General features: G+C 67.0%; 54 protein-coding genes. 29 read left to right on the top strand and 25 right to left on the bottom strand.

Annotation, left to right across the window (positions count from 1 at the left end):
• Window positions 1–94: 94 nt before the first annotated feature.
• Window positions 95–508, top strand: a complete 414-nt coding sequence (locus K309_RS0118895; RefSeq protein ID WP_029047883.1) for a hypothetical protein — start codon at window positions 95–97, stop codon at window positions 506–508.
• A gap of 19 nt (window positions 509–527) precedes the next feature.
• On the opposite strand, the gene K309_RS0118890 is transcribed toward K309_RS0118895, so the two are convergent.
• Both K309_RS0118890 and K309_RS0118885 read right to left on the bottom strand, forming a co-directional pair.
• Complete coding sequence (locus K309_RS0118890) at window positions 528–1,361, bottom strand: aldo/keto reductase (protein WP_029047882.1); 834 nt, start codon at window positions 1,359–1,361, stop codon at window positions 528–530.
• 167 nt (window positions 1,362–1,528) lie between these two features.
• Complete coding sequence (locus K309_RS0118885; protein ID WP_029047881.1) at window positions 1,529–1,921, bottom strand: tautomerase family protein; 393 nt, start codon at window positions 1,919–1,921, stop codon at window positions 1,529–1,531.
• 142 nt (window positions 1,922–2,063) lie between these two features.
• Here K309_RS0118885 and K309_RS0118880 point away from each other — a divergent pair, with 142 nt between their 5' ends.
• Window positions 2,064–2,945: a LysR family transcriptional regulator gene (locus tag K309_RS0118880; RefSeq protein ID WP_029047880.1), complete on the top strand. Its 882-nt coding sequence runs from the start codon at window positions 2,064–2,066 to the stop codon at window positions 2,943–2,945.
• 167 nt (window positions 2,946–3,112) lie between these two features.
• Entirely contained in the window at window positions 3,113–5,218 is a 2,106-nt protein-coding gene (locus K309_RS0118875; protein ID WP_029047879.1) for a TonB-dependent receptor, read from the top strand.
• A gap of 121 nt (window positions 5,219–5,339) precedes the next feature.
• On the opposite strand, the gene K309_RS0118870 is transcribed toward K309_RS0118875, so the two are convergent.
• A complete protein-coding gene (locus K309_RS0118870; RefSeq protein WP_029047878.1) occupies window positions 5,340–5,825 on the bottom strand; it encodes a DUF2147 domain-containing protein in 486 nt (161 codons plus the stop codon).
• 1,094 nt (window positions 5,826–6,919) lie between these two features.
• Between K309_RS0118870 and K309_RS41750 the strand changes: the two genes are divergently transcribed.
• Together K309_RS41750 and K309_RS0118855 are read left to right on the top strand one after the other, a co-directional pair.
• A complete protein-coding gene (locus tag K309_RS41750) occupies window positions 6,920–7,072 on the top strand; it encodes a hypothetical protein (RefSeq protein ID WP_156914394.1) in 153 nt (50 codons plus the stop codon).
• A 397-nt stretch (window positions 7,073–7,469) separates the two neighbouring features.
• Complete coding sequence (locus K309_RS0118855) at window positions 7,470–8,048, top strand: histone H1-like DNA-binding protein (protein ID WP_029047877.1); 579 nt, start codon at window positions 7,470–7,472, stop codon at window positions 8,046–8,048.
• 242 nt (window positions 8,049–8,290) lie between these two features.
• On the opposite strand, the gene K309_RS0118850 is transcribed toward K309_RS0118855, so the two are convergent.
• The 10 genes from K309_RS0118850 to K309_RS0118805 form a co-directional block, all read right to left on the bottom strand.
• Window positions 8,291–8,758, bottom strand: coding sequence for an outer membrane lipoprotein (locus tag K309_RS0118850; protein ID WP_029047876.1), 468 nt, complete (start codon window positions 8,756–8,758; stop codon window positions 8,291–8,293).
• Between the two features lie 35 nt (window positions 8,759–8,793).
• Window positions 8,794–9,741, bottom strand: coding sequence for a carbohydrate kinase family protein (locus K309_RS0118845; protein ID WP_029047875.1), 948 nt, complete (start codon window positions 9,739–9,741; stop codon window positions 8,794–8,796).
• Window positions 9,742–9,839: 98 nt separating this feature from the next.
• A complete protein-coding gene (gene tpx / locus K309_RS0118840; protein ID WP_029047874.1) occupies window positions 9,840–10,340 on the bottom strand; it encodes a thiol peroxidase in 501 nt (166 codons plus the stop codon).
• A 122-nt stretch (window positions 10,341–10,462) separates the two neighbouring features.
• Window positions 10,463–12,298: a DUF3426 domain-containing protein gene (locus tag K309_RS0118835; protein ID WP_029047873.1), complete on the bottom strand. Its 1,836-nt coding sequence runs from the start codon at window positions 12,296–12,298 to the stop codon at window positions 10,463–10,465.
• 9 nt (window positions 12,299–12,307) lie between these two features.
• Complete coding sequence (gene prmA / locus K309_RS0118830) at window positions 12,308–13,201, bottom strand: 50S ribosomal protein L11 methyltransferase (RefSeq protein ID WP_029047872.1); 894 nt, start codon at window positions 13,199–13,201, stop codon at window positions 12,308–12,310.
• A 54-nt stretch (window positions 13,202–13,255) separates the two neighbouring features.
• Window positions 13,256–14,608: an acetyl-CoA carboxylase biotin carboxylase subunit gene (gene accC / locus K309_RS0118825; RefSeq protein ID WP_029047871.1), complete on the bottom strand. Its 1,353-nt coding sequence runs from the start codon at window positions 14,606–14,608 to the stop codon at window positions 13,256–13,258.
• Between the two features lie 266 nt (window positions 14,609–14,874).
• Entirely contained in the window at window positions 14,875–15,336 is a 462-nt protein-coding gene (accB, locus tag K309_RS0118820; protein ID WP_029047870.1) for an acetyl-CoA carboxylase biotin carboxyl carrier protein, read from the bottom strand.
• 167 nt (window positions 15,337–15,503) lie between these two features.
• Window positions 15,504–16,001, bottom strand: coding sequence for a type II 3-dehydroquinate dehydratase (aroQ, locus tag K309_RS0118815; protein WP_029047869.1), 498 nt, complete (start codon window positions 15,999–16,001; stop codon window positions 15,504–15,506).
• A 208-nt stretch (window positions 16,002–16,209) separates the two neighbouring features.
• Window positions 16,210–16,758 carry a TlpA family protein disulfide reductase gene (locus tag K309_RS0118810; protein ID WP_029047868.1) on the bottom strand — a complete coding sequence of 183 codons (549 nt, stop codon included), beginning with the start codon at window positions 16,756–16,758 and terminating at the stop codon, window positions 16,210–16,212.
• A gap of 50 nt (window positions 16,759–16,808) precedes the next feature.
• On the bottom strand, window positions 16,809–17,510 hold the full coding sequence (locus K309_RS0118805; RefSeq protein ID WP_029047867.1) for a hypothetical protein: 702 nt from the start codon (window positions 17,508–17,510) through the stop codon (window positions 16,809–16,811).
• A gap of 202 nt (window positions 17,511–17,712) precedes the next feature.
• Here K309_RS0118805 and mpl point away from each other — a divergent pair, with 202 nt between their 5' ends.
• The 8 genes from mpl to mtgA all read left to right on the top strand — a co-directional run bounded on the left by mpl (window position 17,713) and on the right by mtgA (window position 26,229).
• A complete protein-coding gene (gene mpl / locus K309_RS0118800; protein ID WP_029047866.1) occupies window positions 17,713–19,092 on the top strand; it encodes a UDP-N-acetylmuramate:L-alanyl-gamma-D-glutamyl-meso-diaminopimelate ligase in 1,380 nt (459 codons plus the stop codon).
• A 16-nt stretch (window positions 19,093–19,108) separates the two neighbouring features.
• Window positions 19,109–19,732, top strand: coding sequence for a YqiA/YcfP family alpha/beta fold hydrolase (locus K309_RS0118795; RefSeq protein ID WP_029047865.1), 624 nt, complete (start codon window positions 19,109–19,111; stop codon window positions 19,730–19,732).
• The gene (locus K309_RS0118790) at window positions 19,729–20,382 is read left to right on the top strand and encodes a chorismate--pyruvate lyase family protein (protein WP_029047864.1); all 654 of its coding nucleotides are present in this window, start codon (window positions 19,729–19,731) and stop codon (window positions 20,380–20,382) included. The genes K309_RS0118795 and K309_RS0118790 overlap by 4 nt, the downstream gene beginning before the upstream one ends.
• A gap of 4 nt (window positions 20,383–20,386) precedes the next feature.
• A complete protein-coding gene (fabG, locus tag K309_RS0118785; RefSeq protein ID WP_029047863.1) occupies window positions 20,387–21,127 on the top strand; it encodes a 3-oxoacyl-ACP reductase FabG in 741 nt (246 codons plus the stop codon).
• Window positions 21,128–21,366: 239 nt separating this feature from the next.
• Window positions 21,367–23,499 carry a ribonuclease catalytic domain-containing protein gene (locus K309_RS0118780; protein WP_029047862.1) on the top strand — a complete coding sequence of 711 codons (2,133 nt, stop codon included), beginning with the start codon at window positions 21,367–21,369 and terminating at the stop codon, window positions 23,497–23,499.
• Between the two features lie 111 nt (window positions 23,500–23,610).
• On the top strand, window positions 23,611–24,543 hold the full coding sequence (locus tag K309_RS0118775; protein ID WP_029047861.1) for an energy transducer TonB: 933 nt from the start codon (window positions 23,611–23,613) through the stop codon (window positions 24,541–24,543).
• Window positions 24,543–25,442 (top strand): shikimate dehydrogenase, encoded by a 900-nt coding sequence (gene aroE, locus K309_RS0118770; RefSeq protein WP_035877864.1) that lies wholly within the window; start codon window positions 24,543–24,545, stop codon window positions 25,440–25,442. Before K309_RS0118775 ends, aroE begins: the two co-directional genes overlap by 1 nt.
• Before the next feature lie 85 nt (window positions 25,443–25,527).
• Window positions 25,528–26,229 (top strand): monofunctional biosynthetic peptidoglycan transglycosylase, encoded by a 702-nt coding sequence (mtgA, locus tag K309_RS0118765; protein ID WP_035877873.1) that lies wholly within the window; start codon window positions 25,528–25,530, stop codon window positions 26,227–26,229.
• A gap of 63 nt (window positions 26,230–26,292) precedes the next feature.
• Here the strand turns inward: mtgA and corA are convergent, their stop codons facing one another.
• Entirely contained in the window at window positions 26,293–27,255 is a 963-nt protein-coding gene (gene corA, locus K309_RS0118760) for a magnesium/cobalt transporter CorA (RefSeq protein ID WP_029047858.1), read from the bottom strand.
• 545 nt (window positions 27,256–27,800) lie between these two features.
• Window positions 27,801–28,700, bottom strand: coding sequence for a DMT family transporter (locus K309_RS0118755; protein ID WP_029047857.1), 900 nt, complete (start codon window positions 28,698–28,700; stop codon window positions 27,801–27,803).
• 198 nt (window positions 28,701–28,898) lie between these two features.
• Here K309_RS0118755 and pyrF point away from each other — a divergent pair, with 198 nt between their 5' ends.
• Window positions 28,899–29,717: an orotidine-5'-phosphate decarboxylase gene (gene pyrF / locus K309_RS0118750; RefSeq protein WP_029047856.1), complete on the top strand. Its 819-nt coding sequence runs from the start codon at window positions 28,899–28,901 to the stop codon at window positions 29,715–29,717.
• 83 nt (window positions 29,718–29,800) lie between these two features.
• Here pyrF and K309_RS0118745 read toward each other — a convergent pair whose 3' ends face one another.
• The 3 genes from K309_RS0118745 to thiL form a co-directional block, all read right to left on the bottom strand.
• Window positions 29,801–30,298: a CinA family protein gene (locus tag K309_RS0118745; RefSeq protein ID WP_029047855.1), complete on the bottom strand. Its 498-nt coding sequence runs from the start codon at window positions 30,296–30,298 to the stop codon at window positions 29,801–29,803.
• 34 nt (window positions 30,299–30,332) lie between these two features.
• Window positions 30,333–30,899: a phosphatidylglycerophosphatase A family protein gene (locus tag K309_RS0118740; RefSeq protein WP_029047854.1), complete on the bottom strand. Its 567-nt coding sequence runs from the start codon at window positions 30,897–30,899 to the stop codon at window positions 30,333–30,335.
• A gap of 136 nt (window positions 30,900–31,035) precedes the next feature.
• Window positions 31,036–32,016, bottom strand: coding sequence for a thiamine-phosphate kinase (thiL, locus tag K309_RS0118735; RefSeq protein WP_029047853.1), 981 nt, complete (start codon window positions 32,014–32,016; stop codon window positions 31,036–31,038).
• 379 nt (window positions 32,017–32,395) lie between these two features.
• Between thiL and K309_RS0118730 the strand changes: the two genes are divergently transcribed.
• The 3 genes from K309_RS0118730 to K309_RS0118720 all read left to right on the top strand — a co-directional run bounded on the left by K309_RS0118730 (window position 32,396) and on the right by K309_RS0118720 (window position 36,075).
• On the top strand, window positions 32,396–34,720 hold the full coding sequence (locus K309_RS0118730) for an NADP-dependent malic enzyme (RefSeq protein WP_029047852.1): 2,325 nt from the start codon (window positions 32,396–32,398) through the stop codon (window positions 34,718–34,720).
• Between the two features lie 366 nt (window positions 34,721–35,086).
• Complete coding sequence (locus K309_RS0118725) at window positions 35,087–35,458, top strand: guanyl-specific ribonuclease (protein WP_029047851.1); 372 nt, start codon at window positions 35,087–35,089, stop codon at window positions 35,456–35,458.
• On the top strand, window positions 35,455–36,075 hold the full coding sequence (locus K309_RS0118720; protein ID WP_029047850.1) for a barstar family protein: 621 nt from the start codon (window positions 35,455–35,457) through the stop codon (window positions 36,073–36,075). Before K309_RS0118725 ends, K309_RS0118720 begins: the two co-directional genes overlap by 4 nt.
• 93 nt (window positions 36,076–36,168) lie before the next feature.
• Here K309_RS0118720 and K309_RS0118715 read toward each other — a convergent pair whose 3' ends face one another.
• The 3 genes from K309_RS0118715 to K309_RS0118705 are packed head-to-tail and all read right to left on the bottom strand — an operon-like array spanning window position 36,169 to window position 38,006.
• Window positions 36,169–36,771 carry a YidB family protein gene (locus K309_RS0118715; protein WP_029047849.1) on the bottom strand — a complete coding sequence of 201 codons (603 nt, stop codon included), beginning with the start codon at window positions 36,769–36,771 and terminating at the stop codon, window positions 36,169–36,171.
• Between the two features lie 48 nt (window positions 36,772–36,819).
• Entirely contained in the window at window positions 36,820–37,578 is a 759-nt protein-coding gene (locus tag K309_RS0118710; RefSeq protein ID WP_029047848.1) for a 16S rRNA (uracil(1498)-N(3))-methyltransferase, read from the bottom strand.
• Window positions 37,578–38,006 carry a VOC family protein gene (locus tag K309_RS0118705; RefSeq protein WP_029047847.1) on the bottom strand — a complete coding sequence of 143 codons (429 nt, stop codon included), beginning with the start codon at window positions 38,004–38,006 and terminating at the stop codon, window positions 37,578–37,580. The genes K309_RS0118710 and K309_RS0118705 overlap by 1 nt, the downstream gene beginning before the upstream one ends.
• A gap of 274 nt (window positions 38,007–38,280) precedes the next feature.
• Here K309_RS0118705 and tkt point away from each other — a divergent pair, with 274 nt between their 5' ends.
• Window positions 38,281–40,314 (top strand): transketolase, encoded by a 2,034-nt coding sequence (gene tkt / locus K309_RS0118700; RefSeq protein WP_029047846.1) that lies wholly within the window; start codon window positions 38,281–38,283, stop codon window positions 40,312–40,314.
• Window positions 40,315–40,398: 84 nt separating this feature from the next.
• On the top strand, window positions 40,399–41,397 hold the full coding sequence (gap, locus tag K309_RS0118695) for a type I glyceraldehyde-3-phosphate dehydrogenase (RefSeq protein WP_029047845.1): 999 nt from the start codon (window positions 40,399–40,401) through the stop codon (window positions 41,395–41,397).
• Window positions 41,398–41,464: 67 nt separating this feature from the next.
• On the opposite strand, the gene K309_RS0118690 is transcribed toward gap, so the two are convergent.
• A complete protein-coding gene (locus K309_RS0118690; RefSeq protein WP_029047844.1) occupies window positions 41,465–42,088 on the bottom strand; it encodes a flavin reductase family protein in 624 nt (207 codons plus the stop codon).
• Between the two features lie 300 nt (window positions 42,089–42,388).
• Between K309_RS0118690 and K309_RS0118685 the strand changes: the two genes are divergently transcribed.
• On the top strand, window positions 42,389–43,384 hold the full coding sequence (locus tag K309_RS0118685) for a LysR family transcriptional regulator (RefSeq protein WP_029047843.1): 996 nt from the start codon (window positions 42,389–42,391) through the stop codon (window positions 43,382–43,384).
• 83 nt (window positions 43,385–43,467) lie between these two features.
• On the opposite strand, the gene fur is transcribed toward K309_RS0118685, so the two are convergent.
• Window positions 43,468–43,899, bottom strand: coding sequence for a ferric iron uptake transcriptional regulator (gene fur, locus K309_RS0118680; RefSeq protein ID WP_029047842.1), 432 nt, complete (start codon window positions 43,897–43,899; stop codon window positions 43,468–43,470).
• 243 nt (window positions 43,900–44,142) lie between these two features.
• Between fur and K309_RS36795 the strand changes: the two genes are divergently transcribed.
• The 9 genes from K309_RS36795 (at window position 44,143) to K309_RS0118635 (ending at window position 53,936) form a co-directional block, all read left to right on the top strand.
• Window positions 44,143–44,808: an outer membrane protein assembly factor BamE gene (locus K309_RS36795; RefSeq protein WP_035877858.1), complete on the top strand. Its 666-nt coding sequence runs from the start codon at window positions 44,143–44,145 to the stop codon at window positions 44,806–44,808.
• 97 nt (window positions 44,809–44,905) lie between these two features.
• Window positions 44,906–45,703 carry a 4-hydroxy-tetrahydrodipicolinate reductase gene (dapB, locus tag K309_RS0118670; RefSeq protein WP_029047841.1) on the top strand — a complete coding sequence of 266 codons (798 nt, stop codon included), beginning with the start codon at window positions 44,906–44,908 and terminating at the stop codon, window positions 45,701–45,703.
• A 178-nt stretch (window positions 45,704–45,881) separates the two neighbouring features.
• Complete coding sequence (gene leuS / locus K309_RS0118665; RefSeq protein ID WP_029047840.1) at window positions 45,882–48,503, top strand: leucine--tRNA ligase; 2,622 nt, start codon at window positions 45,882–45,884, stop codon at window positions 48,501–48,503.
• 40 nt (window positions 48,504–48,543) lie between these two features.
• Window positions 48,544–49,059, top strand: coding sequence for an LPS-assembly lipoprotein LptE (locus tag K309_RS0118660; protein WP_029047839.1), 516 nt, complete (start codon window positions 48,544–48,546; stop codon window positions 49,057–49,059).
• 18 nt (window positions 49,060–49,077) lie between these two features.
• On the top strand, window positions 49,078–50,136 hold the full coding sequence (gene holA, locus K309_RS0118655; protein ID WP_029047838.1) for a DNA polymerase III subunit delta: 1,059 nt from the start codon (window positions 49,078–49,080) through the stop codon (window positions 50,134–50,136).
• Between the two features lie 88 nt (window positions 50,137–50,224).
• A complete protein-coding gene (locus tag K309_RS0118650) occupies window positions 50,225–51,505 on the top strand; it encodes a glutamate-5-semialdehyde dehydrogenase (RefSeq protein WP_029047837.1) in 1,281 nt (426 codons plus the stop codon).
• Window positions 51,506–51,555: 50 nt separating this feature from the next.
• Window positions 51,556–51,978 carry a CopD family protein gene (locus K309_RS0118645; RefSeq protein ID WP_029047836.1) on the top strand — a complete coding sequence of 141 codons (423 nt, stop codon included), beginning with the start codon at window positions 51,556–51,558 and terminating at the stop codon, window positions 51,976–51,978.
• A gap of 34 nt (window positions 51,979–52,012) precedes the next feature.
• A complete protein-coding gene (locus K309_RS0118640) occupies window positions 52,013–52,618 on the top strand; it encodes a 2-hydroxychromene-2-carboxylate isomerase (protein WP_029047835.1) in 606 nt (201 codons plus the stop codon).
• A 64-nt stretch (window positions 52,619–52,682) separates the two neighbouring features.
• A complete protein-coding gene (locus K309_RS0118635; RefSeq protein ID WP_029047834.1) occupies window positions 52,683–53,936 on the top strand; it encodes a THUMP domain-containing class I SAM-dependent RNA methyltransferase in 1,254 nt (417 codons plus the stop codon).
• Window positions 53,937–53,968: 32 nt separating this feature from the next.
• Here K309_RS0118635 and K309_RS0118630 read toward each other — a convergent pair whose 3' ends face one another.
• Window positions 53,969–55,015 (bottom strand): response regulator, encoded by a 1,047-nt coding sequence (locus K309_RS0118630; RefSeq protein ID WP_029047833.1) that lies wholly within the window; start codon window positions 55,013–55,015, stop codon window positions 53,969–53,971.
• Between the two features lie 154 nt (window positions 55,016–55,169).
• A partial coding sequence (locus K309_RS44300; RefSeq protein ID WP_500784376.1) for an NAD(P)(+) transhydrogenase (Re/Si-specific) subunit beta occupies window positions 55,170–56,129 on the bottom strand: 960 nt, incomplete at its 5' end.

The raw sequence follows: 56,129 nt of genomic DNA, 5'->3' as shown, positions 1-56,129 counted from the left end.
ACGAAGGTAGCCTCGCCGACGCATTCGTGGCAGTTTGACGGCTCCCGAAACCACCACGCACCCATGCGGCACCGCCGCATCGCATCATCAAGGCATGAAGAAAATTCTTACCGCCCTGCCACTGGCGCTCCTCGCTGCGTGCGCTTCCCAGCCCTCGACCGGACCCGCCGGGGATAGCGCCAGCGCTGCCGCGACCGCCGACGGCAGCGGCTGGCAGTCGCTGCGCGCCAAATACATGGATTGCGTCAAGGAAAAGGCCGACGACAACCTGGCGTCCAAGGGCCAGTCGAAAGACGTGGCGAATGCGGCGCTGGCCGCGTGCCAGTCCGACCTGAACGCCATGCACGACGCCTTCCGCAGCTACCTGGACGGACAGATGTCGTCGTCGCACGGCAAGAACAGCGCCCGCCAGGCGGCGGCGCGCGTCACGGCCGATACCCGCGACAAGGCGCGCAACTACCTGGTGCGCTACGTCGAGCGCGAACGCTATGCGTCGCGCCTGAACTGACGCCGCGCCGCGGGCGCGCTCACAGCATCTCCAGCGCCCCTGGCCCGTCCGGTGGCGGGAAGATGCGGTCGAGTTCGGCCAGCTGGGCCGCTGACAACGGGTGTGACAGCGCGCCGATATTCTCCTGCAGGCGCTCGCGCCGGCCGGTCTTGGGAATGGCGATGACGCCGTCCTGCGCCAGCAGCCAGGCCAGCGCCGCCTGCGCCGCGGTCATGCCGTGGTCGCGCGCGAAGCGCTTCAGCCCCGGGTTGCCCAGCAGCCGCGACTGCTCGATCGGCGAGTAGGCCATCACCGGGATGCCGCGCTGTCGCAGCCACGGCAGCAGGTCCCATTCGATCCCACGCCGGCCCAGGTTGTACAGCAGCTGGTTGGTGGCCATGCCGTCGCCGCCGGGCGCGTCCCACAACTCCTGCAGGTCCGCCAGGTCCAGGTTGCTCACGCCCCAGTGGCGGATCTTGCCGTCGCGCTGCAGCGCCTGCATGGCGGTGACCGTTTCTTCCAGCGGCACGCCGCCGCGCCAGTGCAGCAGGTACAGGTCGATGCGGTCGGTGCGCAGCCGCCGCAGGCTGCGCTCGCACGCCTGCACGGTGCCGCGGCGGCTGGCGTTGAACGGATAGACCTTGCTGACCAGGAAGGCCTCTTCGCGCCGCCCGGCCAGGGCCTCGCCGATCATTTCCTCGGACTGGCCTTCGCCGTACATCTCGGCGGTATCGATCAGCCGCAGGCCCAGGTCAAGGCCCAGCCTTAGCGTGGCGATCTCTTCGGCGCGCGCGGCGGGCGTCTCGCCCATGTTCCACGTTCCCATGCCGAGCGCGGGAATGCGCTCGCCGTCGGGCAGGGTGATCTGTTTCATGCGTCGGATTCCAGTTGGCCGGGTTGGGTGCCGGCTGCACCCAACCACACTAGTTAACAACGCATCAAATGTACAAGCGGCGGGCCGCCCGATTGCTTCAGGCCAGTCCGGTCACAAAATACTCGGGCTCGTTGCGCAGCATGGTGCCGTAGCCTTCGCCGCGCGCGTCAGCCCTGCTGGTGGCGGTACTCCTGCGTGCGGCCGCCATAGCCGTACGCCGCCGCGCGGGCATCGATGACATGCACATAGGAGACGGGATGCAGGTTGCCGAGCAGGCCCGCCATGGTCTCGAACACGGCCTGGATGAACTGCGCCTTTTCGGCCTTGGTATTGGTCTCGTCGGTGACGCTGATATCGAGGTGGAAGGCGTTGCGGTCCTGCCCGGACAGCGGCACGCCGCCGATGATCCAGTTGTCGTGCGGTACATAGTGGACGGTGATGGCAATCACGTCGCGTTTCTTGCCGAGCACGCTTGCGGTCAGGTCGGCGATGGCGGCGGCGCTGCGGCGGGTGAGGGCGGCATCGGGCTGGCCGGAGAGCTGCAGGACGATGTGGGGCATGGCTGTGCTCCTTGTTTCGTGGGTGGGTGATGCCATGTTAGGAGCCGGTGTACTATCGGATAAGCGGGAATATCCGATGCGATCCATCGGATCAGCCGAAGGAACTGCGGCCGCCTTTTTCCCCCTTTGCTGGAGCCCCGACATGCGTGGATTCGAAACAGACCAGTTGCGCACCTTTGTCACCGTTGCCGACAGCGGCAGCCTGTCCGCCGCGGCGCCCCGGCTGTTTCTGTCGCAGTCGTCGGTCAGCGAGCAGCTGCGCAAGCTGGAAGAGCGCGCCGGCGTGCCGCTGCTGTCGCGCGGGCGGCACGGCGCAGTGCCGACGCCGGCCGGTGCGCGGCTGCTGGAGCACGCGCGCCGCATCCTCGCACTGAACGAACTGGCGCTGCAGGAGTTGCGCGGGCACGCGCTGGAAGGAGAGCTGCGGCTGGCTGTCACCGATTACTTCCGCCCCGGCGAGATCGCCGGCATGCTGCGGCGCCTGCGCGAACGCTATCCCTACCTGCGGCTGCACGTGACGGTGATGAAGAGTGCGGCGATCGATGCCGCCGCCGAGATGGATGCTTTCGATATCGGCCTGAGCATGCGCCTGCCGCGCGGCCGCGATACACAAGGCAAGAGCACGCGGGGCACGGTACTGCGCCGCGAAGCCCTGGCCTGGGTGGCGGCCTCCGGCGAGGCCGACGCCTTGCCCGCCACGTTGCCGCTGGTGCTGCTGCCCGATACGTGCTCGCTGCACCAGTTCGTGGTGCAGCTGCTGCTGCGCAAGCGCCTGCCGTTCGAGGTCGCGCACTCGGCCTCGGGCGTGGCGGGCCTGCATCTCGCGCTCGCAGCCGGGCTGGGGCTGTCCTGCCTGAATGCATCGGCGATCGGGCCAGGTGTCGCGCCGCTGGACGGCGGCACGGTCGCGCGGCTCGGATTGCCGCGCCTGCCCGAAGCGGAGTTCTTCCTGCTACCCGCCCGCCGCAGCGAATCGCCGTTCATTGCCGAGGCGCGCAACGTCCTGGCCGACCAGTTGGCCTGAGTCGGCTCACAAGTCAGGCACCAGCGTACTGCTCCCGGTCAACGCCGATCTGAAAACAACGCTGTGCGGCGTTGAATGGGAATAATTCGCAATCTCGTTGACCCCTTCATTCTCGTAATTGATAATGCGTCGCTTTCTTAGAATAAATTACAGTCGATTACAGGGAAATGAGAATAAAACTTCACCCGATCTGCGCCGCGGTGGCGGGGACCTTCATTTTTCATCCGATGGCAGCCTGGTCGCAGGCGACCCCGGCGGCAGCGGCGCAGCTGCCTGAGGTCACCGTCAAGGCCGATGTCAGTCGGGAACTGGGCGCCGGCTATAACCCGCCCAATGCGGTCAGCGCGACCAAGACCGAAGCACCGCTGCGCGATATCCCGCAGACCGTCAACGTGGTCACCGCCGAGGTGATGCGCGACCAGCACGCCACGTCGATGCAGGACGCGCTGAAGAATGTGCCCGGCGTGTCGTTCTCGCATGGCGACGGCCAGCGCGACCAGGTCTCGATCCGCGGCTTCACCGCGATCGCCGACCAGTTCGTCGACGGTATCCGCGACGACGCGCTGTACTTCCGCGACCTGTCCAACGTGGACCGCGTCGAAGTGGTCAAGGGTCCGGCGGCGGTGCTGTACGGGCGTGGCTCGGCCGGCGGCCTGATCAACCGCGTCACCAAGAAGCCCGGCATCGACGTCACCGATTTCGCGCTGAGCTACGGCATGTGGGCCGACCGCCGCGCCGAGGCCGACGTCGGCCGCGTGTTCGCCGACGGCGCTGCCGCGTTCCGCATCACCGGCGCCGTGCAGAAGGCCAACAGCTATCGCTCGCAGCAGTTCCTGGACCGCAAGGCGATCGCGCCGTCGCTGGAGCTGCGCGTGGCGCCCGAGACCACCGTGCTGTTCCAGGCTGACTACCTGGAAGACCGCCGCGTCACCGACTTCGGCATCCCGGCCTACCAGGGCCGCCCGGTCGACGTGCCGGCCTCGCGCTACTACGGCGCGGCCAATGCGCGCGATGCCGACTACTCCCAGTCGCGCGTGTTCTCCGGCACCGCCACGATCAACCACCGCTTTAACCAGAACTGGTCGATCCGCAACGCCACGCGCTACTACCACTACTCGCTGGACCGCAACAACACGCTGACCGCTGCGGTCAACGAAGCGGCGCGCACGCTGACCATGAACCACGGCAATGTCCGCCGCGAGGAACATGGCTGGTTCAACCAGACTGACCTGACCCAGAAGGCGACCTTCCTGGGCATGGAGCACGAGATCCTGTACGGCATGGAGATCGGGCAACAGAACAAGGACCAGGTCAACAATACCAAGCCGGTGCCGGGCACGTTCGACCTGTTCAACCCGGTGCTGCCGACGCTGGCGCTGAAGGCGCCGGGCAATCCGACCACGTCGAACCTCGGCGTGTTCGACACCCTGGCGTTCTACACTCAGGACATGATCAAGTTCAGCGAGCAGTGGAAGGCGCTGGTCGGGGTGCGCTACGACAACTTCCAGCAGGAGACCAGGAACCGGATCGCCGGCCAGCGCGACCTGTCGCGCACCGACACCGCCTGGAGCCCGCGCGCCGGCCTGGTGTGGCAGCCGTCGAAGGCGCAGTCGTACTACGTGTCGTGGAGCAAGTCGTTCCAGCCGTCGGGCGAGGCCTTTGCGCTGGCGGCCAACAACGCCGACCTGGCGCCGGAGACCACCAACAACACCGAAGTCGGCGCCAAGTACGACTGGCTGAACGGCAAGGCCAGCACCACGATTTCGGTGTTCCGCCTGGAGCGCAGCAACATCAAGGTTGCCAACGCCACCAACACGGCACTGCTGCCGATCGGCGAGCAACGCACGGACGGCATCGAACTCTCCGGCGCGGCCGAGCTGGGCAGCGGCTGGCGTGTGCTGGCGGGCTACGCGTACCTGGATGCCACCATCACCAAGTCCACCGCCGCGCTGCAGGGCAAGCGCGCCACCATCACGCCGCGCCACTCCGGCAACGCGTGGGTGACCAAGGACCTGGGCCACGGCTTCGGCGTGGGCGCCGGCCTCAACCTGGTGGGCGCGCGCTATGCCGATCCGCTCAATACCGTGACGCTGCCCGGCTACGTCACCGCCGACGCCATGGCCTGGTACCGCCGCGGCGCCTTCGAGGCGCAGCTGAACGTGTACAACCTGTTCGACAAGGGCTACATCGTGTCGGCGCACGGCACCAGCCCCAACCTGAACATGCCCGGCGCCCCGCGCAGCGTGATGGCGACGCTGCGGTACCGGATGTAAAGCGCAGCATCGAGGACAAAAAACCGGGCGGTGAGAACCGCCCGGTTTTTTTTCGTCAGCCGCGCCGCCGCGTGTTGCCCGCGGCTGCGGAGAAACCCTGAGTCACACGAGCCGTCGACGCTCAGTGCTCGCGTTCCCAGGTCTGGGTGCGGCCGATCAGGCTGATGCCGATGAAGCCGCGCACGTTGAGCTTGTTGCCGTCCTCGGCCAGCGACATCTTGCTCTTGTAGACCTTGCCGTTCTCCGGGTCGAGGATCTCGCCGCCGCTCCACTCGTTGTCGCCGGTCTTGCGCAGTCCGCTCAGGATGGTCATGCCGATCAGCGGCTGGTCCTTGCGCGCGTCGGTGCACTTGTCGCAGACCCTGGGCTTGCCGTCGCCTTCCACGAACGTCTTCACCAGGCGTCCGCTGTAGACGCCGTTCTTCTCGCTGATCTCTACCAGCCCCCGCGGCTTGCCGGTGCTGTCGTCGATGGTCTTCCACATGCCGCCGGGCGAGGCCTGCGCCATCGCGCCGGCGCTGCCGAGCAGGGTGACGGCGAGCACCGCCGCCTGCAATGCCGGACGCACCAGCGGACGGGCAGCGGCGAGGTGGGATGGTTTGCGCATGATGTCTCCTTTGAGGTTCGTTGCCACCGGCAGCGGGCCGGTGCGATGCACCGCGCGGCGGCCGCCGCTTGCGTCGAAGCGGCGCGGGCCGGGCGGCGGGCGCGCACGCCAATCTACTGTCGCAGCCGCCGCGCCGCAATCGTCCGGCATGCCGCGCCGAGCTCCGCGGTGGCTCCAGCGCACGGCTTGCACGCTCCCCGCAAAGCCGCATGCGGCCGTCGTTTGCAGGTTTTTGTGTTGCAGCAAACCGGGCCGCTGAACGTGCTGCCGAAGCATTCCTCTAAGCGGACGTGCGGCGCACCGCGGGGCCTTCGAGGGGAGATCGGCAAGCGTGTGGCAAGCGCTGCGTAGCGTGGCGCGACGGTTGGCATCGCGCGATGCGCGTCGCAGCTTGCGGTGCGTGATCGGAGTCATCCGAATGGATGAGAGCAGCGATCGCGATGCTGTCGGCGCAGCTGTCTCCGACAAGCGTTCGAAGTGTTGCCCCGATGCTTCGCGCGCGTCGCCGCTTTGCTCAATCGCAACGCTTTGATGCTCGCGCGCTGTTGCTTCGATGCAAACCGTTGCGTTCGCGCATCACTCTTCGACGGAATGTCCGGCGTGCTCGCGCGACGTAGGTGGCGCGAGTCGTCGCCGTCAGCCAAACGCGCGTTGCGCGTGCGCGCTGACGACTGTGTAGCGCATGCAGACGACGAAGCGTGCCACCAGTTTCCGGCGCGCGCGCTGACGTGCGCGCGCACTGCTGCGCTGGCTGCGCGCGTATCGGTACATCGCCCGCAAAGCCTTTGTCCATGCGGTTTTTCGGAAAGCGCGATGAGGCGCGCAGCAGGGCGCGCGCGCTCCTTCGATGCGCGTTACGCGGCTTGTAAGCAGGTGCTGCGCGGGTGTGTAAAAGCTGCGCGCGTGCGGGTCGGGATGGAGCGCCGCGACGCGTGCGCGAACGTGCGAAGCGTGCCTTCGCACCAGCGTGCGAGCGATGCATCGCGATGCCATCGGCAACGTCTTCGTGACGACGCGCGCGAGAACTAGTTTGAGCAACGCATGCAGGCAAGTTTTTTTGCACTTTTTTCTTAACATCATCGTGCAAACGAATTATGATTCGCCTTGACAAGAGTCTCACTTCATTGCAGAGAAGCAGGAAGCAAGATTGGAACGACGAGCGCGATGCGCGCTTCGATGCAGTGATGAAGGTTGTAGCCGAGGAGCACGAGAACTTTGACGCAGACCTGGCCGAGCCGGCTTCTTAAAACGCGTGCAGTCTCCCTTGGTCCATTAACGGGTTGGACCAGCTACCACCGAATGAATGCCGCTTGCCGTGCGCGAGGCCATGCCCGCACCGCAGGCCTGCTGTCCGATATCTCCTCTTTTCAGGCCGCGCACCGACCCAGCTGGCGGGGCGGGCCAATCGAATATTCCAGGGCGCGGCAAGTGCCCCGGTCCCGCTTGCGGGTCCGCAACTGCCGCGAAGTCACCGCTGCTGGCGGTGCGCCTGCAACCAAATTCATTAGCGTGCAGCCGCAGTCGGTCCGCGCGCCGATGAATCGCTCGCTCGACTGGGGCACGCGCTGTGGTATCGCGCCTCGGGTCGGTCGGGTCGCCTGACTTAGGTCATTCGATATTCACTCTCTAGTGAAGGAGTTATCCATGGCAACTGCTGCAAAGAAAAAGCCGGCGGCTAAGAAGGCCGCCAAGCCGGCCGCCAAGAAGGCCGCAACCAAGAAGGTAGCCGCCAAGAAGGCAGCACCGGCCGCCAAGAAGGCACCGGCCAAGAAGGCCGCCGTGAAGAAGGTCGCTGCCAAGAAGGCTGCGCCGGCGAAGAAGGCTGCGGCCAAGAAGGCCCCCGCCAAGAAGGCCGCGGTGAAGAAGGTCGCCGCCAAGAAGGTTGCAACCAAGAAGGTCGCCGCCAAGAAGGTCACCGCCAAGAAGGCAGCACCGGCCAAGAAGGCCGCAGTGAAGAAGGTCGCCGCCAAGAAGGCAGCACCGGCCAAGAAGGCTGCGACCAAGAAGGTAGCCGCCAAGAAGGCTGCACCGGCCAAGAAGGCTGCTGCGAAGAAGCCGGCTGCCAAGAAGGCTCCGGCCAAGAAGGCTGCCGCGAAGAAGCCGGCTGCCAGGAAGGCTGCCGCGAAGCCTGCCGCTGCCCCTGCCGTTGCTCCCGCTTCGGCTGCCAAGACCGCGCTGAACCCGGCCGCTGCCTGGCCGTTCCCGACGGGCAACCGTCCGTAAGCTGCGCCGCCACGGCGTGGGCCTTACGCGTTCCGTACGGAACCACATCGGCACGCAGTGCGTGCCAGCATGACCGGATACCGCGTATCCGGTCAGCAAGACGCCAGTCTTGCAGACCCGCCGATGGCCGCTGGCCCGGCGGGTTTTTTCATTGGTGCCCGGTCAAAGAAAAAGCGCCGCGGCCCGTGCGGGCGCGGCGCCTGGATGCGCTCTCATGCTGGCGCCCGGCCGGGCGCAGCGGTTCAGTGCGTGACGCGGGTGACGCCGCCTGAGGACAGCAGCCGCACGCGCTCGCCCGGGCGGAAGACCTCGTCGGCCTCCTGCGTGATCGCACGCATCTCGCCGTTGTCCAGGCGCACGGTGATCTCCAGGCCGCGCCGCTCGTTGACCTTGTTCTCGGCAGCGCTGCCGGCGATGCCGCCCAGTATCGCGCCGAGGATGCCTGCTGCCACCGCGCCGTTGCCACTGCCGATGGTGCTGCCAGCCGCGATGCCGCCGATGGCACTGCCGGCGAGCGTGCCCGCGCCGGTCTGGCTGCGTTGGATGGCAACTTCGCGTACCCCCTCGACCACGCCATAGCGTACCGTCTGCTCGCGCTGCGCCTGGCCGGTGCTGTAGACGCTGTTGGAGTTCGACTCTGTCGCACAGCCGGCGACCAGGGCCGCGATGGCAATGACGGCAAGCGCGCCGCCCCGGACCTTGTGATTCATGTCAGATCCCGAAAAAGCCACGCACTGGCCGCAGATCAGGCGTAGCGGTACCCGAATGCAGACTGGAACCGGTTGCCGATTTCCTCGCGCGACAACCAGTGGTTCTGCGGACCCTGTTGCGCGATCTTGACCGACCCCATCAGCGAAGCCAGGCGGCCGGTCGTTTCCCAGTCTAAACCGTTTTCAATGCCGTAGAGCAGGCCGCCACGGAAGGCGTCGCCACAGCCGGTCGGGTCCACGATGCGCTCGGCCTGCACGGCCGGGATCGCGTACTGCCGACCATCGGCATGGATGCTGGCGCCGCGCTCGCCGTGCGTGACGATGAAGGCACGGACCTTGGCGGCAACCTCCGCACTGGTCCATGCGGTACGGGACAGCAGGACCTGCGCCTCGTAGTCATTGACTGTCACGTAACTGGCGAGTTCAACGAACTCCCGCAGGTCTTCGCCGTTGAACAGCGGCATTGCCTGGCCCAGGTCGAAGATGAACGGAACACCCGCATCGGCGAACTGGCGCGCGTGGTGAAGCATGCCTTCGCGGCTGTCCGGGGCGACGATGCCGAGCGCCGGCGCCTTGCCGCCGCCGAGCGCGTCCTTGACATTATTTAGCTGCGACTGGCTCATTGCGCCAGGGTGGAAGGCGGTGATCTGGTTGTTGTCCAGGTCGGTGGTGATCATGGCCTGCGCCGTGAAGGTCTCGGGCAGCACGCGGATGTGGCTGGTGGGAATCTCCAGCTTGCGCAGATACTCCAGGTATGGTTCGGCGTCGGTACCGACTGTGGCCATCACGACGGGATCGCCGCCGAGCATCTTCAGCGTGTAGGCGATGTTGCCGGCGCAGCCGCCGAACTCGCGGCGCATGCCGGGCACCAGGAACGAGACGTTCAGCATATGGATCTGGTCCGGCAGGATGTGTTCGCGGAAGCGTCCGTCGAACGTCATGATGGTGTCGTAGGCGACGGAGCCGCAGATCAGGCTGGCCATGCTCTCTCCAGGTGGTAGGTTGTTGGTTGTATGGGTCAGATAAAGCGAAAACGGCCGCCCCGGTTCCGCGGGCGGCCGCTGCCGTCAGGCGGCGCGCGTTACTGCAGCGCGGCCAGGGCGGCTTCGTAGTCCGGCTCGGTCTTGATTTCCGGGACCAGCTGGGCGTACTTGACGGTGTCGTTCTCGTCGAGCACCACCACCGCGCGCGCAGTCACGCCGGCCAGCGGGCCGCTCTTGATGTCCACACCGTAGTTGCCCTTGAACTCGGCGCCGCGCATCGTCGACAGCGTCACCACGTTGGCCAGGCCTTCGGTGGTGCAGAAGCGGCCCATCGCGAACGGCAGGTCGGCCGAGATCGTCAGCACGACGGTGTTGGCCAGGCCGTTAGCGGCCTCGTTGAACTTGCGGGCCGAAGCCTGGCACACCGGCGTGTCCAGGCTCGGGACGATGTTCAGCACCTTGCGCTTGCCGGCGAAGTCGGCCAGCGTGACGTCCTTCAGGTCCTTGCCGACCAGCGAGAAGGCGGGCGCCTTGTCGCCGGCCTGCGGAAACTTGCCTGCGACTTCGATCGGGTTGCCGCCGAGGGTGACGTTGCTCATGTCTACTCCTTGATGTCTGATGGTTTCCGGTTCAGTTTCCGGCGCCTGGCCGGCCAATGCCCGGTGGGGGGGGCGCCGCCCGCCGCCGGACTCGGATTCGGTCCGGCGGCAGGCCGCGGAATTCAGGGATAAAAAATCAGCACGCGGTAGTTGGATGGCGCCTGCTGCGTCCGGAATCGTACCCGAACCGGCAGCTCCATGCCGGCGCGAAGACCCTCCGTGGCGAAGGCCTTTTGCGAAGGGTCCAGGTAATCCGCCGGTTGCAGCACACGTCGCAACAACAGCTGGTCCTGCAGGTCCGTCATGACCAGCTCGATCGCGGGCAGCGCGGTGGTGGCGCGGCCCAGGTTGCGCAGCGTGACGGCGAGCATGTATGCGTCGCCGCCTTCGTCGAGCCGCTGCAGCTGCGAACTCTCGATACGCAGTGCGTCGATGTCGCGCCACGGCGGCACGTCGCAGCCGAACGGGGCGCATGCGGCTTCCAGTGCCGGACGCAGCATCGGGAACTGTCCGGCCAGCGGGCTGCGCGCGAGATACACCGCTTGCACCGTCGCGCCCAGCGCGAGCACCGTTGCCGCGACGTACCAGAGCGTACGCGGCGCCGGCGCGCGGCTGCGCGCGGGGGCGCGCTCGCGTTCGCGTTCGCGTTCGCGGGTGTGGCGCAGGAAGTCGGGAGCGAAGACCGGGCCGGCCGGAGCTTCCGTGCGGGTCCAGCGGCGCGTGGTCTGCTCGCGTGCGACGGCTTCACCAGTGATGCTGGCGGGCCCGCCGGTGTCGAGCGCGGGCCCGGCGTCGCGGCCGTCGCGCGCATCGCTGGCGTCGGTGCGCTCGGCAGCCTCGCTCTGAGATGGCTCGGCGGCAGCCTGGGGCGTGTCCGCCGGCGACGGATGGATCGCCGGTGGCGGGCCGATATCCGCCGACGCGGCGCGCAGGAATTCGCTGGCACTCGGGATGGCCGCGGGTGCGGGCACACCGCCTGGCTGGGGCGCAGGCGCTTCCGCTTTTGCTACCGCCTCCGCTTCGGTTTCGGCAGTCTTGCCGATCCGTGCCGGCTCATCGAGCGCAGGATGATCGAGTGCGTTGTGGTTCAGCGCGGGCCATGCCGGCGCTGCAGCTTGCGGTGCGGCCGGCTGCGGTGCCGCGTGCGTGGCGGTGGCTTCTGCGCCGGGCGTCGCTTCGCGCTCCGGTTCAGGCAGCGCTTCGGGTTCTGGTTCTGCTTCTGCTTCTGCCTCTGCCTCTGCCTCTGCCTCTGCCTCTGCTTCTGCCTCTGCCTCTGCTTCTGCTTCTGCTTCTGCTTCTGCCTCTGCTTCTGCTTCTGCCTTCGGCTCCGGCTCCGGCTCCGGCTCCGGCTCCGGCTCCGGCTCCGGCTCCGGCTCCGGCTCCGGCTCCGGCTCCGGCTCCGGCTCCGCCGCGGGTTCCGCTTCCGGCGCGGTCTGCGCCGCAGGCGTCAGCTGCGACTCGGGCTCGACGTCGGCTTGCCGCTCCGCATCGCGCGCGTCGCGCTGGGCGACGGCCTCGTTGGCCTCGCGCAGCGCACGTTCGATCTCGTCCTCATGCACGTCCACCTCGGCCGGTGCCGGGACATCGAGGTCCTCGGGCGAGGTCATGAGCATGGTAGGCGCGTCCAGCGCCGGCACGTCATAGCCGGGATCGATGGTGGGCGTAAATTGCGTGGAGGGCGCAGGCTGCGGTGCCGCGGCGGACTCGCCGGGGCGCGGAGCTTCAGCTGCCGGTGCGGGTGTGGCCGCCGGCGGCGTGGCCGTTGCCGTTACGCCGGGTGCCGGCGGCGTGGCGCTGCCCGCCGGCAAGGGGATTTCAATCAGGTGTTCGCGTGCATCGAACACCGTTTCGCAGTGGCCGCAACGCACCAGCCCCTGGCGCAGGCGCAGCTGGTCGGCGACCAGCCGGAAGGCGGTGCGGCAGGCCGGGCAGCGCGTGACGAGCTTGACGGCGGCCATCTGTGCAGATCAGGGACGGGTGCCGTGCAGGCACACCCAGCCTTCCTCGGCGCGCCATACCGTCAGCGGCAGCCACGGCGCATAGGCGGCGGCAACTTCCTCCGCCTGGCGCTCCAGCACGCCGGACAGCACCAGCCGGCCGCCGGGGCGCACGCGGGCGCTGAGCATGGCGGCCATCAGCTTGAGCGGGTTCGACAGGATATTGGCGACCACCAGGTCATAGGTGGCTTCCGACACCGACTCGGGCAGCGCGAATGACGCCTCGACCTGGTTGCGCTCGGCGTTGTAGCGCGAGGCTTCCACGGCGTTGGGATCGATGTCGATGCCGACGGTAGCGCCCGCGCCGAGCTTGCGCGCGACGATCGCCAGGATGCCAGAGCCGCAGCCATAGTCGAGCACGGTCTCGCCCGGCACCACGTGTTGCTCCAGCCACTGCATGCACAGCCGCGTGGTCGGATGGCTGCCGGTGCCGAAGGCCAGGCCGGGATCCAGCTCCAGCACCACCGCGTCGGGCTCGGGCGCGTCATGCCACGACGGCACCACCCAGATGCGCTCGCCGATGCGGATCGGCTCGAACTGCGATTGCGTCAGGCGCACCCAGTCCTGGTCTTCCACAGCGCGCAGTTCGTAGGCCGGCACCGGATCGATGCCAAGCTGGTTGGCGGCAGCGGCCACCACCACGGCGGGATCGGCATCGTCGCCGAACAGCGCCACCACGCGCGAGCGGTTCCACGCGAGTTGCTTGGGTTCGAGCCCGGGCTCGCCGAAAAGCGGTTGCTCATCGGGCGTATCGGCATCGGCGTCTTCCACCGAGACCGACAGCGCACCGAGGTCGAACAGGGCCTCGGACCAGGCTTCGGCCTGATCCTGCGCCACTTCGATCACACATTCCTGAAATGCCACGGGCTTCCCTTGCTTGCTGCGTGTGTGTTGCGGGTAACGTCGGGGTAACGTTACTCAGGCCTTAGCGCGCTCCGCCAGGCGATGCTCAAGATAATGGATGCTGGTGCCGCCTTCGACGAAGTTCGCGTCCATCATCAGCTCTCGGTGCAACGGAACATTGGTCTGGATACCGTCCACAACCATTTCGGACAGCGCGATGCGCATGCGGGCGATGGCCTGCTCGCGCGTGGCGCCGTAAGTGATGATCTTGCCGATCATCGAATCGTAGTTGGGCGGCACGAAGTAGCCATCATACGCGTGCGAGTCCACGCGTACACCGGGGCCCCCCGGCATGTGCCAGGCGGTGATACGGCCGGGCGACGGGATGAACTTGAACGGGTCCTCGGCGTTCACGCGGCATTCGATCGCGTGGCCGCGGAACTGCACATCCTTCTGGCGGAAACGCAGCTTCTCGCCGAAAGCGATGCGGATCTGTTCCTGCACGATGTCGATGCCCGTGATCATCTCGGTGACCGGATGCTCGACCTGCACACGGGTGTTCATCTCGATGAAGTAGAACTCATTGTTCTCATACAGGAATTCGAAGGTGCCGGCGCCGCGGTAGCCCATCTTCTTGCAGGCCTCGGCGCAACGGTCGCCGATGCGCTCGATCAGGCGGCGCGGGATATGCGGCGCCGGGGCTTCCTCGATCACCTTCTGGTGGCGGCGCTGCATCGAGCAGTCGCGCTCGCCCAGCCAGATTGCCTGCTTGTGCTGGTCGGCCAGGATCTGGATCTCCACGTGGCGCGGATTCTCCAGGAACTTCTCCATGTAGACCTCGGGATTGCCGAAGGCGCGGCCGGCTTCCTCGCGTGTCATGTTGACGGCGTTGAGCAGCGCGGCCTCGGTGTGCACCACGCGCATGCCGCGGCCACCGCCGCCGCCGGCGGCCTTGATGATCACCGGGTAGCCCACGCGGCGCGCGGTCGCCAGGATTTCCTTGGGGTCGTCTGGCAGGGCGCCGTCCGAGCCCGGCACGCACGGCACGCCCGCCTTGATCATGGCCTGCTTGGCCGAGACCTTGTCGCCCATCAGGCGGATGCTGTCGGCGGTCGGGCCGATGAAGACGAAGCCGGATTTTTCCACGCGCTCGGCGAAGTCGGCGTTCTCCGACAGGAAGCCGTAGCCCGGGTGGATAGCCTGCGCATCGGTCACTTCGGCGGCCGAGATGATGGCCGGCATGTTCAGGTATGACTGCGGCGACGGGGCCGGGCCGATGCAGACGGCTTCGTCGGCCAGGCGCACGTACTTGGCCTCCTTGTCGGCCTCGGAGTACACCACCACCGTCTTGATGCCCAGTTCGCGGCAGGCGCGCTGGATGCGAAGTGCGATTTCGCCGCGGTTCGCGATCAGAATTTTTTCAAACATGGTCTCTCTCTGCGAGAACGGGAGCGGTCCCGCTGCGTGCCGCCATGGCACATCGGGCGCGCGGCCGTCAGGCTGGCCGCTGGGCCGCTGGGCCGCCTGGCCGACGCGCCACATTAACGCGCGGAACTGCATGGAACTGCACGGAACGTGTTGCGATGCCCACACGTCCCTGGCGTCCTGAAACGCCGTAGAGGGCCGCGCCGGTGCCGTGCTTGCGGCCACGTTGGCGGCCGCACGCAGCGCTGGGCGCGGCATGCCATTCAGGTTCAGCCGATGACGAACAGCGGCTGGCCGTATTCGACAGCCTGGCCGTTCTCGACCAGGATTTCCTTGATGACGCCGGCCTTGTCGCACTCGATCTCGTTGAGCAGCTTCATGGCTTCGATGATGCAGACGGTCTGGCCTTCCTTGACCGAATCGCCGACATTGACGAATGGGGCGGCGCCCGGCGACGGAGCGCGGTAGAAGGTGCCCACCATCGGCGAGGTCACGATGTGGCCAGCGGGCAGCTGCGCAACCGGCTCGGCGGCCGGGGCGGCGGACCCGACCGGGGCAGCGGCCGGCGTGGCCGGCAGCGCCTGCAGCTGCGGCATGGCCATCGGCGCGGCGACGATTTGCGGCGGTTGCTTGACGATGCGTACCTTGCCGTCGCCTTCGGTGACTTCCAGCTCGGAGATGCCGGATTCGGCCACCAGGTCGATGAGCGTCTTCAGCTTGCGCAGGTCCATCTTCTTATCCTCCTGAATCAGGTTGTCCGGCCGCTGCCCGCTGGGCTGCGGCGGAAGAAATCGTTGTGGCGTCCACCACGGAGCCGCGCCCGCCGTGCCGCAGCACGCGCAACGGGCGCGGACCGCCAGGCGGCGCGCGCAGGTTCGTCAAAAAATTCTGGCAGGGGTCAGCGCCCCGGGCTCCCTGGCGACGGCTGTTCCTGGGCGAGCGCATAGTCGAGTGCCAGCAGGTATCCCTGCCAACCCAGCCCACAGATCACCCCGACAGCCACGTCGGAGAAATAGGAGTGGTGACGGAAGCTCTCGCGGCGGTGCACGTTGGACAGGTGGACCTCCACGAACGGGATGGCCACGCCGGCCAGCGCATCGCGCAGGGCCACGCTGGTATGCGTGTAAGCCGCCGGGTTGATGATGATGAAATCGACGCCTTCCGCGCGCGCGGCGTGGATGCGGTCGACCAGTTCCCCCTCATGGTTGGACTGGAACGAAGCCAGGGAAATACCGGCCTTTGATGCATGATCGGCCAGCGCTGCGTCGATATCGGCGAGGGTGGTATGCCCGTAGGTCTCCGGCTCGCGCGTACCCAGCAGGTTCAGGTTAGGCCCATGGAGGACCAGCACCTTGCGGTAGCGGGCTGAGCGACGGATGGAGCGGGTTGCAGTCACGGCGGCTCGACCAGATCAACGAAATTGCGCGGAGATTACCGTAGCTTAGAGGGATTTGTCTAGCGCGGGATACAAGGCTCCCGGGGCGTTCGGGCGATTCGGCGGCGCTTTCGGCACTTTCTCAGTCTCCCGGCCTGAAAACGGAATAAATCGTGCGAGAAATCCGAAATTGACCGGAGATACCGAAAGAACTTACTCCACTGCGTCCTCAGGTGCGCGGCAGCACTGCGCGCAGCTCTTCCGCGGTGACGCGGCCCATCTTGCGGTACTTGACGGTGCCGTCGGGGTTGATGACCACGGTATAGGGCAGGCCGCCGGCGCTGTTGCCAAAGTTGCGCGACAGCTCCGTGCCGGCAAAGCCTGCCACCGCGAGCGGATAGGCGACTGGTACCTTACGGGTGAACTGCTGAATATTGCTGGCTGAATCGATACCGATGCCGACAAACTCGACTTGCCGGTTCCTGTATTCCTCGTGCAGCGCGGTCAGCTCGGGCATTTCTTCCACGCAGGGGCCGCACCACGGTGCCCAGAAATTCACCACCAGCGTCTTGCCGCGCAGCTTGCCCAGGTCAAGCTCGGTGCCGGCAGGGTCCGGCAGCCGCGTCTGGAAGAACGCCTCCACCGCCTGGTCGTTCGCGGGCTTGGGGGAGAACACGAAGTGGCCGGCAAGCGCTCCAGCGGCGCAGGCGACGACGGCAACCCCGATCCACAGCCAGAGGCGGGAACGGCGGACGGGCGAAGTGACAGTGTCGGTCATGGGCGAGCTGGGCTGTTGAGCATTAGTAGGCAGCGTAGCCGATCAGGCTTTCAGGCCGCGTTTCCGGCCGGGCCGGTGCCGGCATCTTCGCCGATCAGCGCGCGTACTGCCTGCAGGTCCGCGCGAGCGAGCCGTCCGGAAGCATCGGCACGCACGGCGCCGCGTTCGTCGACGGCATCATACAGTGCAATATGGATGCCAACGGGCACGCCCAGTTCCGCGCGCACCTCGCCGGCCAGCTGCCGGGCCTCGCGGCGCTCGGGCCACTGGCCCTTCCACAGGAAGCTCAGGGTCTCCACATCGGCGCGGCCCCCGAAGTGACGGCTTTCGCTGGTTTCGAAGTCGACCCCGGCGTTCAGCAGGTGCAGCGTGGCGTCCTTGGCGCTGTCGCAGAAGCACTGCAGATAGATATCCGAGTGCTCGGTGGCCGTGCCGTTCAGCACGGCGCCCACGAGGTAGGGCCGGAACGGCGCCAGGTCCTCCATGGTCAGCAGCGCCACGCGGCGCAGCAGGGCCAGCACGCGCGGCTGGGTGTCGCCATGGAACAGCGCCTGGTAGGCACGCACTTCGGCCTCGACCTGGTCGTTATCGGGCAGCCATTCGCCGGGCACGCGCTGTTCGCCCAGCACCTGGCGGGCGGCCTTGCGCTTGGCGGTGGCATAGTCGGCGCCGTCCTCGGCGATCATACGGGCGGCGGCCTGGGCGATTTCCTCGCGCAGGCGGTTGGGGTCGGGCGGGGTACGTCGGCTCATTGCCCCATGATACCGGAGCGCAGCCGGGGCGCTGTGGGGCAGGCAAGCGCGGGTGCGGCGGTGCAGCGAACGCCGCCGGCGCTCGGGTACAATCGAAGGCTTCCTGCCCGGCCTGCCATCACCATGCGGCCACGCTGCCGCCGCGCGAGCGCCGGGTGCCGAGTCCCCCAAGCCTGCGGGCTTCATGTCTTCCCGGGAACCCATGCATATTCATATCCTTGGCATCTGCGGCACCTTCATGGGCGGCCTGGCGGTGCTGGCCAAGCAGGCCGGCCATCGCGTCACCGGCTGCGATGCCAATGTCTATCCGCCGATGAGCACCCAGCTGGAAGCGCAGGGCATCGAGCTGATCGAAGGCTTCGACCCCGCCCAGCTGGCGCTGGAGCCAGACCTCTTCGTGATCGGCAACGTGGTGTCGCGCGGTAATCCGCTGATGGAAGCCATCCTCGATCGCAACCTGCCTTATGTGTCGGGCCCGCAATGGCTGGGCGAGCACGTGCTGGCGCGCAAATGGGTGCTGGCGGTGGCCGGCACGCACGGCAAGACCACCACCACGTCGATGCTGGCCTGGATCCTGGAGGATGCCGGCTACAACCCGGGCTTCCTGGTGGGCGGCGTGCCGCAGAACTTTGGCATCTCGGCGCGAGTGACCGAATCCGACTTCTTCGTGATCGAGGCCGACGAGTACGACACCGCGTTCTTCGACAAGCGCAGCAAGTTCGTGCATTACCGCCCGCGCACCGCGATCCTGAACAACCTGGAATACGATCACGCCGACATCTTCCCGGATCTCGCGGCGATCGAGACGCAGTTCCACCACCTGGTCCGAACCGTGCCGGGCCAGGGCCGCCTCATCGTCAACGGCGTCGAGGAAAGCCTGGCGCGCGTGCTCGAGCGCGGTTGCTGGAGCGAAGTCGAACAGTTCGGCGTGGGCGACTGGCGCGAGAGCGATGCCGCCCACACCGCGCGGCCGGGCAAGGATGCCTTCGACGTCTGGTTTGGCGGCGCCGTGGTCGGCACCGTGGTGTGGGACCTGCAGGGCACGCACAACCGCATGAACGCGCTGGCGGCAATCGCGGCGGCGCGCCACGTGGGCGTGCCGGCGGAGCAGGCGATCGCCTCGCTGTCGCGCTTCGCCAACGTCAAGCGCCGCATGGAAGTACGCGGCGAGGTCGGCGGCGTGACCGTCTACGATGACTTCGCCCACCACCCGACCGCGATCCAGACCACGCTGGAAGGGCTGCGCCGCCGCGTCGGCGATGCCCGCATCCTGGCGGTGCTGGAGCCGCGCTCGAACACCATGAAGCTGGGCGTGATGAAAGCCCAGCTGCCGGCCAGCCTGGAGCAGGCCGACCTGGTGTTCGGCTACGGCGCCCCGGCCGGCAAGGACGCGCTGGGCTGGGACCTGGCCGAATCGCTGGCGCCGCTGGGCGACAAGGCAACCGCGTTCCAGGACCTGGGGGCGCTGGTGCAGGCCGTGCGCGCCGCGGCGCGGCCGGGCGACCACGTGCTGGTAATGAGCAACGGCGGCTTCGGCGGCGTGCACCAGAAACTGCTGGACGCGCTGGCCGCGGCAGCCTGAGCCGGAAGGGACCGCCATGCTGCTGTACCTGCACGGATTCCGCTCCTCACCGCAGTCGTTCAAGGCGCGGCTGGTGCAGGAGCGCATGCGCGAGTGGGGCGTAGGGCGCTACTACGCCTGCCCGGAGCTCAATGTCTCGCCGGCGCTGGCGATCGCCCAGGCCGAGGCCACCATCCGCGCCGCCCGGGCTGGCGGCGACCAGGAAGTCGCCATCATGGGCTCGTCGCTGGGCGGCTTCTATGCCCGCTGGCTCGGCGAACGCCACGGCTGCAAGACCGTGCTGCTGAACCCGGCGATCCATCCGTGGACCGACCTGGAGCAGTACCTGGGCGAGCAACCGCTCTGGCACGGCGGTGGCTCGGTCACGGTCGAGCGCCGCCACCTGCAGGAGTTGCTCGAGCTGCGTGTGGCTGCCATCACCCGCCCTGAACGCTATTACCTGCTCGCCGCCACCGGCGACGAGGTACTGGACTACCGGGAAATGGTGGCCGCCTGCCCAGGCGCGAACATCCGCGTGATCGAGGGCAGCGACCACGGCATCAGCGAATTTGCCGACTACGTCGACGACGTGCTCGCCTTCTGCGGCTACGGCCCCGGCGGCAAGGTGCCCGAGGTGCCGGCTGGCGCGGGCGCGGCATGAGCGCGCAGTCTGCGCGCCGCTGCGGCTGGAGTTCGCACCTGGCTTTCGATGCGGCGATCACGCCCAACCTGCGGCGCTGGGTGACCGGCGACGACGGTTCGCTGACGGCGCGGCTGGTGGCCGCGTCCGGGCGCTTTCGCGTGGCGCAGTTGCTGCAGCGCCCGTTGCGGCCGCTGGCCGATGAATGGCAGGTGCTGGGCCAGCATGACCGCGTCCCGGCGCTGACGCGCGAAGTGCTGCTGATCTGCGACGATACTCCCGCCGTCTTTGCCCACACCGTGGTGCGCCTGCGCCATGCACGGCGCGACTGGCCGTTCCTGCGGGGGCTGGGCGCGCGCCCGCTGGGCGGTCGGCTGTTTATCGATCCGGCGGTGACGCGCGACCCGTTCCAGTTCGCGCGGCTGCTGCCGCACCATCCCTTGCGCCAGGCGCTGCAGCGCGTGCTGCCGGTGATGGCGCCGCTGCCCATGCTGCCTGCGCGGCGCTCCGTGTTCCGGCGCGGCGACGGCGTCATGCTCGTGACAGAGGTCTTCTTGCCTGACCTGCTGGCACGGCCAGCCCCGGGGACCAAGGCGATTGCGCTACCGATGTTCCGGCGCACCACAGACCGCGGCCCCGTCACTTCACACACTACCGAAATCAAGAGATAACGAGATGAAACTGCAGGGTCGGGTTGCCATCATCACCGGTGCCGCCGCTGGCATCGGCTTTGCCACCGCGCAGCGCTTCGCCGCCGAGGGCGCCATCGTCGTGCTGTGCGATGTCAATGAAGCACGCGTGCGCGAAGCCACCGGCAAGCTTGCCGGCACCGGCGCCAGCGCAACGGCCTTCCGGGTCGACGTGACCCGCCGCGAAGAAGTCGACGCAATGGTGGCGGCGGTGATGGCCGCGCACGGCCGCATCGACATCCTGGTCAACAACGCCGGCATCACCAAGGACGCGCGCCTGGTCAAGATGACCGAGGCGCAGTTCGACGCCGTGATCGACGTCAACCTGAAGGGCGTCTTCAACTGCGCCCAGGCAGTCGCCACGATCATGACGGAGCAGGGCAAGGGCGTGATCCTGAACGCTTCCAGCGTGGTCGGCCTGTACGGCAACTTCGGCCAGACCAACTATGCCGCCAGCAAGTTCGGCGTGATCGGCTTCACCAAGACCTGGGCGCGCGAGCTCGGACCCAAGGGCGTGCGCGTCAATGCCGTCTGCCCCGGCTTTGTCAATACCGAGATCCTGCAGACCGTGCCCGACAAGGTGCTCGAGGGCATGAAATCGTCGTGCTGGCTGCGCCGCCTGGCCGAGCCGGCCGAGATCGCCAGCATCTATGCCTTCCTGGCCAGCGACGACGCCAGCTACGTCAACGGCGTGGCGATCGAAGCCAGCGGCGGCATGTCGCTCTGACCCGCTCCGAACATTTCCGGCGTCCGCCGGCATGCACCGCCCCTGGGCGCACGCCGGGGTCCGCAGCGGCGGTGCGGTATCATTCCGGGTCTGCGGCCTGGCCTGGTGGCCACGGCGCGGCGCCCGTGCAGCGCGCCGCCCGCCGATGCCGTTCGCACCATTTCTCCCACAGGATCCGCCGCTGCGCCCACTCCGTGGCGCCCCGACGCGGTTCCGCGCATTTCTGAAAGTACCGATCGATGCAGTTGCTGTTCGAAGAAGGCGGCGAGATCCGCGCCGGCACCGTGCTGAACCAGCAGGGCGAGGCCTACCAGGTGGAGCTGCCGGCCGGCAAGCGCACCAAGGTCAAGTCACGCGACGTGCTGCTGCAGTTTGCGCAGCCGTCGGCGATCGAACTGGTCCGCCAGACCGGCGACATGGTGGCCGAGATCGACCTGGACTTCCTGTGGGAATGCGCCCCCGAGGCCGAGTTCGGCTTTGCCGAGCTGGCCGCCGAGTACTACGGCGCCGAGCCCGGCGCGGTGCAGCAGGCGGCGCTTGCGATGGCGCTGCACGGCAACCCCGTGTACTTCCGCCGCAAGGGGCGCGGCCGCTACCAGCGCGCGCCCGAAGACCAGCTCAAGGCCGCGCTGGCCGCGCTCGAGCGCAAGCGTCAGCAGGCGCTGGTGCAGGCTGAATATGAAGAGCAGCTCAAGGCGCTGACGCTGCCGGAATCGTTCCGCAACAAGGTGCTGCAGCTGCTGTTCAAGCCGGACAAGAACAGCCTCGAATACAAGGCAATGGACGCGGCCTGCACCGCGCTCGGCATGACGCCGATGCGGCTGATGGTGGCCGCCGGCGGCGTCGCCAGCGCGCGCGCGCTGCACGAGGCCAAGTTCCTCGCCGAGTGCTTCCCCAAGGGCACCGGCTTTCCCGATACGGACGTGCCCGAGCCGCCCGGCGACCTGCCGCTGGCCGAGGTCGAGGCGTTCTCGATCGACGACGTCACCACCACCGAGATCGACGATGCGCTGTCGGTGACGAAGCTGCCCGACGGCAAGCTGCGCATCGGCATCCATATCGCCGCGCCCGCGCTGGGCATCCGCCGTGGCGAGCCGCTCGACGCGATCGCGCGCCAGCGCCTGTCCACGGTGTACTTCCCGGGCGACAAGATCACCATGCTGCCGGACCCGATGGTCGAGCGCTATACGCTGCAGGAAGGCCGGGTTTGCCCGGCGCTGTCGCTGTACGTGACGGTGGACCCGACGGTGTGGCTGATCACCGGCAGCGAGACCCGCGCCGAGATGGTGCCGATTGCCGCCAACCTGCGCCACAACCTGCTCGACGATGTCATCACCGAGGCCTCGCTGGCCGATGGCACCGGCGACTACCCGTTCCGCGAGGCCCTGACCCGGCTGTGGCACTTTGCCGGCTACCTGTACGACGAGCGCCAGAAGGCGCGCCTGGCCAGCGGCCTGCGCCCCGAGACGCACAACCGCGCCGACTTCAACTTCTATCTGGACGACCAGGCCGACGGCAACCAGCGCGTTCGCATCGAGCAGCGCAAGCGCGGCTCGCCGCTGGACAAGATCGTGGCCGAGATGATGATCCTGGCCAACAGCACCTGGGGCAAGCTGCTGGCGGACAATGGCGTGCCCGGCATCTACCGCACGCAGAAGGCGTGGGGCATGCATCGCACCCGCATGCAGACCTACCCGGCACCGCACGAAGGGCTGGGCGTGGCGCAGTACGCGTGGAGCACCTCGCCGCTGCGCCGCTACGTCGACCTGGTCAACCAGTGGCAGATCCTGGCGGTGGCGCAGCATGGCGTGACTGCCAAGCTGGTAGCGCCGTTCAAGCCCAAGGATGCCGACCTGCTGGCCGCCGTGGCTGACTTCGAAGGCACTTATGCCGCCTATGCCGACCACCAGTCGACCATGGAGCGCTACTGGTGCCTGCGCTGGCTCAAGCAGGAGAAACGGGAGCGCATGGTCGCCGCGGTGCTCAAGGAAGGCGCGGTGCGCTTCACCGAGATCCCGCTGGTCACGCGCGTGCCCGAGCTGGTCCAGGCGCAGCGCGGCACCCAGGTGCTGCTGGAGATCGGCGAGACCGACGAGATCACGCTGGAAGTCTCTTGCCGCGTGCTGGAGATCTTTGCCGGCGAGGGCGTGCTGCCTGAGGAAGAGCTGGAAAGCGACGAGGAAGCCGCTGAGATGTCGGCCGAAGCCGCTGCCGAAGCAGCCGCGGAAGATGCCGCCGAGCAGGCCGCCGAGCAGGCCGCCGGGCAGGTTGCCGGAATCGAGGACGAGGCCGAGGCCGCGCCGGGCACCGATGGCGACGCACCGGCGCAGGCGTCGGCTGAGCGCGACACCGGTGGCACCGCCGCCGGCTGAAGCCTTCGGAAATCGGCGGGGCTCACTTACAATGCCTAGCGGCATTCCCGGCCCGCCGGGAATGTCTATTCACCTGTCGCTTCGCACCTTCCGAGCCAAATTCCCGCCATCGTGAACGCCGCACTCGCCGCTCCCCGCCACTGGTGGCACGCCAGGTGGCACAACAGCAGTACGCTGGCCAAGGCGCTGGCCATTTCCGTGGTCGTGCATGCGCTGCTGTTGCTGGTGCGGGTAGCCGCTCCCGAGGTGTTCGAGATCAAGCGCGCGGACTCGCCGCTTGACGTGGTGCTGGTCAACGCGAAATCGGCGCAGAAGCCGCGCAACCCGACCGCGCTGGCGCAAGCCAACCTGGACGGCGGCGGCGACCATGACCTGCAGCGCGCCACCACGCCGCTGCCCGCGCAGACCGTGACGCAGGAGGGCGACCTCGTGCGCCAGGTGCAGCGCCGCGTCGAGCAGCTCGAACTGGAGCAGCAGCGCTTGCTGACGCAGGCGCGCGAGCCAGCTCCGGCGGTGCGCAGCCAGCCGCTCAAGCCCGGCGAGAAGCGCCAGGACGATCCCCGGCGCGGCCAGGACGAGCGCACCTCGGCCGACGAGATGGCCAAGCTTGAAGCCGAGATCGGCCGCAACCTGGACCATTACGCCAAGCGGCCCAAGCGTTTCCAGTTGACCGCCACCAGCGCGCAGGCGGTCGATTACGCGCAGTACTACGACCGGCTGCGCCGCAAGATCGAGGCGCGCGGCACCACCGATTTCCCGCAGCGCAACGGCAAGCCGTTGTATGGCCAGCTGATCCTGGTGATCAACGTCAACCGGCTTGGCAAGCTCGGCTACAACCGCGATGGCTACAACGTCGACGCCATCGACGTGGTCAAGAGCTCGGGCGACCCCGCGCTGGACCGCCAGGCCGTGGCGATCGTGCGCGCGGCCGCGCCGTTCGGCGCCTTCACCGCGGAAATGGCGGCGCGCCAGGACATCCTGGAAGTCATTTCCACCTTCAAGTTTTCGCGCAGCGGGCTGGAAACCCGGCTGCAGGCACGCTGATGACAACTCCAGACACTAAGCCAGAGAGCACCCAGAACACGCCGGACCAGTATGTGGTGATCGGCAATCCCATCGCGCACAGCCGTTCGCCGGCGATCCACGCCGCCTTTGCGCGCCAGACCGGCGAGGCGGTGCAGTACGGCCGGCTGGAGGCGCCGCTGGACGGGTTTGCCGATACCGTGCGCAAGTTCTTCGCCGACGGCGGCTACGGCTGCAATGTGACCGTGCCGTTCAAGCTGGAGGCCTATGATTTGGCCGATCGCCTGACCGAGCGTGCCGAAGCCGCCGGCGCGGTCAACACGCTGTGGATCGAGGATGGCCTGATCCATGGCGACAACACCGATGGCGTGGGCCTGGTGCGCGATATCCAGGACAACCTCGACACGCTCGTCGAAGGCAAGCGCGTGCTGCTGCTGGGCGCGGGTGGCGCGGCCATGGGCGCGATGCTGCCGCTGATCGAAGCGCGTCCGTCGCGCATCGTGGTGGCCAACCGCACTGCGTCGCGCGCCAGCGACATGCTGGAAGAGTTCGTCGAAGCGGCCGACCAGTTCGGCGTGGAGCTGTGGGGCGGTGGTCTCGATGCGCTGGAAGGCCTGTCCGAGGACGAGGCCTGCGACATCGTGATCAATGCCTCGTCGAGCAGCCTGCATGGCGAAGTACCCCCGCTGCCCGAGTTCCTGCTTGGCGAAGGCGTGCTGGCCTACGACATGATGTACGGTGCCGAGCCGACCGTGTTCCTGCAGTTCGCCGCGCGCTGCGGTGCGCGCACCAGCGACGGCCTGGGCATGCTGGTCGAGCAGGCCGCCGAGGCCTTCTATATCTGGCGCGGCGTGCGCCCCCGTACCGCTCCCGTGCTGGCCGAACTGCGCGACGCGCTGCAGGCCGAACGCAAGGGCTGAGCGGGCGTCGCCAGCCGTGGCCATCCGCAACCGCACGGCCAGCGCCGCCCGCGGCGCTGCTTCCGCCGGATCGGTACTGAATCCGGTGCGCTGGCTCGGCTACCTGCTGGGCTGCATGGTCGCGGGCGTGCTGGCGATGCAGTTGTATTTCTTCGTGCAGATTGCCAGCTGGCAGTACGTCAACCCGTCGAGCACGACCTTCATGCGGGCCGAGCGCTGGCGGCTGTGCGGCTTCAACCTGTGGAGCTGCGGGCTGGAACGCGAGTGGGTGCCGTATGAGCGCATCTCGCGCAACCTCAAGCGCGCGGTGATCGCCAGCGAGGATTCGGGCTTCGTCAACCATCCCGGCTACGAACTCGACGCCATGCTCGATGCCTGGGAGCGCAACAAGAAGCGCGGCCGCATCGTGCGCGGCGCATCGACCATCACGCAGCAGCTGGCCAAGAACCTGTTCCTGTCATCCGAGCAGCATTACCTGCGCAAGGGGCAGGAGCTGGCGATCACGTGGATGCTGGAGTTCTGGCTCGACAAGCAGCGCATCTACGAGATCTACCTGAATTCGGTGGAGTGGGGCGAGGGCGTGTTCGGCGCGCAGGCCGCGGCGCAGCATTACTTCCGCGCCAGTGCCGACAAGCTCAGCATTGGCCAGTCGGCGCGGCTGGCGGCAGCGCTGCCGGCGCCCAAGTGCTTCGACAAGAAGGAATACTGCGCCAACGTGCGGGTGAATTTCCGCGCCAAGGCGGGAATCATCGCGCGCCGGATGGGCGCGGCGACGTTGCCGGACTGAGGGTTTGCTCCCCCTCTCCCACTTGTAGGAGAGGGGGAGCGAGGCAGTGATCGATTCAAAGCCTCAGCCCAGCCACCCCTTGCGGCGGAAATACGCCAGCGGAATCACCGCCGACACCGCCATCAGCGCGATTGCCCACGGATACCCCGCAGCCCAGTCCAGTTCCGGCATGAACTTGAAGTTCATGCCGTAGATGCTCGCGATCAGCGTGGGCGGCATCAGCGCCACCGACACCACCGAGAACAGTTTGATGATCTTGTTCTGGTTGATGTTGATGAAACCGACGGTCGCATCCATCAGGAAGTTGATCTTGTCGAACAGGAACGCGGTGTGGTTCTCGATCGAGTCGATATCGCGCAGGATCTGGCGTGCTTCGTCCTGCTGCTCGGCTGACAGCAGCTGGCTGCGCATCAGGAACGACACCGCGCGGCGCGTGTCCATCACGTTGCGGCGGATGCGGCCGTTCAGGTCTTCCTCGCGCGCGATGGTTTCCAGCACGTCGGCCGCGGCGGCATCGGTCACGTTCTCGGCCAGCACGCGGCGGCTGGCTTCTTCCAGGCGTTCGTAGATTTCCTCGATCGAGTCGGCCGAGTATTCCGCATCGGTCGCGTACAGGTCCATCAGCACGTCCTTGGCATTGCGCACCGAGCCCGGGCGCATGCGCGCGCGCAGCCGCACCAGCCGGAACACCGGCAGGTCCTCGTCGTGGATGGAGAACAGGACGTCCTTGGTCAGCACGAAGGCCACGCGCACGTTGCGCGACACCTCTTCCTCGGCGAGCAGGAAGTCGGTGCGGATATGGATATTCTCGTCCTCGCCCTCGAAATAGCGTGCCGACGCCTCCAGGTCGCCCAGGTCTTCCAGCTCGGGAAGGGCGACGCCGTAGGCTTCCTTGATCCAGTTCAGCTCTTCGTCGTCAGGGTTGACGACATCGATCCAGATCGGCTTGTGCTGCAGCAGCTCATTGCGCTCGTCGACTTGCTCCTGGGCAAGCCGGCCTTTCTGCAGGACGAACAGGTTGATCATCCCCGGGATTCCTTATTGCTGATTTGCGACGAAAAACAATGACAAGCGCGAAGACAAGCGCAGGCGGCTCGCCGCATCCCAGGTATTGCGTCATGCCCCGTCATGGCCCTGCGGCAAGCCGCGAAAGGCCGGGCCACGGGCAAGCGTGATCGCGCTGTCCCGCGGCTGCGCGGGGCAGGGCGGACAAGGCGATGGCGTTTGCCTGGGTTGGCTGGCTAGCCGGGAGAGGGAGGATCCGCCACGGTGGGCGCGCATGAAGGCGCCGCCGGTGGCACGGAAAGACACTCGCCCGCAGTTCGGACTGCGGGCAAGGCCGACGAAGCGCGGAGCCGGGTGCTCCGGGCGGGTCGTCGTTACGCAGCCCGCAGTGACATGGCATTCGCAGTAGCCGCATGACTGCGCCAACTCGAACACCCGATGCTACTGCCCACGTAATTTCTCCGGGATTGTGATGGCCGCGAGTGTAGCCCAACGAAGGGGCGCTTGTTAAGTGAAATCTCCGTGGAGGCTGCGCCGCCGTTGTGCTCCGCCCCCGGCCGGCAGCCTCAGCCCATGGCACCGCGCAGCCGGCGCCACAACAGCGGCACCAGCATCACCGAGGACAGCGACATGAACATCAGCACGATGGCGGCGTAGTCCTGCCAGTGCGGCTGCTCGCCCAGCAGCCACATGCCCGAGAACACGCCGACCACCGGGATGAACATGATCGACAGGCTCGACACCACCGGCGGCAGGCTGCGCGCCAGGCCGAACCACACCAGGTGGCAGAAGGCAAAGACCACCACCGCGTTGTAGGCGATCGCGCCCCATTCGACGGCGGTCGGCATGCGCCAGCCGTGCTCCAGCAGCAGCGTGCCGGCGAGCAGGAAGGGCAGGGTCGCCAGCAGCATCCAGAAGGTCATGGCGCCGATCGGCACGTCGGTCTGGGTACGCTTCATCAGCTGGGTGCCGAAGCCCCAGCCGGCGGCGGCAAGCAGCATCAGCAGCGTGCCGGCGGGGCTGCCGGTCAGCGCGCTGATCTCGCCCGACAGCAGCAGCACCGTGCCCGCCAGCGCGCAGGCGATGCCGACCCAGGCAAAGCCGCCGATGCGTTCGCGGAAGAAGACCAGGCCCCACACCACGGCCCAGATCGGCATGGTGTAGCCAAGAATGGCGGCACGCCCCGACGACAGCATCTTGACCGCGCAGATCGCTAACAGGTGCCACACCACCATGTTGGGCAGGGCGAGGCGGAACACCGTGCCCCATTCGCGCCGCGGCACCGCCAGCGAATCGCCGCGCAGGCGCAATGCCAGGCCAAGCGCGGCCACGCCGCCGGCCATGCACAGCAGGCGGAAACCCATCGGGGGGAAGTGCGCCACGCCGACCTTCATGATGGGCCAGTTGATGCCCCAGGCCAGGGTGAGGACGACGAGCAGGAAAATACCGCGGCGATCGAGAGACATACTGCAGGGCGGCTGTGCGCGATGCCGCTCTTTGTTTTGAGAGGAAGCGCAAAACGATAGCACGCAGCGGGTAAAATTGCCGGAAACGACATATGCTGCAGGGATGAAAGGTTTTCACGCCGCTGCGGCCAACCGTGCCGGCCCGGGACTTTGAGGTTCCATGAGGCGCCGGCGCCACCAGGATATTTCGAGCATCCCATGACTTTCACCGAGCAGCTTGCTGGCGCCTGGCAGCGCAACGATTCCCTTCTCTGCGTCGGGCTCGATCCTGATCCGCAAAAGCTGCCGCTGTCGCTGACCGGAGCGGGCGGCGCGATATTCTCGTTCTGCCGCGAGATCGTCGACGCCACCGCCGACCTGGTCTGCGCCTTCAAGCCGCAGATCGCGTATTTCCATTCGCAGCGTGCCGAAGACCAGCTCGAGCAGCTGATCCACTACATCCACGACGCCCACCCTGGCATCCCGGTGATCCTGGACGCCAAGCGCGGCGATATCGGCTCGACCGCCGAGCACTATGCGCTGGAAGCGTTCGAGCGCTACAAGGCCGATGCGGTCACGGTCAGCCCCTACATGGGCTTCGATTCGATGCAGCCGTACCTTGCCTACCCGGATCGCGGCGTGATCGTGCTGTGCCGCACTTCCAACCCGGGCGGCTCCGACGTGCAGTTCCTGCAGGTCGATGGCAAGCCGCTGTACCAGCTGGTGGCCGAGGCTGCGCGCGAGCGCTGGAACACCACCGGCCAGATGGGCCTGGTTGTGGGCGCCACCTTCCCCAACGAAATCGCGCGCGTGCGCCAGATCGTCGGCGACATGCCGCTGCTGATCCCGGGCATCGGCGCGCAGGGCGGCGATATCGAGGCAACGGTCAAGGCCGGGCGTACCGCGGATGGCACCGGCATGATGATCAACTCGTCGCGGGCGATCCTGTATGCCAGCAGCGATAAGGATTTCGCGTCTGCGGCGCGCAATGTCGCGCTGCAGACGCGGGAGACCATCAACCGCTACCGCCACGGCTGATTGCCGCACGCGGCAGGACAAAAAAACCGCGCCAGCCTGGCGCGGTTTTTTGTTGGCGGCGTGGGATGCCGGTGGCAGCGGCCTCAGGCCTCGTTGCGCAACAGCTCCAGCAAGCCCCGCATCGCGTGCTCTGCCGCCTGCCGGCGGATCTGCGCCCGGTCGCCCGGGAAGCGCTGGGTTTCCACGATGGTGGTGATGCGGTTGCTCCAGCCGAAACACACCATGCCCACCGGCTTTTCCGGCGTGCCGCCGTTGGGTCCGGCCACACCGGTGATCGACAGCGAAACCTGCGCGCGGCTGTTCAGCAGCGCCCCTTCCGCCATCGCGCGCGCAACCTCTTCGCTGACCGCGCCGTGGTCGCGGATCAGCTTGGCCGGCACGCCCAGCATCGTCGACTTGGCTTCGTTGGAATAGGTGACAAAGCCGCGCTCGAACCAGCCGGACGAACCCGACACATCGGTGATTGCGGCGGCGACCAGCCCGCCGGTACAGGACTCGGCGGTGGCCAGCATCAGGGATTTGTCGGCAAGGGCGACGCCGGACTGGACGGCAAGCTGGTCGAGCAGGCGGCTGACTGACATGATGGACTCGGGGATTTGTTGGAAAGGGTCGGGCTCAGAACGAGCGCCACAGCGCGAACACCAGCAGCGTGTAGAAGGCCGCGAAGATATCGTCGAACATTACGCCGAAGCCGCCGCGCAGGCCGGGGCCCTTGAGCGTGCGGTCGTAGTAGGCGATCGGCGCGGGCTTGGCGATATCGAACAGCCGGAACCACAGGAAGGCGGCGAACTGCCCCCAGAATCCGGTCGGCGTGACAAAGGCCAGCACCAGCCAGAACGCGATGATCTCGTCCCAGACCATGCTGCCGTGGTCATGCAAGCCCATGTCGCGGGCGGTCCTGGCGCAGGCCCACAGGCCCACCAGGAAGCCGCCGGCGATGATCCACAGCCAGGTGGTCGGCTCGATCCACAGCGACACCACCACGAACGACAGCCACGCGTAGAGCGTGCCGACCGTTCCGGGGCTGACCGGAGACAGGCCCGAGCCGAGGCCGAAGGCGATCAGGTGGGCCGGATGGGCCAGCATGAAGCGCGCCGTCGGGCGCGTGACCTTGACGGTCTGGCCGGCTTCCAGGGTCATGGCGGGGTCGCGGGGGGCGGCCCCGGAGGGGATGGTGGACATCAAGGTTGGCTCGTGTGATGCGGATGCTGCTTATGGTTATGGCCGGCTTGCTACTGTGGCTGCTATGTGGCAGGCGGGACTCCCGTTCCCGCGCGGCGCGCCGATGCCGGCATCATGACACGCCTGTGCCCCGGTGTCAGGAGGAGGCGAAGTGGTCGAAGCTGGCGCCGGTGTAGCGGGTCGGGTTGCCGGCATGGTCGACCAGGCGCAGGCCCGGCTCCGGCGTGATCGTGCCGACGCGCGTGAGCGGCAGCGCCAGTCGCTCGCTGATCGCGGCGAGAGCGTCGCGGTTGCCCGCCGGGGCGGTGAAGCACAGCTCGTAGTCGTCGCCCCCGGCCAGCGTGCATTCGCGCTGGATCGCTTCCGGCTGACTGGCCAGCACCGCCGAGCGTGGCAAGGCGTCGACATCGATCAGTGCGCCCACCTGCGAGCGTGCCAGGATATGGCCGAGGTCGCCGATCAGGCCGTCGGAGATATCTAGTGCTGCATGCGCCACACCCCGGAGCGCCATGCCCAGCGCCACGCGCGGCGTCGGCGTGTCCATGCGCGGGCGTACCTGGGTGAAGTCGGGTTCGGGCAGCAGCCATTCGCCACGGCAGTCGCCCAATGCCAGGCGTGCGTCGCCAAGCGTGCCGGAGATCCAGATATCGTCCCCCGGACGTGCCGCGTCGCGGCGCAGCGCGGCGCGGTGCGGGACATCGCCGAAGACGGTCAGCGACAGCGTCAGCGGGCCGCGCGTGGTGTCGCCGCCGACCAGCTCGCAGCCGTGGGCGTCGGCCAGGGCCAGCATGCCGTCGGCCAGCTCGGCCAGCCATGCCGGGTCGGCCTCGGGCAGGGCCAGGGCGAGCGTGAAGGCGCGCGGCTCGGCACCCATCGCGGCGAGGTCGGACAGGTTGACCGCCAGTGCCTTGTGGCCAAGCGCGCGCGGGGCCACGTCCGCGAAGAAATGGCGGCCGCTGACCAGCATGTCGGTGCTGATGGCGAGGTAGTGCCCCGGGCGGCCTTCGATCAGCGCGCAGTCGTCGCCCACGCCGAGTGCGGCTTTGTGCACCGGCCTGGTGAAGTAGCGGCGGATCAGGTCGAACTCGGAAAGCTGGGCGGGCTGGGCGTCGGACATCGCGGCGAGCTGGAAGTGCTGGCAGTGGAAAGGTGTTTGCCCGGCCGGCAGGCACCGGAGGGACGGAAGGGCTCGGAAGGGCGCATCAGGATGCGGCGGCGGCAGCGTTTCAGCAAGATACTGCCGCGCATGACAGCCATGACCGCAGCGACTCACCGGCCATGGGCCGGACGGCGCTACGCTTGCTGGTGTTGGCCCATTGGATGGGGCATATTGTACTGAATAGCAAAGGTGCCCCAAGCAAAAGGCTTATTGTGAAATAGTATTTCACAATATAAAATGTTGGGTTCCAAAGGAAGAGAAGGGCGGGCACGTGGAGCCGGTCCGCCGATCGTCCCCGCCAAGTCAATGACGGCTCCACCGATTGGAAAATGCGCCGATGACCAGCCCTCAGCAGTCCCCGTCCCAAGACGATCTGAAACAGCAGCAGCGTGAGGCGCTGCGCAAAGCGGCGCTCGAGTACCACGAGTTTCCGACCCCCGGCAAGATTTCCGTCACCCCGACCAAGCCGCTGTCGAACCAGCGCGACCTGGCGCTGGCCTACTCCCCGGGCGTGGCCGCGGCCTGTGAAGAGATCGTGGTCGACCCGGCCAACTCCTTCCGCTACACCGCGCGCGGCAACCTCGTCGCGGTGATCACCAACGGCACCGCCGTGCTCGGCCTGGGCGACATCGGCGCCGCGGCCTCCAAGCCCGTGATGGAAGGCAAGGGCGGCCTGTTCAAGAAGTTTGCCGGTATCGACGTGTTCGATATCGAAATCGACGAGAAGGACCCGGAAAAGCTGGTCCAGATCATCGCCGCGCTGGAGCCCACCTTCGGCGGCATCAACCTGGAAGACATCAAGGCACCGGAGTGCTTCTACGTCGAGCGCAAGCTGCGCGAGAAGATGAAGATTCCCGTCTTCCACGACGACCAGCACGGCACCGCGATCGTGGTGACCGCCGCCATCATCAACGGCCTGAAGGTGGTCGGCAAGGACATCAAGAAGGTCAAGCTGGTCGCCTCGGGCGCCGGCGCCGCCGCGCTGGCATGCCTGGACCTGCTGGTCGACATCGGCCTGCCCATCGAAAACATCTGGGTGACCGACCTGGCTGGCGTGGTCTATGAGGGCCGTACCGAGCTGATGGACCCGGAGAAGGCCCGTTTCTCGCAGAAAACTGACAAGCGCAAGCTGGGCGAAGTCATCGACGGTGCCGACATCTTCCTGGGTCTGTCCGCCGCGGGCGTGCTCAAGCAGGACATGGTCCAGCGCATGGCTGACAAGCCGCTGGTGCTGGCACTGGCCAACCCGAATCCGGAAATCGCGCCCGAGCTGGTCAAGGAAGTGCGGCCGGACGCGCTGATGGCCACCGGCCGTACCGACTACCCGAACCAGGTCAACAACGTCCTGTGCTTCCCGTTCATCTTCCGCGGTGCGCTGGATTGCGGCGCCACCACCATCACGCGCGAGATGGAAATCGCCGCCGCCAACGCGTTGGCTGAACTGGCGCGCCAGGAGCAGAGCGACATCGTTGCCAGCGCCTATGGCATCCAGGACCTGTCGTTCGGCCCGGAATACCTGATCCCGAAGCCGTTCGATCCGCGCCTGATCGTCAAGGTGGCCCCAGCAGTGGCCGAAGCCGCGATGAAGTCGGGCGTGGCCGCCCGTCCGATCGAGGACATGGACGCCTACCGCCTGCAGCTGCAGCAGTTCGTGTACCACTCGGGCACGCTGATGAAGCCGATCTACGCCGCCGCGCGCAAGGTCGAGATGGAAAAGAAGCGCATCGTCTTTGCCGAGGGCGAAGAAGAGCGCGTGCTGCGCGCCGTGCAGGTGATCGTCGATGAAAAGCTGGCCAACCCGATCCTGATCGGCCGCCCGGCCGTGCTGCAGCACCGCATCGAGCGCTTCGGCCTGCGCCTGCGCGCCGGCGTCGACTTCACCGTGGTCAACCCCGAGCACGACGAGCGCTTCCGCGACTACTCCGACGCGTATTACCGCATGATGGCGCGCCAGGGCATCACGCCTCAGTACGCCAAGCTGGAACTGCGCCGCCGCACCACGCTGATCGGCGCCATGCTGGTCAAACAGGGCGAGGCCGACGGCATGATCTGCGGCACCGTCAGCACCACCGCGGCGCACCTGCGCTACATCGACCAGGTGCTGGGCGGGACCGGCAAGGTCTACGCCGCCATGAACGGCCTGGTGCTGCCGGGTCGCCAGATCTTCCTGGTGGACACGCACGTCAACGTCGACCCGACCGCCGAAGAACTGGCCGCGATCACGCTGATGGCCGCCGACGAACTCAAGCGCTTCGGTATCGAGCCCAAGGTCGGCCTGCTGTCGCATTCGAACTTCGGCACGTCCGAGGCCCCCTCGGCCCGCAAGATGCGCGATACGCTCGCCATCCTGCGCGAACAGGCGCCGGAACTGGAAGTCGACGGTGAAATGCACGGCGACAGCGCGCTCGACCAGAAGTTGCGCGACCAGCTGGTGCCGGATAGCACGCTGCAGGGCGAAGCCAACCTGCTGGTGTGCCCGAACATCGACGCCGCCAATATCTCGTACAACCTGCTCAAGGTTGCCGCGGGCAACAACGTGGCGATCGGCCCGATCCTGCTGGGCGTGAAGGCGCCGGTGCACATCCTGACGCCGTCCGCGACGGTGCGGCGTATCGTCAACATGACCTCGCTGGTGGTGGTGGACGCTGCTGCCAAGCGTTAAGCCGCCTGCCTTGCGCGCGTTACGGAAAAGCCGGGTTCGCCCGGCTTTTTCTTTGCCTGGCGACAACGGTTAGTATGCGCACACATACGCTTAACATATTGAAACAATTGAAGAATTCCCGCTGCGCCGGCGCCGGGATTGATTAATTGCGTGCATCCGCGTAACCTTACGCCTTTGATACAGGCGCTCGCCATGAGCGCCCCGGTGCGGTTGGTATCCGGCGCGTGCACGGCAAGGCGCGCGAGGTTGCCGGCCAGGGTGGCCCGGACAGATCGTCTACCCAAACAGCGGCAGGCTCGATTTTCCGGTTCAACCTAGACAAGCAACGTGGTTTCCCAAGTACCTTTGATGCAGCAGGCAGCACGGATGCTGGCCCGGTCGATGACCGGCGCGGCGCTGGTGCTGGCCCTGGCGCAGCCCGCGCTGGCGCGCCAGGCGCAGACCGAAGGCATGGGAACCATTGCGGTGCAGCAGTTGCCCAACGAAGCACGGCAGACCCTGGAACGCATCGAAGCCGGCGGCCCATTCCCGTATGACAAGGACGGAACCAGGTTCGGCAACTACGAACGCCTCCTGCCACAACAAGAACGCGGGTACTACCGCGAGTACACGGTAAAGAGCGCCAGAAGCCGGAACCGGGGACCCAGGCGGATCGTATGCGGCGGGGAACAGCGCGCTGCCAACGATTGTTACTACACGGAAGACCACTACAACAGCTTCAAACGGATACTCAAATGATGACTGACATTTTCGGATTGGGCGACGCCCTTGCCGCCCGCGAAGAGCGCGGCGCCGGAGATGGCTGGCAGCGGGCTCAGCAGCAGGCCCAGAACCTTTACGACAACGTGCTGACGATGCCGCAGCGCCAAGAGCTCACGCACAAACTCCCGCCCGCGAACGCGCCCGTGGCCATGCCGGCCGGTGCCGGCTGGGCTGACGGCACCAGCGAGGGGGCCATGAACCTGTTCAAGACGGTGCGTCCGAACATCGTCCAGTCGATCCGCGCCTTCCGCGTGCCCGAGCTGGCCCAGGCGGCCGCGGATCTCGGCCAGCATTTCCTGTATGCCAACTGCGCGCATTGCGCCAGCAAGGCCGAGGTCCTGGAAACGATCGCAACGTCATTTATCTTCCCCAAGCATTTCGGCAAGAACTTCGATGCGCTGGCGGACTGCCTGACCGACCTGATCTACAAGGCTGGCCCGCAGCCAGGTTTCGTGATCGTGCTGGAAGGCCTGCCGATCGCGCAGAAGTTCGACAAGGAAGGGCGCGAAGTGCTGCTGGACGTGTTCCGCGACGCTGCCGAGTTCTGGGGCGAGCGCAAGGTGCAGTTCCGGGTGTTCTACTCGTTCGCCTGAGCGCCGGCTCCGTTCAGATTCCATTCCGTACCAAGCAAAAAGCCCGCAATTGCGGGCTTTTTGCTTGGTGGCGCCTGGCACTCACCTGGCGCCTTACTCCTGCGCAGGGACATGCCCGTGCGGCGTCAGCCGGTCGATCAGCTCGGGCAGCCCTTCACTCAGTTGCGCCGCCACGTCTTCCTGCGACATCCCGGTGGACTGCGCGAGCGAGTCCAGCGCCCCGGTGCCGCCGAGCGCGTCGCTCAGCGCCGACGGGGTGACCGGCTGGTTGGCGCCGGTGCTGATCCACGAATCCACCTGCTCGCCCAGCCCGGCCTGCGCCAGGATCTGCTGCAGCGCGCCGATGCCGCCGGCGGCGGCGCCCAGCGCCTGGCTGTTGGCCGGGGCGCCGCCCTGGCCGCCTAGCAGCCCGCCGAGCAGGGAACCCAGGTCGAGCCCGCCCGTGGCGCCGGGCGCGCTGGCATTGCCGCCGATCATGCCACCCAGCAGTCCGCCCAGGCTGCCCAGCCCGCCCAGCCCATCGTCGACCGGCGCTGCGGAGCCGCTTTCCTGGCCACGGTTGCGCATGGCCAGCATCGCCAGCAGGCCGAGCGCCATCATCAGCTTCGGATTGAGCCCGCCGGCGCTGCCGTCTTCGCCGCGGGCATTGCCCAGTTGTCCGAGCACGCCGCCCAGCACGCTATCGAGTAGTCCCATGGTCGACTCCTTCAGTCAAGGTTGGCGCTGGCCGGATGGCCGCCGCCGTCAGAAACCGCCAAGCAAGGCGTTGAGCGTGGAAAGGCAGACCAGCCCGGCCGTCTCGGTGCGCAGGATGCGCGGGCCGAGCGACACGCCGGTGAAGCCTGCCTGCAGTGCCGCGCGCTCTTCGTCCGGCGACAGGCCGCCTTCGGGGCCGATCAGCAGCGTGACGCCATCGGCAAGCAGGGCGTCGCGGCGCCCGGCCACATAGGCCGGCAGCGACTGCTCTGCACGCGGCGACACCAGCAGCCTTGCGCCGGCGCCGCTGCCGCCCGACTGCGCCAGCCACGTTTCAAAGTTAGCGACCGGGGCCACGGCGGGCAAGCGATTGCGCCCGCATTGTTCGCAGGCGGCCTGCACCAGCGCCTGCCAGTGCGCCTGGCGTTTGTGCGCGCGGTCACCGGTGAGGCGCACCACCGAGCGGTTGGCCTGCAGCGGCTGGATCGCGGCGACCCCGAGCTCGACCGCTTTCTCGATCAGCCAGTCCATCTTGTCGCCACCGGCCAGCCCTTGCGCCAGCGTGACGCGGAAGGGCGGCTCGGCCTCGGCCGCGTCGTGTGCGCCGATGCGGGCCAGGGCATGGCGCTTGCCCAGCTCGAGCAGGGTGGCGGCATGGCTGCCGCCGCGCCCGTCGAACAGCGTGATGGCGTCGCCGGGCGCCAGGCGCAGCACCTGGGCGTGGCGTACCACCGGTTCGGGGAGGGGAAATTCGGCTTCGGCGGCCAGGATCGTGTCCGTGCCGCCGACAAAGAAACGCGGAGCCATCAGCTTGCCTTGCCCCTGTTCGGATCCAGCGGCTTGCCGAAGCCCCAGCGGTAGCCGTCCGGATCCTCGACCATGCAGTAGCGGTCTCCCCAGAACTGGTCGGCGGGGGCCATCAGGCTGACCGCGCCGGCGTCGACCGCGCGCTGGTGCATGGCGTCGACATCGTCGCAGTAGACATAGAAGGTTTGTGGGCATTCCACCCCCAGCGAGCGGGGCGTGCGCGCGGTGCTGCCCCAGGCGCCTTCGGGTGCGAACATCACCACCAGATCGCCCTGGTAGTGCATTTCGGCGTGGGTCGGCACGCCGTTTTCATCGACCACGTTGCCGGCGGCAAAGCCGAAGGCGCGGCTGTAGAAATCCAGCGCGGCGCGCCCGTTGGCGACGGTCAGGTAGGGGGTGAGCCAGGGGGTGTTGGCCGGTCTGCTCATGATCGTCTCCTGTCATGCGGGAAACCCGGCGCGGCCTGTCGCTCGTCTGTCGCCAAGCCGGGCCGCGCGGTGCGAGTGTGCATCTTACGCGCGTGGCGCGGCGCTGTCGAAGCGCAGTGCAGCGGCCGCCCCCGGCCCGCGGGTGATCCCCGAGGCATGCCCGCCACCGGTGTCCGGGGGTCCGGAAAACCCCTTAGCTTCTGCTAAAATTGCGGTTTTCCCGCCGACAGGCTCACGCCCGCCCGCGTCCAAGCTCACGTCCAAGACCGCCCGAATGTCCGCCCTAGCCCATCCCGCAACGAGTCCCTTTGCTTCCCAGCCCGCCAAGCTGATGGCCGATGCCATCCGCGTGCTTGCCATGGACGCCGTCCAGCAGGCCAATTCCGGCCACCCCGGTGCGCCGATGGGCATGGCGGATATCGCCGTGGCGCTGTGGGGCCGGCACCTGAAGCACAACCCGGCCAACCCGCAGTGGGCCGATCGTGACCGCTTCGTGCTGTCAAACGGCCACGGCTCGATGCTGATCTACGCGCTGCTGCACCTGAGCGGCTATGACCTGCCGGTCGAAGAGCTGAAGAACTTCCGCCAGCTGCACAGCAAGACCGCCGGCCACCCGGAATACGGCATCACGCCGGGCGTGGAGACCACCACCGGTCCGCTCGGCCAGGGCATCACCAACGCGGTCGGCATGGCGCTGGCCGAACGCCTGCTTGGCGAAGAATTCAACCGCCCCGGTTTCGATATCGTCAACCACCACACCTACGTCTTTCTGGGCGACGGCTGCCTGATGGAAGGCATCTCGCACGAGGCCTGCTCGCTGGCCGGTACGCTGAAGCTGAACAAGCTGATTGCGCTGTGGGACGACAACGGCATCTCGATCGACGGCGATGTCGTGCACTGGTTCAACGACGACACCCCGAAGCGTTTCGAGGCCTACGGCTGGAACGTGATCCGCGGCATCGACGGCCATGACGTCACCGCCGTCGACCTGGCGATCTCGCAGGCCAAGGCCAGCGACAAGCCGACCCTGATCTGCTGCCGCACCAAGATCGGCAAGGGCGCGCCCAACAAGGAAGGCGGCCACGACGTGCACGGCGCGCCGCTGGGCGGCGCCGAAGTGCTGGCCACCCGCGAGGCGCTGGGCTGGGCCCACGCCCCGTTCGAGGTGCCGGCCGACGTCTATGACGCCTGGGACGCCAAGGCCAACGGCCAGGCGCTGGAGCGTGCCTGGACCGCGCTGTTCGACGCCTATGCCGAGCGCCACCCGTATGAAGCCGGCGAGTTCACCCGCCGCATGAAGGGCGAGCTGCCGGGTTCGTTCGACGCCGCCGTCGAAGCCTTCATCGCCAAGTGCGAGGAAAAGGCCGAGACCATCGCCACCCGCAAGGCCAGCCAGAACACCATCGAGGCCTTCGGCCCGGTGTTGCCCGAGTTCCTCGGCGGCTCGGCTGACCTGACCGGCTCGAACCTGACCAACTGGTCCGGCAGCAAGGCCGTGCGCGTGGATGCCTGGGGCAACCACATCAACTACGGCGTGCGCGAGTTCGGCATGAGCGCCGTCATGAACGGCATCACGCTGCATGGTGGCTACATCCCCTACGGCGCGACCTTCCTGACCTTCTCGGATTACAGCCGCAATGCGCTGCGCATGGCGGCGCTGATGAAGATCCGCTCGCTGTTCGTGTTCACCCACGACTCGATCGGCCTGGGCGAAGATGGCCCGACGCACCAGTCGATCGAGCACGTCGCCAGCCTGCGCCTGATCCCCAACATGGACGTCTGGCGTACCGCCGACACCACCGAGACCGCCGTGGCCTGGGCCGAGGCAATCCGCCGCGAGAACGGTCCGAGCTGCCTGATCTTCAGCCGCCAGAACCTGCCGTTCCAGCAACGCGACGACGCCACCCGCGCCAATATCGCACGCGGCGGCTACGTGCTGCGCGACAGCGTCAACGCCGGGACCGGCCGTCCGGACGCCGTGATCATGGCAACCGGCTCGGAAGTGGGCCTGGCGGTTGGCGCGGCGGACGCGCTGGCTGCGGAAGGCGTGCATGTGCGCGTGGTGTCGGTCCCGGCGACCACCGTGTTCGACAAGCAGGACACCGCCTACAAGGCCAGCGTGCTGCCGGCCGGCGTACCGCGCGTGGCGGTCGAGGCGGGCGTGACGGACTTCTGGTGGAAGTACCAGGTCCAAGCGGTAGTGGGCATCGACACCTTCGGCGAATCGGCGCCGGCCGGCGTGCTGTTCAAGCACTTCGGCTTCACCGTCGACAATGTCGTGCGTACGGTGAAAGACACCCTTATCTAAGCATCCGGGCGCTGGAACCGCGCGGTGCGCCGTGCGGCAGCAGCGGCGCCCACCGGTTTTCATCGATCCTCAGGAGAGACAGTCATGACCATCAAGATCGGCATCAACGGCTTCGGCCGCATCGGGCGCATGGTGTTCCGCGCCGCCGCCGCCAACTTCAAGGATATCGAAGTCGTTGCCATCAACGACCTGCTCGAGCCCGACTACCTGGCCTACATGCTGAAGTACGACTCGGTGCACGGCCGCTTTGACGGCGAAGTGTCGGTCGACGGCAACACGCTGGTCGTCAACGGCAAGAAGATCCGCCTGACCGCCGTCAAGGATCCGGCCGAGCTGAAGTGGGGCGAAGTCGGCGCCGACGTGGTAATCGAGTCGACCGGCATCTTCCTGACCAAGGAAGGCGCGCAGAAGCACATCGACGCGGGCGCCAAGAAGGTGATCATGTCGGCTCCGTCGAAGGACGACACCCCGATGTTCGTGTACGGCGTGAACCACGAAACGTACAAGGGCGAGGCGATCATCTCGAACGCCAGCTGCACCACCAACTGCCTGGCCCCGGTGGCCAAGGTGCTGAACGACAAGTGGGGCATCAAGCGCGGCCTGATGACCACGGTGCACGCTGCCACCGCCACGCAGAAGACCGTTGACGGCCCGTCCAACAAGGACTGGCGCGGCGGCCGCGGCATCCTGGAAAACATCATCCCGTCGTCGACCGGTGCCGCCAAGGCCGTGGGCGTAGTGATTCCGCAGCTGAACAAGAAGCTGACCGGCATGTCGTTCCGCGTGCCGACCTCGGACGTGTCGGTGGTTGACCTGACCGTCGAGCTGGAAAAGTCCGCTTCGTACGAAGAAATCTGCGCCGAGATGAAGGCCCAGAGCGAGGGCGCGCTGAAGGGCGTGCTGGGCTACACCGAAGACAAGGTTGTCGCCACCGACTTCCGCGGCGACGCACGCACCTCGATCTTCGACGCCGAAGCCGGCATTGCGCTGGACGGCACCTTCATCAAGGTCGTGAGCTGGTACGACAACGAGTGGGGCTACTCGAACAAGTGCCTGGAGATGGCACGCGTGGTGGCCAAGTAATCCGGCTGTCCTTGCAGTAAAGAAGAACGCGCCTTCGGGCGCGTTTTTCTTGGGCACAAGCGGTCGTTCAGCCGGCCTGGCGCGGCGCCAGCGGGCGCGCGTCGACGGCCGCGCCGTCCACCAGGAAGTGGCCGCCGGCGACATGGTGGATGGTGCGCAGCGCGTCGTGGCCCTCGAAATGCCAGCGCCCGTTGCTGAATACGCGCGAATCCGCATGCGCTGCGACCACTTCGCCGAGGAACAGGTCATAGGTCTGCTGCGTCGCGGGCTCCGGCAAGAGCTTGCATTCGAGCCAGGCTGCGCAACCTTCCAGCAGCGGCGCGCCGACGACTGTCCCGGCAAAGCTGCCCAGCCCATAGGCATCGAACTTGTCGGTACCTTCCTGCTCCAGCAGGGCCAGACCGGAGCTGGAGCCCAGTGCCTCGGTCAGGTCGACCTGGCTGACAGTAGGCACCTGCAGCACGAATTCCCCGCTCTCTTCCAGCAGGCGCCGGGTCCAGGTGCTCTTGTCCAGCACCACCGCGACCTTGGGCGGCGCGAAATCGAGCGGCATGGCCCAGGCGGCAGCCATGATATTGCGCTTGCCGCCCGCGGCCGCGCTGACCAGCACCGTCGGGCCGTGGTTGAGAAGGCGGTAGGCCTTGGGCAGTTCGACTGGAAGGCGGGAATGGTCGGCTCGGGAGTCAGGCATGATGGCGGACGCGTCTGCGCCCTGGGAAAAGAATGACAAAAATGGGATGGCGACAGCGAATATACCCTGATGCACGAGGGTCTGCCGTTGCACTGAAGTTGGGCGTATATGAGGCCAACTTCATAAAAACGGCCTTATTTTGCAGAAATATGACAGGGTTCGTCGCTCCGAAAATGCCGAATTTGCTTTCCGAGCCTGTTTTTTCCTCTTACACTAGCAAGATGCCGTTGAACTCTGATGTGCAGCCAGTGCAAGTGGTGGGGCCATCTTTGCTAAGAAAAATCTGACCTGGGCCTGATCATGGTGAACGTAGACACAAAGCTTTTAGTGATCTTCACCGAGCTGCTGAGTAAGCGAAACGCGACCTACGTCGCGGAGAAGATGCATATGACCGCGCCAGCCGTATCGCATTCGCTGGGCCGGTTGCGCGAGATCTTTGACGATCCGCTCTTCATCCGAGTCCCCCACGGCCTGACGCCCACCCCCCGCGCGCTGGAGCTGGGCCCCAAGATCCGCGACATGCTGGACCTGTGGTCGTCGATCAACGAAGGCGACGCCGACAATTTCGATCCCGCGGTGGCCACCGGCACGCTGAGCATCGGTTTTGCCGCCGAGCTGGGCGACACGGTCTTCAACCGCTTCGTGCTGCGCATCAAGCAACTGGCGCCGGACCTGCATATCAAGCTGGTCGAGTCCCATTCCTGGGAAGCCGACGTGGCCTCGATGCGCGCCAATGAGCTGGACCTGGCGTTCTCCCCGTTCCCGACCCGGCATCCGGAAATCGTCGAGGAAATGGTGACGTCGCTGAACCTGTGGGTGTGCGCGCGCAAGAACCATCCGGTGCTGAAGAACCATTGCACGCTCGAGCAATACCTGGACTGCGGCCATATCTTCATGGCGCATTCCGGCGGCGCGGGCCGTCCGGCGCCGTCGCTGATCCCGCTCGACTACGCGCTGCAGCAGCGCGGCCTCAAGCGCAATGCGACGCTGACGGTGCATTCGTGGCGGGCCCAGGCCGAGATGGCCGCGCAGACCGACATGATCTTCACCGTCAATGCGCTGACCAAGGACATGGCCTGCGAAACCTACGGCCTGAAGGCGTTCCCGCTGCCGGCGGAACTCAACACCACGGTCGGCCTGAACATGTTCTGGCACCGCAGCCGCAACACCCATCCGATGCTGGTATGGGCGCGCAACCTGTTCCGCCAGGTGGTGGCCGAGTTTGTCGGCCTCTCGGCGTCGCGCCCGTCGCGCGTGGTTGCCGGAGAAGACCTGCAATCGCTGCGTGAGCCCTGAACCGGCGCACCCCATAAAAAAACCGGCGCCTGGCGCCGGTTTTTGTTTTTCTGCCGGATGCGCTACGCGGTGCGTGCGCCGGCTTATCGTTTGGGTCTGTGGGGACAGTCGGTTTTAGTGCAGTTGCCGTACAGCGACAGTGCGTGTTCCTGCAGGGCAAAGCCGCGCTCGCGCGCAATGCTTTGCTGGCGATGCTCGATTTCGGAATCGAAGAATTCTTCGACGCGGCCGCAATCGAGGCACACCAGGTGGTCGTGGTGCTTGCCTTCGTTGAGTTCGAAAATGGCCTTGCCGGATTCAAAGTTGTTGCGCGACAGCAGGCCTGCCTGTTCGAACTGGGTCAGCACGCGGTAGACGGTGGCGAGGCCGATATCCATATGCTCGTTCAGCAGGATACGGTAGACGTCTTCCGCGCTCAGGTGCCGCTGTTCGCTGGTCTGAAAAATTTCAAGAATCTTCAGCCTGGGCACCGTCGCCTTCAGGCCGATATTCTTGAGGTCCGCCGGACTCGGCATGGGCGTGACTCCCTAGAGTACAATGTCTGGATAGTTGAATCATAAGGGTTTTGACAGCAAAAGTCGCCCGCGGTGCCATGTCCCATGTGGGCAACGCGCCTCAGGCATTTGCGGTCGGCCCCATGTGGTTGCCGCGGCAGGCGCCCCGTGCGCATGTGGTGTAACCGGCTCTTGCAGCGCTTGCTGCGCTGGTCTCCCGCGGTACTTTCCGTACTTTCCCTTTCCCTCCCGGAAGCGAGATACATGCGTTATACCCGTTCGTCCGCCATGCGCCCGACGCTGGTTGTCTCCCTGCTGGCCGCGGCTCTGCTGGCCGGCGCCTGCTCGGCCTACGATTCCACCTCGCGCAAGGTAGCCAACGCCATCACGCCGTACCGGATCAATATCGTGCAGGGCAATTTCGTGTCGCGCGAAGCCGCTTCGCAACTGCGCGCAGGCATGACGCGCGAGCAGGTCAAATTCCTGCTCGGCACGCCGCTGCTGACCGATGTGTTCCACGCCAACCGCTGGGACTACGTGTTCTCGTTCCGCCGCGGCAATACCGCCGTGGTGCAGCAGCGCCGCTACACGGTCTTCTTCGAGGGCGACCAGCTGGTCAAGTTTGGCGGTGACGAGCTGCCGTCCGAGTACGAGCTGATCGCCGAGATCGACGGCATGAAGAAGGCGCTGAAGGACCAGACTCCGGGCAAGGTCTCCACCAGCAGCACGGCCGCCGCCCAGCCCGAGCCGCAGACCACCGTGGAAAACTTCGTGCCGCGGCAGGCGACCGAGACGGCTGCCGCGCCGGCGGCGACGCCCGCGCCCGCTGCCCCTGCTGCCGAGGCGCCGCCGACCGCTGCACCGGCCCAGGCCACCGCGCCCGCCGACACGCCCGCCGACGCGCCCGCTGACGCGCCCAAAGCCAACTGAGCCGCCATCCGCGGCCCGCCATCCGTTCCGGGCCGGTCAGCCATGACCGGCCTATTCACTTTTCACGTATTGCGCACATTCCGCTGAGCCAGACACCATGAACATCGCCATCGCAGGCGCATCCGGCCGCATGGGCCGCATGCTGATCGAACAAGTGCTGAACACCGAGGGCGTGAAGCTGTCGGGCGCGCTCGACCTGCCGGGTTCGCCGGCGCTGGGCCAGGACGCGGGCCTGTTCCTGGGCCGCAACACCGGCGTGGCGATCACCGCCGACGTGGAAGCCGGGCTGGCCGGCGCGGACTGCCTGATCGACTTCACGCGTCCGGAAGGCACGCTGGCGCACCTGGCTGCGGCGAAGAAGCTGGGCGTCAAGATGGTGGTAGGCACCACCGGCTTCGACGATGCCGGCAAGGCCGCGCTGGCCGAGGCCGCCAGGTCCATCGGCATCGTTTTTGCCGCCAATTTCAGTGTTGGCGTCAATGCCACCTTCAAGCTGCTGGAAGTGGCGGCCAAGCTGCTGTCCACCGGCTACGACATCGAAGTGATCGAGGCCCATCACCGCTTCAAGGTCGACGCCCCGTCGGGCACCGCGCTGAAGATGGGTGAAGTGATCGCCGATGCGCTCGGCCGCGACCTGAAGACCTGCGCCGTCTATGCCCGCGAAGGCCATACCGGCGAGCGCGATCCCAATTCGATCGGCTTTGCCACCATCCGCGGCGGCGACATCGTCGGCGACCACACCGTGATGTTTGCCGGCATCGGCGAGCGCATCGAGATCAGCCACAAGTCGTCCAGCCGCCAGTCGTATGCCGACGGTGCCGTGCGTTCGGCCCGTTTCCTGGCCGACAAGCCCAATGGCCTGTTCGACATGCAGGACGTGCTGGGCCTGAAGTAAGGCGCCCCGGGGCGGCCAGGGCTGGCGCCACGGTTATAATCGATTGCTTTAGCATTGCTCGCCGGACGGGCGCCCAGACGGGCGCCCGCCGCCTACATTCCAACGCTTCCCCGGCTGCCGGCAGGCCAGTTGCCGCGCAGACGCTGCCCTGATCGTTGCCCTGACTGCTGTCCCGACCATGCAAGACAAATACCTTCCTTCCGCCGTTGAACAAGCCGCCCAGCAGCACTGGCAAGCCATCGACGCCTACCGCGTGTCGGAGCATGCAGCGGGCCCCGACGGCAAGGAAAAGCCCAAGTTCTATGCCTGCTCGATGCTCCCATACCCGTCGGGCAAGCTGCACATGGGCCACGTGCGCAACTACACCATCAACGACGTGATGGCGCGCTACCTGCGCATGAACGGCAACAACGTGCTGATGCCGATGGGCTGGGACGCCTTCGGCATGCCGGCGGAAAACGCCGCACTGAACAACGGCGTGGCGCCGGCTGCCTGGACCTACGACAACATCGCTTACATGAAGAAGCAGATGCAGTCGATGGGCCTGGCGATCGACTGGTCGCGCGAGGTCGCCACCTGCAGCCCGGACTACTACCGCTGGAACCAGTGGCTGTTCCTGAAGATGCTGGAAAAGGGCATTGCCTACCGCAAGACCGGCACCGTCAACTGGGATCCGGTCGACCAGACCGTGCTGGCCAACGAGCAGGTCATCGACGGCCGCGGCTGGCGCTCGGGCGCGGTGGTGGAAAAGCGCGAGATCCCGATGTACTACCTGCGCATCACCGAGTATGCGGAGGAACTGCTGGGCGACCTGGATGGCCTGGGCTGGCCCGAGCGCGTCAAGGTGATGCAGCAGAACTGGATCGGCAAGAGCGTGGGCGTGCGCTTCGCCTTCACCCATGACATCCCGGGCGAGGATGGCAAGCCGATCAACGACGGCAAGCTCTACGTCTTCACCACGCGCGCCGACACCATCATGGGCGTGACCTTCTGCGCGGTCGCCGCCGAGCACCCGCTGGCCACGCACGCCGCGCTGAACAATCCCGAGCTGGCTGCCTTCATCGACGAATGCAAGCACGGCTCGGTCATGGAAGCCGACATGGCGACCATGGAGAAGAAGGGCATGCCGACCGGCCTGCAGGTCGTGCACCCGCTGACCGGCGAAAAGGTCGACGTGTGGGTCGGCAACTACGTGCTGATGAGCTACGGCGACGGCGCCGTGATGGGCGTGCCCGCGCATGACGAGCGCGACTTTGCCTTCGCCAACAAGTACAACCTGCCGATCAAGCAAGTGATCGACGTGAAGGGCCAGCCGTACTCGACCGAAGCCTGGCAGGAATGGTACGGCGACAAGGAAAACGGCACCTGCATCCACAGCGGCAAGTACGATGGCCTCGGCTATCAGGCCGCGGTGGAAGCCATCGCCGCCGACCTGGGCGCCATGGGCCTGGGCGAGAAGAAGACCACCTGGCGCCTGCGCGACTGGGGCATCTCGCGCCAGCGCTACTGGGGCACGCCGATCCCGCTGATCCACTGCGACAGCTGCGGCGTGGTGCCGGTGCCTGAACAGGACCTGCCGGTGGTGCTGCCCGAAGACCTGGTGCCGGACGGCACCGGCAACCCGCTGGCCAAGGATCCGCGCTTCCTGCAGTGCACCTGCCCGTCGTGTGGCAAGCCCGCGCGCCGCGAGACCGACACGATGGATACCTTCATCGATTCGTGCTGGTACTACATGCGCTATACCTGCCCGGACGCGGCCACCATGGTCGATGCCCGCAACGACTACTGGATGCCGATGGACCAGTACATCGGCGGCATCGAGCACGCGATCCTGCACCTGCTGTACGCGCGCTTCTGGACCAAGGTCATGCGCGACCTGGGCCTGGTCAAGTTCGACGAGCCGTTCACCAACCTGCTGACGCAGGGCATGGTGCTGAACGAGACCTTCTACCGCGAAGACGCCTCGGGCAAGAAACACTGGTACAACCCGGCCGACGTCGACGTGCAGACCGACGAGCGCGGCCGCCCGGTGGGCGCCACGCTGAAGGCCGACGGCCAGCCGGTGGTGATCGGCGGCATCGAGAAGATGTCGAAGTCCAAGAACAACGGCATCGACCCGCAGGCGCTGATCGACCAGTACGGCGCCGATACCGCACGCCTGTTCGTGATGTTCGCCGCGCCGCCCGAGCAGCAGCTTGAGTGGAGCGGCTCGGGCGTGGAGGGCGCCTCGCGCTTCCTGCGCCGCGTGTGGAACTACGGGTATGCCAACGCCGCCGCGCTGCGCGATGGCGCCGGCAGCGCCATCACGGCCGATGACGCCGGGCTGCGCCGCGAGATCCACGGCGTGCTCAAGCAGGCTAACTACGACTACCAGCGCATCCAGTACAACACCGTGGTTTCGGCCACGATGAAGATGCTGAATGCGCTGGAAGACGCCAAGACCGCTTCGCCGGCCGCGCGCCGCGAGTGCTTCGGCATCCTGCTGCGCGTGCTGTACCCGGTGGTGCCGCACATCACCCACGGCCTCTGGGAACAGCTGGGCTTCGCCGCCGAATCCGGCGACCTGCTCGACGCGCCGTGGCCGCAGGTCGATGAAGCCGCGCTGGTGCGCAGCGAGATCGAGCTGGTGCTGCAGATCAACGGCAAGGTGCGCGGCAGTATCACCGTGCCGGCCAGCGCCGACCGCGCCGCGATCGAGGCGGCGGCCGCCGGCTGCGAGACCGTGGCCAAGTTTGCCGAAGGCAAGGCGCCCAAGAAGATCGTGGTGGTGCCGGGCCGGCTGGTGAACGTGGTGCTGTAACGGGTCAGCGGCCCGGAACCTGACTGAGGAATCGCCAAGAATGAAGCGACTGAACATGGGCCGCCGCAAGGTGCTCGCGGCGATGCTGGCGGTGCCGGCAACGGGCCTGCTGGCCGGCTGCGGCTTCCATCTGCGCGGCAATTCGGACTTCGCGTTCAAGCGGCTCTATATCGGGATTCCGCCCAACTCGCTGATGGGCGCGGACCTGCGCCGCGCCATCCGCGGCGGCTCCGACACCCAGGTGGTGGCCGACCAGAAAGAGGCTGACGCGCTGCTGGACGTGCTGCAGGACACCCGCACCAAGTCCATCCTGTCGATCACGACCGAAGGCGTGGTGCGCGAATACCGCCTGACGCAGCGCTTCACCTTCCGCCTGCGCGATGCCGCCGGCAAGGAACTGATCGCGCCGTCGCAGCTGGTGCTGACGCGCGACCTGACCTACAACGAAGCCAACACGCTGGCCAAGGACTACGAAGAGCAGCAGCTGTACCGCGACATGCAGCGCGATATCGTGCAGCAGCTGATGCGCCGGCTGGCAGCGGTCAAGGCCATCTGAGCGGGGCAGATTTACGGCATGCAACTCAAGCTCGACGGGCTCGACGCGCACCTGAAGCAGGCGAAGGCCAAGGGCCTGGCGCCGCTGTACGTGGTGCATGGCGACGAGCACCTGCTGGTGCTGGAGGCGGTGGATCGCCTGCGCGCCGCCGCGCGTGAAGCGGGGTTTTCGGAGCGCGAGGTGCTGGTGGCCGAGCGCGGCTTCCACTGGGGCCAGCTGGTCGAGGCGCAGCAGTCGATGTCGCTGTTCGGCGACCGCAAGATCGTCGAGCTGCGCATCCCTTCGGGCAAGCCCGGCAAGGATGGCGGCGAAGCGCTGCGCGCGGTGGCGGCACAGCCGTCGCCGGACGTGGTGCTGCTGGTGACGCTGCCGCGGCTGGATTTCGCCACTTCCAAGTCGGCGTGGTTCCAGGCGCTGGAAGGCGCGGGCGTGTCGATCAAGGTCGACACGGTGGACCGCACCCGGCTGCCGGCCTGGGTCAGCGAGCGGCTGGCGCTGCAGCAGCAGCGGGTCGAGGGCGGCGAGCCGGGCCGGCGCGCGCTGCAATTCATCGCCGACAAGGTCGAGGGCAACCTGCTGGCGGCGCACCAGGAAATCCAGAAGCTGGGGCTGCTGTACCCGCCGGGCGAACTGAGCTTCGACCAGGTCCACGACGCGGTGCTGAACGTGGCCCGCTATGACGTATTCAAGCTGTCCGAGGCGATGCTGTCGGGCGACGTGCCGCGGCTGGTGCGCATGCTCGAAGGGCTGCGCGGCGAGGGCGAGGCCACGGTGCTGGTGCTGTGGGCGCTGACCGAGGAAATTCGCGTATTATCCAAGGTCCGGCAAGGCCTTGCGGCCGGCAAGCCGGCGGGCGTGCTGATGCGCGAACTGCGCGTCTGGGGCCCGCGCGAGCGGCTGGTGCCGCAGGCCGCGCAGCGGCTGCAGCTGCCACGGCTGGAAGCGGCGCTGGCACTGGCCGCGCGGCTGGACCGCCAGGTCAAGGGCCTGCAGGACCTGCCCCCACCGGGCAGCGCGCCATTGCCGGCGGAGCCGTGGGATGGCTTGCAGCAGCTGGCGCTGATGGTTGCCCGCTAGCGTTCGCGTCCCGAAGATTTGCTCCCCTCTCCTGCCTGCGGGAGAGGGGAGAAATACACACACTGACGGCCTTCCCCCGGCCACTGACATGAACGAGCTCGACCTCAACCAATACATGGACCGCGTCGGCCGCCAGGCCCGCGCGGCGTCGCGCGCGATGGCGCGTGCCTCGACGGCGGACAAGAACCAGGCGCTGCTGACCATCGCCGCCGCCATCCGCCGCGATGCCGACAAGCTCAAGGCCGTCAATGCGCGCGACGTGGAGCGTGCCCGCGCCAACGGCCAGGACGCCGCCTTCGTCGACCGCCTGACGCTGTCGGACAAGGCCATCGCCACCATGGCCGCCGGCCTGGAGCAGATCGCCGCGCTGGCCGACCCGATCGGCGAGATCTCGAACATGAAGTTCCGCCCGACCGGCATCCAGGTCGGCCAGATGCGCGTGCCGCTGGGCGTGATCGGCATCATCTATGAGTCGCGCCCGAACGTGACCATCGATGCCGCGGCGCTGTGCCTGAAGTCGGGCAACGCCACCATCCTGCGCGGCGGATCCGAGGCAATCGAATCCAACACCGCGCTGGCCGCGCTGGTGGCCGAAGGCCTGGCCGCCGCCGGCCTGCCGCCAGAGGCCGTGCAGGTGATCGAGACCACCGACCGTGCCGCGGTCGGCCGCCTGATCACCATGACCGAATTCGTCGACGTGATCGTGCCGCGCGGCGGCAAGAGCCTGATCGCGCGCCTGATGGAAGAAGCGCGCGTGCCGATGATCAAGCACCTGGACGGCATCTGCCACGTCTACATCGATGCCGCCGCCGACCTGGACCGCGCCGTGCGCGTCTGCGACAACGCGAAGACCCAGCGCTACGCGCCGTGCAACACCATGGAAACGCTGCTGGTGTCGCGGGACATCGCCGCCGCCGCGCTGCCGCCGCTGTGCCGCATCTACCAGGAGAAGGGCGTCGAGCTGCGCGTCTGCCCGGCAACCCGCGCCACGCTGGAGGCCGCCGGCTTCAGCGGGCTGGTCGATGCCGCCGAGGAAGACTGGCGCCTGGAATACCTGGCCCCGATCCTCGCCATCAAGACCGTTTCCGGCCTCGATGAAGCCATCGCGCATATCAACGAATACGGCTCGCACCATACCGATTCGATCATCACCGAGGACTACTCGGCGGGCATGCGCTTTATCCGCGAGGTCGATTCAGCCAGCGTGATGATCAACGCCTCGACCCGCTTTGCCGATGGTTTCGAATATGGCCTGGGCGCGGAGATCGGCATCTCCAACGACAAGCTGCACGCACGCGGCCCGGTCGGGCTGGAAGGGCTGACCTCGCTCAAGTACGTGGTGTTCGGGCACGGCGAGATCCGGACCTGACGCCGGCCCGCCAACAACAATAACAATCGCAAGCCAACGTCTGTCCGCCGATGCTCTGGGTCAAAGCGCTGCATATCGTCTTCGTCGTTTCGTGGTTCGCCGGCCTGTTCTACCTGCCGCGCATCTTCGTCAACCTGGCGATGGAGACCGATGCCGCCAGTACCGAGCGGCTGCTGCTGATGGCGCGCAAGCTGTTCCGCTTCATGACCATGCTGGCGGTGCCGGCGGTGGTGTTCGGACTGTGGCTGTACCTGGGCTACGGCATCGGCCGCGGCGCGGGGCAGGGCTGGATGCATGCCAAGCTGGCGCTGGTGGTGGTGCTGATCGGCTACCACCATGGCTGCGGCATGCTGCTGCGCAAGTTCGAAGGCGGGCGCAATACGCGCTCGCACAAGTTTTATCGCTGGTTCAACGAACTGCCGGTGCTGGTGCTGCTGGCGGTGGTGATCCTGGTGGTCGTCAAGCCGTTCTGAGCCGGGCGCCCGTTCCACAAATTGCGAGATCGAGATGAGCAAGCTGGTTGACTACTATATGACGCCGCAGTCGCCGTTCGTCTACCTGGGCCATGCGCGCTTCGCCGCCATTGCCGAGCGCCACGACGTGCAGGTGAACCTGAAGCCGTGCGACATGGGCAAGGTATTCTCCGTCTCCGGCGGACTGCCGCTGGCGCAGCGCCCGCCGCAGCGCCAGGCTTACCGGCTGGTCGAGCTCAAGCGCTGGAGCGCGTTCCTGGACCTGCCGCTGAACCTGGAGCCAACCTACTTCCCGGTCTCCGGCGACGCGGCCAGCAAGCTGATCATCGCGGCGCAGCTGGCGCACGGCACCGCGCGCGCGATGCAGCTGACCGGCGCGATCGGCGCGGCGGTGTGGGCGCAGCAGCGCAATATTGCCGATGCCGCCACGCTGGCGCAGATCGCCGACGAGGCCGGACTGGATGGCGCTGGCCTGCTCAAGGCCAGCGAGGCGCAGTCGGTGCAGGCGGCCTACGTGCAGAACACGCAGGACGCGATCTCGGCCGGCGTGTTCGGCGCGCCGTGGTATGTGTTCGACGGCCAGCCCTTCTGGGGCCAGGACCGGCTCGACTTCCTCGAGCGCGCGCTCGCCGCCGCTTGAACTAAGCTATCGGATATCTCCCGTCCGCTACGGCGGACGTTTTTGTTTGCAGGAAACCTGACCCATGACCCAAGCCTTCTTTGCCCCTTGCCCGCGCGGCCTGGAGAGCGCCCTCGCCGAAGAACTGCGCGAGATCGCCGCCCGGCCGGGCATGGCCGCGCTGGCGCCGTTCACGGTGCACCAGGAGGTGCCGGGCGGGGTCAACTTCTCTGGCGAGATGGCCGCCGCCTATGCCGTCAACCTGCATTCGCGCATCGCCAGCCGCGTGCTGCTGCGCGTGGCCGCGCGCGGCTACCGGCATGAGGACGACATCTATAACCTGGCGCGCGGCGTGCGCTGGGAGCAGTGGTTTTCGCCGGACGAGTCGCTGCGCGTCGATATCACCGCGCACAAGTCGCCGCTGCGCAGCCTGAATTTCACCGCGCTGCGGGTCAAGGACGGCGTCTGCGATGCCATGCGCGAGCGCCTGGGCGCCCGCCCGAGTGTCGATACTGTCAGCCCCGATGTGCGCGTCTATGCTCACCTGACCGAGCGCGATTGCACGCTGTACCTGGACACCACTGGCGAGCCCCTGTTCAAGCGCGGCTGGCGCACCGAGAAGGGCGAGGCGCCGCTGAAGGAAAACCTGGCCGCGGGCATCCTGCGCCTGGCGGGCTGGGTGCCGGGGCAGACCTTCCGGCCGTTCTACGACCCGATGTGCGGCAGCGGGACGTTCCTGATCGAGGCCGCCCAGGTGGCGCTGGACATCGCCCCGGGCGGCAGCCGCAGCTTTGCCTTCGAATGGCTCAAGGGCGTTGACCGCAAGGCATGGCAGAAGCTCAAGGACGACGCCCAGCGCGCGCGCATGCTGGCCTCGGCCGATGAGTTGCAGGTGGTGGGATCGGACATCTCGACAGACATGCTGGCCATCACGCAGGCCAACTGGCAGCGCGCCGGCCTGCCGGGCGAGGCGCGCACCAAGCAGGTCGATGCACGCTTCGTGCAGCCGCCCTACGACGAGCCGGGCCTGCTGCTGATGAACCCGCCGTACGGCGAGCGCATCGCGGTGCGCGGGCAGCGCCGCATGCCGGACGAGGAAATGCCGCGAGACGAGGTGGAGGAGGCGGCCGCCAACCAGTTCGCCAGTGCCTTTGCCACGACGCTCAAGCAGAACTTCGCGGGCTGGCAGGCGTGGGTCTTTACCGGCGACCTGGGCTTCCCGCGCCGGTTGCGGCTGAAGGAATCGCGCCGCACGCCGCTCTACAACGGCAATATCGAATGCCGGCTGTTCCGGTTCGACATGGTGCGAGGCGCCAACCGGGCACAGCAGGCGGACTGAGCGCCTCCGCGTCCCCTGCAGGCCACGCAGGGTCAGCCGCGGTTGCGTCCCGTCAGGGCCTCGGGATTGCGGGAAAAATCGGCCAGGAAGCCCTGCAGGCTGACCACCGGCTCCTGCAGCAGGTGGCGCGGGAGGTCGAACAGGGCGTAGAAGAACTCTTCGTTGCCTTCGCAGCGCTCGGCCGGCAGGCAGTATTGCTCCCAGTCGATGCAGGCGGGCGTGTACATGCCGTTGCCCGGCCAGAAGAACGGCACCAGGCGGCCCTCGCGCAGGCCTTCGATCAGCGCGGCGGGGGCGTCGTAGGCTTCGGCCGATTCCACCTGGCTCATCAGGCCGGCGCGGGTCTCGATCACCATCAGCGTGGCGTGGCCTTGCGCAGTCAACAGCAGGATGCCGGCCGGGTTGGGGTACAGGTAGTACTCGACAAAGCCGTAGCGCGCCGTCAGCTGGCGCACCCGCTCGGTCATGGCCGGGTCGGACAGGAACGAGAACGAATGCCGCGTCAGCAACTCGCGCAGCGTGCGCGACAGCGTGGCGAAGTACGCATGCTGCATGGCCTCGATTTCCAGGTCCAGCCGCTCCACCATATTGCTGTCGTGCTTCTTTACATAGCGGTCGATCAGACCGTGGTTGAAGCCCTGCACGGCGATGCTTTCGTCAGCGGTGCCGGTCAGCAGGATGGTCTTGCACGGCAGGTCCTGCAGTGCCTGGCAGAACTCCAGGCCGTCCATCTGCGGCATCGAGTAGTCCACCACGATCACGCCCGGCTGCAGGAAGCGGTTGATATCGTGGATCTGGCGGTAGATCCGGTCGATATCGAGCTGGACGGTGCGGCGCTCGGTCAGGAAGGTCAGGTCGTCATGCGTGACCCGCACCGGCAGGAAGCCGGGGAAGCGGGTGGCATAGGCCTCGCGGATCCATTGCAGCGCTTCACGCGGGTCGGTGAAGGTGATGACCGCGCGCGAGGCATCCATCTGGAACGCCAGGCTGTCGATGAACGATTTGCTGTCGTCGACGAGGACGGTCAGGACCGGGTGATGGAAGACCGACAGGTTCCGGTCATGCGGGTTGAAGGTCATGATGCGTTGGCGTCGGGGCCGGCGGGCAGGGGTTCGGCGCATTCGGCAAGCCGGCGTGCGCATTCGCAGGCCAGTATAGCGCGCCGTGGCTGCCTTGCAAGGCACGGCGCCGCAAGCGACCGGGAACGCCCGGCCGCCTGCGGGCATGGCAGTCTTAGTCGACCGCCTTGAACATGTCCTCGACCACTTTCTTGGCGTCGCCGAACACCATCATGGTCTTGTCCATGTAGAACAGCTCGTTGTCCAGACCCGCGTAGCCGGCCGCCATCGAGCGCTTGTTGACGATGATGGTCTTGGCCTTGTACGCCTCCAGGATCGGCATCCCGGCGATCGGCGACTGGGGGTCGGTCTTCGCTGCCGGGTTGACCACGTCGTTGGCGCCCAGCACCAGCACCACGTCGGCCTGGCCGAACTCGCTGTTGATGTCTTCCATCTCGAAGACCTGGTCGTACGGCACCTCGGCCTCGGCCAGCAGCACGTTCATGTGGCCGGGCATGCGGCCGGCCACCGGGTGGATCGCGTACTTGACGGTCACGCCCTTCTCGGCCAGCTTCTCGGTCAGTTCCTTCAGGGCGTGCTGCGCGCGCGCCACGGCCAGGCCGTAGCCCGGCACGATGATCACGGTCTCGGCGTTGCCCATCAGGAAGGCGGCATCGTCGGCGGAGCCGGACTTGACCGGGCGCTGCTGCTGGTCGCCCGCTGCGGCCGCTGACGTCGCGCCGCCGAAGCCGCCCAGGATCACGTTGAAGAACGAGCGGTTCATCGCCTTGCACATGATGTACGAGAGGATGGCACCGGACGATCCCACCAGCGAGCCGGCGATGATCAGCATCGGGTTGTTCAGCGAGAAACCGATGCCGGCGGCCGCCCAGCCCGAGTACGAGTTCAGCATCGACACCACCACCGGCATGTCGGCGCCGCCGATCGGGATGATGATCAGCACGCCCAGCACGAAGGCGATCGCCAGCATGATCAGGAACGGCAGCCAGGCCTGCGACATGAAAAAGATGATGCCGAAGCCGACCATCGCCACCGCCAGCAGCAGGTTCAGCCAGTGCTGGCCGGGGAACACCACCGGCGCGCCCTGGAACAGGCGGAACTTGTAGCGCCCGGC

The sequence above is a fragment of the Cupriavidus phytohabitans genome (assembly GCF_000426345.1).
GTDB lineage: Bacteria > Pseudomonadota > Gammaproteobacteria > Burkholderiales > Burkholderiaceae > Cupriavidus.
Note: the sequence above shows the minus strand (reverse complement) of the source record. Positions and strands in the feature narration are given on the sequence as shown.

Bases quoted from the DNA above. Each gene is read 5' to 3' on its own strand.
- K309_RS0118660 (WP_029047839.1), top strand. From the start codon at position 48,544: ATGAAGCGACTGAACATGGGCCGCCGCAAGGTGCTCGCGGCGATGCTG.
- K309_RS0118890 (WP_029047882.1), bottom strand. From the start codon at position 1,361: ATGAAACAGATCACCCTGCCCGACGGCGAGCGCATTCCCGCGCTCGGC.
- K309_RS41750 (WP_156914394.1), top strand. From the start codon at position 6,920: ATGATTCGCCTTGACAAGAGTCTCACTTCATTGCAGAGAAGCAGGAAG.
- K309_RS0118835 (WP_029047873.1), bottom strand. From the start codon at position 12,298: ATGGCCGCCGTCAAGCTCGTCACGCGCTGCCCGGCCTGCCGCACCGCC.
- dapB (WP_029047841.1), top strand. From the start codon at position 44,906: ATGAACATCGCCATCGCAGGCGCATCCGGCCGCATGGGCCGCATGCTG.
- K309_RS0118850 (WP_029047876.1), bottom strand. From the start codon at position 8,758: ATGAATCACAAGGTCCGGGGCGGCGCGCTTGCCGTCATTGCCATCGCG.
- K309_RS0118730 (WP_029047852.1), top strand. From the start codon at position 32,396: ATGACCAGCCCTCAGCAGTCCCCGTCCCAAGACGATCTGAAACAGCAG.
- K309_RS0118805 (WP_029047867.1), bottom strand. From the start codon at position 17,510: ATGAGCCGACGTACCCCGCCCGACCCCAACCGCCTGCGCGAGGAAATC.
- K309_RS0118650 (WP_029047837.1), top strand. From the start codon at position 50,225: ATGAACGAGCTCGACCTCAACCAATACATGGACCGCGTCGGCCGCCAG.
- pyrF (WP_029047856.1), top strand. From the start codon at position 28,899: ATGACTTTCACCGAGCAGCTTGCTGGCGCCTGGCAGCGCAACGATTCC.
- K309_RS0118635 (WP_029047834.1), top strand. From the start codon at position 52,683: ATGACCCAAGCCTTCTTTGCCCCTTGCCCGCGCGGCCTGGAGAGCGCC.
- K309_RS36795 (WP_035877858.1), top strand. From the start codon at position 44,143: ATGCGTTATACCCGTTCGTCCGCCATGCGCCCGACGCTGGTTGTCTCC.
- K309_RS0118810 (WP_029047868.1), bottom strand. From the start codon at position 16,758: ATGACCGACACTGTCACTTCGCCCGTCCGCCGTTCCCGCCTCTGGCTG.
- K309_RS0118845 (WP_029047875.1), bottom strand. From the start codon at position 9,741: ATGGCCAGCCTGATCTGCGGCTCCGTCGCCTACGACACCATCATGACG.
- aroE (WP_035877864.1), top strand. From the start codon at position 24,543: ATGACAACTCCAGACACTAAGCCAGAGAGCACCCAGAACACGCCGGAC.
- accC (WP_029047871.1), bottom strand. From the start codon at position 14,608: ATGTTTGAAAAAATTCTGATCGCGAACCGCGGCGAAATCGCACTTCGC.
- accB (WP_029047870.1), bottom strand. From the start codon at position 15,336: ATGGACCTGCGCAAGCTGAAGACGCTCATCGACCTGGTGGCCGAATCC.
- K309_RS0118885 (WP_029047881.1), bottom strand. From the start codon at position 1,921: ATGCCCCACATCGTCCTGCAGCTCTCCGGCCAGCCCGATGCCGCCCTC.
- mpl (WP_029047866.1), top strand. From the start codon at position 17,713: ATGCATATTCATATCCTTGGCATCTGCGGCACCTTCATGGGCGGCCTG.
- K309_RS0118725 (WP_029047851.1), top strand. From the start codon at position 35,087: ATGCTGGCCCGGTCGATGACCGGCGCGGCGCTGGTGCTGGCCCTGGCG.
- K309_RS0118715 (WP_029047849.1), bottom strand. From the start codon at position 36,771: ATGGGACTACTCGATAGCGTGCTGGGCGGCGTGCTCGGACAACTGGGC.
- K309_RS0118790 (WP_029047864.1), top strand. From the start codon at position 19,729: ATGAGCGCGCAGTCTGCGCGCCGCTGCGGCTGGAGTTCGCACCTGGCT.
- thiL (WP_029047853.1), bottom strand. From the start codon at position 32,016: ATGTCCGACGCCCAGCCCGCCCAGCTTTCCGAGTTCGACCTGATCCGC.
- K309_RS0118755 (WP_029047857.1), bottom strand. From the start codon at position 28,700: ATGTCTCTCGATCGCCGCGGTATTTTCCTGCTCGTCGTCCTCACCCTG.
- K309_RS0118740 (WP_029047854.1), bottom strand. From the start codon at position 30,899: ATGTCCACCATCCCCTCCGGGGCCGCCCCCCGCGACCCCGCCATGACC.
- K309_RS0118795 (WP_029047865.1), top strand. From the start codon at position 19,109: ATGCTGCTGTACCTGCACGGATTCCGCTCCTCACCGCAGTCGTTCAAG.
- K309_RS0118870 (WP_029047878.1), bottom strand. From the start codon at position 5,825: ATGCGCAAACCATCCCACCTCGCCGCTGCCCGTCCGCTGGTGCGTCCG.
- tpx (WP_029047874.1), bottom strand. From the start codon at position 10,340: ATGAGCAACGTCACCCTCGGCGGCAACCCGATCGAAGTCGCAGGCAAG.
- K309_RS0118710 (WP_029047848.1), bottom strand. From the start codon at position 37,578: ATGGCTCCGCGTTTCTTTGTCGGCGGCACGGACACGATCCTGGCCGCC.
- K309_RS0118720 (WP_029047850.1), top strand. From the start codon at position 35,455: ATGATGACTGACATTTTCGGATTGGGCGACGCCCTTGCCGCCCGCGAA.
- K309_RS0118640 (WP_029047835.1), top strand. From the start codon at position 52,013: ATGAGCAAGCTGGTTGACTACTATATGACGCCGCAGTCGCCGTTCGTC.
- fabG (WP_029047863.1), top strand. From the start codon at position 20,387: ATGAAACTGCAGGGTCGGGTTGCCATCATCACCGGTGCCGCCGCTGGC.
- K309_RS0118855 (WP_029047877.1), top strand. From the start codon at position 7,470: ATGGCAACTGCTGCAAAGAAAAAGCCGGCGGCTAAGAAGGCCGCCAAG.
- K309_RS0118895 (WP_029047883.1), top strand. From the start codon at position 95: ATGAAGAAAATTCTTACCGCCCTGCCACTGGCGCTCCTCGCTGCGTGC.
- K309_RS0118745 (WP_029047855.1), bottom strand. From the start codon at position 30,298: ATGTCAGTCAGCCGCCTGCTCGACCAGCTTGCCGTCCAGTCCGGCGTC.
- K309_RS0118880 (WP_029047880.1), top strand. From the start codon at position 2,064: ATGCGTGGATTCGAAACAGACCAGTTGCGCACCTTTGTCACCGTTGCC.
- K309_RS0118645 (WP_029047836.1), top strand. From the start codon at position 51,556: ATGCTCTGGGTCAAAGCGCTGCATATCGTCTTCGTCGTTTCGTGGTTC.
- tkt (WP_029047846.1), top strand. From the start codon at position 38,281: ATGTCCGCCCTAGCCCATCCCGCAACGAGTCCCTTTGCTTCCCAGCCC.
- gap (WP_029047845.1), top strand. From the start codon at position 40,399: ATGACCATCAAGATCGGCATCAACGGCTTCGGCCGCATCGGGCGCATG.
- leuS (WP_029047840.1), top strand. From the start codon at position 45,882: ATGCAAGACAAATACCTTCCTTCCGCCGTTGAACAAGCCGCCCAGCAG.
- corA (WP_029047858.1), bottom strand. From the start codon at position 27,255: ATGATCAACCTGTTCGTCCTGCAGAAAGGCCGGCTTGCCCAGGAGCAA.
- holA (WP_029047838.1), top strand. From the start codon at position 49,078: ATGCAACTCAAGCTCGACGGGCTCGACGCGCACCTGAAGCAGGCGAAG.
- K309_RS0118875 (WP_029047879.1), top strand. From the start codon at position 3,113: ATGAGAATAAAACTTCACCCGATCTGCGCCGCGGTGGCGGGGACCTTC.
- K309_RS0118690 (WP_029047844.1), bottom strand. From the start codon at position 42,088: ATGCCTGACTCCCGAGCCGACCATTCCCGCCTTCCAGTCGAACTGCCC.
- K309_RS0118705 (WP_029047847.1), bottom strand. From the start codon at position 38,006: ATGAGCAGACCGGCCAACACCCCCTGGCTCACCCCCTACCTGACCGTC.
- K309_RS0118630 (WP_029047833.1), bottom strand. From the start codon at position 55,015: ATGACCTTCAACCCGCATGACCGGAACCTGTCGGTCTTCCATCACCCG.
- fur (WP_029047842.1), bottom strand. From the start codon at position 43,899: ATGCCGAGTCCGGCGGACCTCAAGAATATCGGCCTGAAGGCGACGGTG.
- K309_RS0118685 (WP_029047843.1), top strand. From the start codon at position 42,389: ATGGTGAACGTAGACACAAAGCTTTTAGTGATCTTCACCGAGCTGCTG.
- K309_RS0118780 (WP_029047862.1), top strand. From the start codon at position 21,367: ATGCAGTTGCTGTTCGAAGAAGGCGGCGAGATCCGCGCCGGCACCGTG.